Annotated in this window: 47 protein-coding genes (1 of these 47 only partly in view); 36 read left to right on the forward strand and 11 right to left on the reverse strand. The window is 58.2% G+C overall.

Features of this window, described 5'->3' with window-relative positions; all coding sequences use genetic code 11:
• The 24 genes from RAE07_RS04185 to whiA form a co-directional block, all read left to right on the forward strand.
• A protein-coding gene (locus RAE07_RS04185) for an aspartate carbamoyltransferase catalytic subunit (RefSeq protein WP_200287458.1) crosses the window boundary here: on the forward strand, positions 1-313 show its end. 644 nt of this gene lie to the left of the window's left edge; the window shows 313 of its 957 coding nt (coding positions 645-957); the start codon falls outside the window, past its left edge; it ends in the stop codon at positions 311-313.
• Positions 314-347: 34 nt separating this feature from the next.
• On the forward strand, positions 348-1,685 hold the full coding sequence (locus RAE07_RS04190; protein WP_200287460.1) for a dihydroorotase: 1,338 nt from the start codon (positions 348-350) through the stop codon (positions 1,683-1,685).
• 23 nt (positions 1,686-1,708) lie between these two features.
• Complete coding sequence (carA, locus tag RAE07_RS04195; protein WP_200289036.1) at positions 1,709-2,890, forward strand: glutamine-hydrolyzing carbamoyl-phosphate synthase small subunit; 1,182 nt, start codon at positions 1,709-1,711, stop codon at positions 2,888-2,890.
• 25 nt (positions 2,891-2,915) lie between these two features.
• Complete coding sequence (gene carB / locus RAE07_RS04200) at positions 2,916-6,257, forward strand: carbamoyl-phosphate synthase large subunit (RefSeq protein WP_316328562.1); 3,342 nt, start codon at positions 2,916-2,918, stop codon at positions 6,255-6,257.
• Positions 6,241-7,080, forward strand: coding sequence for an orotidine-5'-phosphate decarboxylase (pyrF, locus tag RAE07_RS04205; protein ID WP_317001397.1), 840 nt, complete (start codon positions 6,241-6,243; stop codon positions 7,078-7,080). Before carB ends, pyrF begins: the two co-directional genes overlap by 17 nt.
• A gap of 259 nt (positions 7,081-7,339) precedes the next feature.
• Positions 7,340-7,660, forward strand: coding sequence for an integration host factor, actinobacterial type (gene mihF / locus RAE07_RS04210; protein ID WP_005328460.1), 321 nt, complete (start codon positions 7,340-7,342; stop codon positions 7,658-7,660).
• Positions 7,661-7,668: 8 nt separating this feature from the next.
• Positions 7,669-8,238, forward strand: a complete 570-nt coding sequence (gene gmk / locus RAE07_RS04215; protein WP_023021478.1) for a guanylate kinase — start codon at positions 7,669-7,671, stop codon at positions 8,236-8,238.
• A 40-nt stretch (positions 8,239-8,278) separates the two neighbouring features.
• Positions 8,279-8,581, forward strand: coding sequence for a DNA-directed RNA polymerase subunit omega (gene rpoZ / locus RAE07_RS04220; protein ID WP_005324891.1), 303 nt, complete (start codon positions 8,279-8,281; stop codon positions 8,579-8,581).
• Between the two features lie 130 nt (positions 8,582-8,711).
• On the forward strand, positions 8,712-9,959 hold the full coding sequence (gene coaBC, locus RAE07_RS04225) for a bifunctional phosphopantothenoylcysteine decarboxylase/phosphopantothenate--cysteine ligase CoaBC (protein WP_317001399.1): 1,248 nt from the start codon (positions 8,712-8,714) through the stop codon (positions 9,957-9,959).
• Between the two features lie 108 nt (positions 9,960-10,067).
• On the forward strand, positions 10,068-11,300 hold the full coding sequence (gene metK / locus RAE07_RS04230; RefSeq protein ID WP_317001401.1) for a methionine adenosyltransferase: 1,233 nt from the start codon (positions 10,068-10,070) through the stop codon (positions 11,298-11,300).
• Positions 11,301-11,311: 11 nt separating this feature from the next.
• Complete coding sequence (locus tag RAE07_RS04235) at positions 11,312-13,354, forward strand: primosomal protein N' (RefSeq protein WP_317001403.1); 2,043 nt, start codon at positions 11,312-11,314, stop codon at positions 13,352-13,354.
• A 97-nt stretch (positions 13,355-13,451) separates the two neighbouring features.
• Positions 13,452-13,964 (forward strand): peptide deformylase, encoded by a 513-nt coding sequence (gene def, locus RAE07_RS04240; RefSeq protein ID WP_284835359.1) that lies wholly within the window; start codon positions 13,452-13,454, stop codon positions 13,962-13,964.
• A gap of 76 nt (positions 13,965-14,040) precedes the next feature.
• Entirely contained in the window at positions 14,041-14,991 is a 951-nt protein-coding gene (gene fmt, locus RAE07_RS04245; RefSeq protein WP_239207660.1) for a methionyl-tRNA formyltransferase, read from the forward strand.
• Positions 14,988-16,541, forward strand: a complete 1,554-nt coding sequence (locus RAE07_RS04250; RefSeq protein WP_284835358.1) for an RsmB/NOP family class I SAM-dependent RNA methyltransferase — start codon at positions 14,988-14,990, stop codon at positions 16,539-16,541. The genes fmt and RAE07_RS04250 overlap by 4 nt, the downstream gene beginning before the upstream one ends.
• Positions 16,542-16,560: 19 nt before the next feature.
• Positions 16,561-17,229, forward strand: coding sequence for a ribulose-phosphate 3-epimerase (gene rpe, locus RAE07_RS04255; RefSeq protein ID WP_034655367.1), 669 nt, complete (start codon positions 16,561-16,563; stop codon positions 17,227-17,229).
• Positions 17,229-18,251, forward strand: coding sequence for a bifunctional diaminohydroxyphosphoribosylaminopyrimidine deaminase/5-amino-6-(5-phosphoribosylamino)uracil reductase RibD (gene ribD, locus RAE07_RS04260; protein WP_239207662.1), 1,023 nt, complete (start codon positions 17,229-17,231; stop codon positions 18,249-18,251). Before rpe ends, ribD begins: the two co-directional genes overlap by 1 nt.
• A gap of 35 nt (positions 18,252-18,286) precedes the next feature.
• Positions 18,287-18,901 (forward strand): riboflavin synthase, encoded by a 615-nt coding sequence (locus RAE07_RS04265; protein ID WP_239207663.1) that lies wholly within the window; start codon positions 18,287-18,289, stop codon positions 18,899-18,901.
• A gap of 11 nt (positions 18,902-18,912) precedes the next feature.
• Positions 18,913-20,175 (forward strand): bifunctional 3,4-dihydroxy-2-butanone-4-phosphate synthase/GTP cyclohydrolase II, encoded by a 1,263-nt coding sequence (locus tag RAE07_RS04270; protein WP_023021488.1) that lies wholly within the window; start codon positions 18,913-18,915, stop codon positions 20,173-20,175.
• Positions 20,176-20,215: 40 nt separating this feature from the next.
• A complete protein-coding gene (ribH, locus tag RAE07_RS04275; RefSeq protein ID WP_248098429.1) occupies positions 20,216-20,695 on the forward strand; it encodes a 6,7-dimethyl-8-ribityllumazine synthase in 480 nt (159 codons plus the stop codon).
• A gap of 73 nt (positions 20,696-20,768) precedes the next feature.
• Positions 20,769-21,317, forward strand: coding sequence for a PH domain-containing protein (locus tag RAE07_RS04280; RefSeq protein WP_023021490.1), 549 nt, complete (start codon positions 20,769-20,771; stop codon positions 21,315-21,317).
• Between the two features lie 3 nt (positions 21,318-21,320).
• Positions 21,321-23,396 carry an excinuclease ABC subunit UvrC gene (uvrC, locus tag RAE07_RS04285; protein WP_317001404.1) on the forward strand — a complete coding sequence of 692 codons (2,076 nt, stop codon included), beginning with the start codon at positions 21,321-21,323 and terminating at the stop codon, positions 23,394-23,396.
• A gap of 40 nt (positions 23,397-23,436) precedes the next feature.
• Positions 23,437-24,318, forward strand: a complete 882-nt coding sequence (gene rapZ / locus RAE07_RS04290; RefSeq protein ID WP_198010471.1) for an RNase adapter RapZ — start codon at positions 23,437-23,439, stop codon at positions 24,316-24,318.
• A gap of 23 nt (positions 24,319-24,341) precedes the next feature.
• Positions 24,342-25,337 carry a gluconeogenesis factor YvcK family protein gene (locus RAE07_RS04295; protein ID WP_200287481.1) on the forward strand — a complete coding sequence of 332 codons (996 nt, stop codon included), beginning with the start codon at positions 24,342-24,344 and terminating at the stop codon, positions 25,335-25,337.
• A gap of 172 nt (positions 25,338-25,509) precedes the next feature.
• Positions 25,510-26,499: a DNA-binding protein WhiA gene (gene whiA, locus RAE07_RS04300; RefSeq protein WP_023021494.1), complete on the forward strand. Its 990-nt coding sequence runs from the start codon at positions 25,510-25,512 to the stop codon at positions 26,497-26,499.
• Between the two features lie 130 nt (positions 26,500-26,629).
• On the opposite strand, the gene RAE07_RS04305 is transcribed toward whiA, so the two are convergent.
• Positions 26,630-28,276, reverse strand: coding sequence for an L-lactate permease (locus tag RAE07_RS04305; protein WP_200287483.1), 1,647 nt, complete (start codon positions 28,274-28,276; stop codon positions 26,630-26,632).
• Positions 28,277-28,817: 541 nt separating this feature from the next.
• On the opposite strand from RAE07_RS04305, the gene gap reads away from it, so the two are divergent.
• From gap to secG, 4 genes are all read left to right on the forward strand, one after another.
• Complete coding sequence (gene gap, locus RAE07_RS04310; protein WP_200287485.1) at positions 28,818-29,825, forward strand: type I glyceraldehyde-3-phosphate dehydrogenase; 1,008 nt, start codon at positions 28,818-28,820, stop codon at positions 29,823-29,825.
• A gap of 130 nt (positions 29,826-29,955) precedes the next feature.
• Positions 29,956-31,173: a phosphoglycerate kinase gene (locus tag RAE07_RS04315; protein ID WP_023021497.1), complete on the forward strand. Its 1,218-nt coding sequence runs from the start codon at positions 29,956-29,958 to the stop codon at positions 31,171-31,173.
• Positions 31,174-31,210: 37 nt separating this feature from the next.
• Positions 31,211-31,993 carry a triose-phosphate isomerase gene (gene tpiA / locus RAE07_RS04320; protein ID WP_023021498.1) on the forward strand — a complete coding sequence of 261 codons (783 nt, stop codon included), beginning with the start codon at positions 31,211-31,213 and terminating at the stop codon, positions 31,991-31,993.
• Positions 31,994-32,176: 183 nt separating this feature from the next.
• Complete coding sequence (gene secG / locus RAE07_RS04325) at positions 32,177-32,410, forward strand: preprotein translocase subunit SecG (RefSeq protein WP_005324856.1); 234 nt, start codon at positions 32,177-32,179, stop codon at positions 32,408-32,410.
• 151 nt (positions 32,411-32,561) lie between these two features.
• Here the strand turns inward: secG and pgl are convergent, their stop codons facing one another.
• The 5 genes from pgl to tkt all read right to left on the reverse strand — a co-directional run bounded on the left by pgl (position 32,562) and on the right by tkt (position 39,134).
• On the reverse strand, positions 32,562-33,323 hold the full coding sequence (gene pgl, locus RAE07_RS04330) for a 6-phosphogluconolactonase (RefSeq protein WP_023021499.1): 762 nt from the start codon (positions 33,321-33,323) through the stop codon (positions 32,562-32,564).
• A gap of 41 nt (positions 33,324-33,364) precedes the next feature.
• Positions 33,365-34,300, reverse strand: coding sequence for a glucose-6-phosphate dehydrogenase assembly protein OpcA (locus tag RAE07_RS04335; RefSeq protein ID WP_317001405.1), 936 nt, complete (start codon positions 34,298-34,300; stop codon positions 33,365-33,367).
• Positions 34,301-34,314: 14 nt separating this feature from the next.
• Positions 34,315-35,847, reverse strand: coding sequence for a glucose-6-phosphate dehydrogenase (gene zwf / locus RAE07_RS04340; protein WP_023021501.1), 1,533 nt, complete (start codon positions 35,845-35,847; stop codon positions 34,315-34,317).
• Between the two features lie 99 nt (positions 35,848-35,946).
• Positions 35,947-37,032: a transaldolase gene (tal, locus tag RAE07_RS04345; protein WP_023021502.1), complete on the reverse strand. Its 1,086-nt coding sequence runs from the start codon at positions 37,030-37,032 to the stop codon at positions 35,947-35,949.
• A 29-nt stretch (positions 37,033-37,061) separates the two neighbouring features.
• The gene (gene tkt, locus RAE07_RS04350) at positions 37,062-39,134 is read right to left on the reverse strand and encodes a transketolase (protein ID WP_198010472.1); all 2,073 of its coding nucleotides are present in this window, start codon (positions 39,132-39,134) and stop codon (positions 37,062-37,064) included.
• A gap of 347 nt (positions 39,135-39,481) precedes the next feature.
• Between tkt and RAE07_RS04355 the strand changes: the two genes are divergently transcribed.
• Complete coding sequence (locus RAE07_RS04355; protein WP_023021504.1) at positions 39,482-40,426, forward strand: heme o synthase; 945 nt, start codon at positions 39,482-39,484, stop codon at positions 40,424-40,426.
• A gap of 83 nt (positions 40,427-40,509) precedes the next feature.
• On the opposite strand, the gene RAE07_RS04360 is transcribed toward RAE07_RS04355, so the two are convergent.
• From RAE07_RS04360 to mptB, 5 genes are all read right to left on the reverse strand, one after another.
• Positions 40,510-41,493 (reverse strand): quinone oxidoreductase family protein, encoded by a 984-nt coding sequence (locus RAE07_RS04360; RefSeq protein ID WP_259824556.1) that lies wholly within the window; start codon positions 41,491-41,493, stop codon positions 40,510-40,512.
• Positions 41,494-41,557: 64 nt separating this feature from the next.
• Positions 41,558-42,586, reverse strand: coding sequence for a COX15/CtaA family protein (locus tag RAE07_RS04365; RefSeq protein WP_034655361.1), 1,029 nt, complete (start codon positions 42,584-42,586; stop codon positions 41,558-41,560).
• Between the two features lie 69 nt (positions 42,587-42,655).
• Entirely contained in the window at positions 42,656-43,420 is a 765-nt protein-coding gene (locus RAE07_RS04370; RefSeq protein ID WP_239204004.1) for an ABC transporter permease, read from the reverse strand.
• Between the two features lie 57 nt (positions 43,421-43,477).
• On the reverse strand, positions 43,478-44,407 hold the full coding sequence (locus RAE07_RS04375; RefSeq protein ID WP_023021508.1) for an ABC transporter ATP-binding protein: 930 nt from the start codon (positions 44,405-44,407) through the stop codon (positions 43,478-43,480).
• 6 nt (positions 44,408-44,413) lie between these two features.
• Complete coding sequence (gene mptB / locus RAE07_RS04380) at positions 44,414-46,138, reverse strand: polyprenol phosphomannose-dependent alpha 1,6 mannosyltransferase MptB (RefSeq protein ID WP_284835353.1); 1,725 nt, start codon at positions 46,136-46,138, stop codon at positions 44,414-44,416.
• 268 nt (positions 46,139-46,406) lie between these two features.
• On the opposite strand from mptB, the gene RAE07_RS04385 reads away from it, so the two are divergent.
• Genes RAE07_RS04385 through RAE07_RS04415 form a run of 7 tightly spaced genes read left to right on the forward strand, consistent with a single transcriptional unit; the run spans position 46,407 to position 52,678 of the window.
• Positions 46,407-47,144: a helix-turn-helix transcriptional regulator gene (locus RAE07_RS04385; RefSeq protein ID WP_023021510.1), complete on the forward strand. Its 738-nt coding sequence runs from the start codon at positions 46,407-46,409 to the stop codon at positions 47,142-47,144.
• A complete protein-coding gene (sufB, locus tag RAE07_RS04390) occupies positions 47,141-48,580 on the forward strand; it encodes a Fe-S cluster assembly protein SufB (protein ID WP_023021511.1) in 1,440 nt (479 codons plus the stop codon). Before RAE07_RS04385 ends, sufB begins: the two co-directional genes overlap by 4 nt.
• A gap of 5 nt (positions 48,581-48,585) precedes the next feature.
• The gene (gene sufD, locus RAE07_RS04395; protein WP_308767325.1) at positions 48,586-49,740 is read left to right on the forward strand and encodes a Fe-S cluster assembly protein SufD; all 1,155 of its coding nucleotides are present in this window, start codon (positions 48,586-48,588) and stop codon (positions 49,738-49,740) included.
• Between the two features lie 29 nt (positions 49,741-49,769).
• Positions 49,770-50,528, forward strand: coding sequence for a Fe-S cluster assembly ATPase SufC (gene sufC / locus RAE07_RS04400; protein ID WP_023021513.1), 759 nt, complete (start codon positions 49,770-49,772; stop codon positions 50,526-50,528).
• 45 nt (positions 50,529-50,573) lie between these two features.
• Positions 50,574-51,821 carry a cysteine desulfurase gene (locus RAE07_RS04405; RefSeq protein ID WP_049378170.1) on the forward strand — a complete coding sequence of 416 codons (1,248 nt, stop codon included), beginning with the start codon at positions 50,574-50,576 and terminating at the stop codon, positions 51,819-51,821.
• Positions 51,818-52,270, forward strand: a complete 453-nt coding sequence (gene sufU, locus RAE07_RS04410) for a Fe-S cluster assembly sulfur transfer protein SufU (protein ID WP_023021515.1) — start codon at positions 51,818-51,820, stop codon at positions 52,268-52,270. The genes RAE07_RS04405 and sufU overlap by 4 nt, the downstream gene beginning before the upstream one ends.
• Positions 52,271-52,678, forward strand: a complete 408-nt coding sequence (locus tag RAE07_RS04415; protein ID WP_023021516.1) for a metal-sulfur cluster assembly factor — start codon at positions 52,271-52,273, stop codon at positions 52,676-52,678. It begins immediately after the preceding gene.
• Positions 52,679-52,761: the final 83 nt, after the last annotated feature.

Here is a 52,761-nt window from a genome sequence, read left to right on the forward strand (position 1 = left end):
CTTTGATGCAGAGATCGCCGAGGCCGATGTGGTCATGATGCTGCGCGTGCAGCAAGAGCGCATGAATGGCGGTTTCTTCCCGTCCCACCGCGAATACGCCAACCTCTTCGGCCTGTCCAAGGACCGCGCGGCGGCAATGCACAAAGACGCCGTTGTCATGCACCCTGGCCCTATGCTGCGCGGCATGGAGATCAACTATGGCGTGGCTGATCTGGATAAAACCGCCGTCCTGCAGCAGGTACACAACGGCGTGCACGCCCGCATGGCCGTGCTGTTTACGCTGCTGACCAATGGCGAAAACGCCGGCATTTAATATCGCGACCCGCAATCAACCTTAGGGAGAGAAAATGACTACTTACCCAGAAACCGGTCGCCTTTCCGCGCCGGCGGAATCCCCACTTGTGATTAAGAATGTGCGCTTGTATGGCGAAGGCGAGCCCACCAATGTGCTGGTTAAAGATGGCGTTGTTTCAGCCATTGGCGGTGACGTTGCGGCACAAGACGCTAAGGTCATCAACGGCGAGGGCAACGTTCTTCTACCGGGGCTCGTAGATATGCACGTGCACCTGCGCGAGCCCGGCCGTGAGGACACCGAAACCATCGGGACCGGCTCCAAGGCTGCCGCTAAGGGTGGTTTCACCGCCGTGTTTACTATGGCCAATACCAACCCGGTGACCGATCAGCCGATCATCGCGGAATCCGTGTGGGCTAAATCCCAGGCCTTAGCGCTGTGCGACGTCCACCCAGTGGGCTCTATTACCAAGGGCCTGGAGGGCAAGACCCTTACCGAGTTCGGCATGATGGCCCGCTCGGATGCCAAGGTCCGCATGTTCTCCGATGATGGCAAGTGCGTCCAGGATCCGCAGCTGATGCGTCGCGCCTTGGAGTACGCCAAGGGTATGGATGTACTGCTGGCTCAGCACGCCGAGGATGACCGCATGACCGGCGGTGCTTCGGCGCACGAAGGCGAGACCGCAGCCAAGCTAGGCCTGCGCGGCTGGCCGCGCGTGGCGGAAGAATCCATCGTGGCCCGCGATGCACTCTTGGCGCGCGACTATGGCAATCGCGTGCACATTTGTCACGCATCCACTCAGGGAACCGTGGAGCTGCTCAAGTGGGCCAAGGAGCAGGAAATCCCGCTGACCGCTGAGGTCACCCCGCACCACCTGTTGATGACTGACGATAAGCTGCGCACCTACGATGGCCTCTTCCGCGTTAACCCGCCGTTGCGCGAGAAGCGCGATACCGAAGCCCTGCGCCAGGCGCTGCTCGACGGCACCATCGACTGCGTGGCCACTGACCATGCCCCGCACGGCTCCGAAGACAAGTGCGTGGAGTTTGAAAATGCCCGACCAGGCATGCTGGGCCTGGAATCTTCCCTGGCCGTTATCGCCAAAATCTTCGTTGAGACCGGACTGGCCGATTGGCGTTTTGTCGCCCGCGTCATGTCCGAGCGCCCGGCGGAAATCACCCGCCTGCCGGGTCACGGTCGCCCCATCGCAGAAGGCGAGCCCGCGAATTTGACCATTGTGGACCCAGCCCACCACTGGGTGTCTGATTCCTCCAAGCTGGCATCCAAGTCCGAAAACAACCCGTATGCAGGTGAAGAGTTCGGCGCCCGCGTTACCCACACCATTTTGCGAGGAGCCGTCACTTTTGACTTGGCAGCCTCCGAAGAAGACTAACCTTGCACACTGAGACCACCTATATGGCAGAGAAAGGCCACGACGTGACTGATAGAACCCCAGCAATCCTCGTTCTCGCGGACGGGCGCACCTTCCGCGGTTATGGCTTTGGTGCCACCGGCACCACCTTGGGTGAGGCCGTATTCACCACGGCGATGACCGGCTACCAGGAAACCATGACGGACCCGTCCTACCACCGCCAGATTGTGGTTTCCGCAGCGCCGCATATTGGCAATACCGGGTGGAATGACGAGGACAATGAGTCCCACGGCAACCGTATTTGGGTTGCTGGCCTCGTTATCCGCGACCTCGCCCAGCGCGTATCCAACTGGCGCGCAGAGCGCAGCTTGAGCGAGGAGATGGAAAAGCAAGGCGTCATCGGTATTCGCGGTATTGATACCCGCACCTTGGTACGCCACCTGCGCAACTACGGCTCTATTTCCGCCGGTCTTTTTTCCGGCGAGGATGCGCAGCGTCCAGTAGAGGAGCTGCTAAAGGAAGTAAAAGCCCAAGACTCCATGGAGGGCGCTGACCTTGCCGCAGAGGTATCTACGAACGAGCCCTACACGGTTGAGGCCGTGGGGGAGAAGAAGTACACCGTCGTTGCCTTCGATATGGGTGTGAAGACCGCGACCCCGCGCCACTTCTCGCAGCGCGGGATTGAGACCATCGTTGTGCCTGCAAATACCTCCTTTGACAAGGTGAAGTCCTATAACCCGGATGGCGTCTTCGTCTCCAATGGCCCGGGCGACCCGGCTACGGCCGATGAGATGGTAGGCATCATCAAGCAGGTGCTTGAGGCAAAGATTCCGTTCTTCGGCATCTGCTTTGGCAACCAGCTCCTCGGGCGCGCGCTGGGCCTGGATACCTACAAGATGAAGTTCGGCCACCGTGGCATCAACGTGCCGGTGCGCAATAACTTAACCGGCAAGATCGACATCACCTCGCAGAATCACGGCTTCGCGCTCAAGGCGCCGGAGGGCTATGACCTAGAGAGTAAAGACGCCGAGTTTGACACCGACTTCGGTCCCGCGCAGGTCACCCACATCTGCCTCAATGACGACACGGTGGAGGGCGTTGCTTTGAAGAATGGCATGGCCTATTCCGTGCAGTATCACCCCGAGTCCGCAGCTGGACCGCACGATGCCAATCCACTTTTTGATCAGTTCGAAGAACTGATGGCTAACCACACCCCGAATAAGTAAACAACCAGGAAAAGGAAGAAAAACTATGCCAAAGCGCAACGACATCAACCACGTCCTGGTCATCGGCTCCGGACCGATCGTCATCGGCCAGGCTTGCGAGTTCGACTACTCCGGCACTCAGGCCTGCCGCGTGCTCAAGGAAGAAGGCCTTCGGGTAACCCTGGTCAACTCCAACCCGGCCACCATCATGACCGACCCTGAGTTCGCGGACCACACCTACGTCGAGCCCATTGAGCCGGACTACATCGAGAAGATTTTGGTCAAGGAGCGCGAAGAGGGACACCCTATTGACGCTGTGCTCGCCACCTTGGGTGGCCAGACCGCGCTGAATGCGGCAGTCCAGCTGGACCGCAAGGGGATTTTGGACAAGTACGGCATTGAGCTCATCGGCGCCGATATTGACGCCATTGAGCGCGGTGAAGACCGCCAGAAATTCAAGGATATTGTCGCCTCCATTGGCGGCGAGTCCGCTCGCTCCGCGGTGTGCCACAACATGGATGAGGTACACGAGACCGTCGACAAGCTCGGCCTGCCCGTAGTGGTCCGCCCCTCCTTTACCATGGGTGGCTTGGGCTCTGGTCTGGCCTTCAATAATGAGGACCTAGACCGCATTGCTGGCGGCGGCCTGGCCGCGTCCCCTGAGGCCAACGTGCTTATTGAGGAGTCTATTCTCGGCTGGAAGGAATATGAGCTCGAGCTTATGCGCGATGGCGACGACAACGTCGTGGTCGTGGCCTCCATCGAAAACGTTGACGCCCTCGGCGTGCACACCGGCGATTCCGTTACGGTTGCCCCAGCGCTGACCCTGACCGACCGTGAGTTCCAGAAGATGCGCGACCTCGGTATCGCGATTATCCGCGAGGTCGGAGTCGATACCGGTGGCTGCAATATCCAGTTCGCCGTCAACCCGGAAGACGGTCGCATCATCGTCATCGAGATGAACCCGCGCGTGTCCCGTTCCTCCGCGCTGGCGTCCAAGGCCACCGGCTTCCCCATTGCTAAGCTGGCTGCCAAGCTCGCCATTGGTTATACCTTGGACGAGGTGCAAAACGATATCACCGGCGAAACCAAGGCCGCATTCGAGCCGACCTTGGACTACGTCATTGTCAAGGCCCCGCGCTTTGCCTTTGAGAAGTTCCCGGGCGCAGACGATACCCTGACGACCACCATGAAGTCTGTGGGCGAGGCCATGGGCATCGGCCGCAACTACATCGCGGGCCTCAATAAGGTCATGCGTTCTTTGGAAAACAAGCCCAATGGCTTCTGGACCAAGCCGGATGAGTACTTCGCCGGCGAGCGCGCTGGTGACCTCAAGGCGGTACTCAAGGATCTTGAGCGCCCGACCGAGGGCCGCATGTACGACATTGAATTGGCCCTGCGCCTCGGCGCCTCGGTGGACGAGGTCCATGAGGCTTCCGGCGTTGACCCGTGGTTCATCGCTGAGCTGGCCACGCTGGTAGCCTTCCGCCAAGAGCTTATCGATGCCCCAGTGCTCACCGAGGAGCTGCTGCGCGAGGCCAAGTTCTTTGGGCTTTCCGACGCCCAGATTGCCGCCCTTCGCCCCGAATTCAACGGCGAAGATGGCGTACGCAGCCTACGCTGGCGCATGGGTATCCGCCCTGTCTACAAGACCGTTGACACCTGTGCCGGCGAGTTCGAGGCACAGACCCCATACCACTACAGCTCCTATGAGCTTGATCCGGAAGCCGAGACCGAGGTTCGCCCCGCACCGGAAGGCTCCAAGGGTAAGGTCATTATTCTGGGCTCCGGACCGAACCGCATCGGTCAAGGTATCGAATTTGACTACTCCTGCGTGCACGCAGCTCTCGAGCTCTCGGAGCAGGGCTATGAGACCGTCATGGTCAACTGCAACCCAGAGACCGTGTCCACTGACTATGACACCGCGGACCGCCTCTACTTCGAGCCGTTGACCTTCGAGGACGTCATGGAGGTCTACCACGCAGAGGCCGCTTCCGGTGATGTTGCCGGCGTCATTGTTCAGCTCGGCGGCCAGACTCCACTGGGCCTTGCAGCCCGGTTGGAGGAGGCAGGAGTTCCTGTTGTGGGCACCAGCCCAGCAGCTATTGACTCCGCTGAGGACCGCGGCGAGTTTGGCAAGGTCCTCGACGAAGCCGAATTGGCAGCACCAGAGTATGGCACCGCCACCTCCTTTGCTGAGGCGCGCGAGGTTGCCTCCTCTATCGGCTACCCAGTATTGGTCCGCCCGTCCTATGTTTTGGGCGGCCGCGGTATGGAGATCGTCTACGACGAAAAGGCGCTGGAAGACTACATCGAACGTGCTACCGAGCTTTCCCCGGACCACCCGGTCCTAGTGGACCGTTTCCTAGATTCCGCGATCGAGATCGACGTCGACGCACTCTGCGACGGCAACGAGGTCTACTTGGGCGGTGTGATGGAGCACATCGAGGAAGCCGGCATCCACTCGGGCGACTCTTCCTGTGCACTGCCGCCTATGACGCTGGGACCAGAGGATATCGAAAAGGTCCGCACCTCCACCCGGCTTCTAGCGGAGGGTATTGGCGTCAAGGGCCTGATGAACGTTCAGTTCGCCCTGAAGGACGACATCCTCTACGTCATCGAGGCCAACCCACGTGCTTCCCGTACCGTGCCATTTGTCTCCAAGGCGACCGGCGTTCCACTAGCTAAGGCAGCTTCTCGCGTCATGATGGGCTCTACCATCGCGGAGCTGCGCGCCGAAGGCATGATTCCTTCTGAATATGACGGTGGTTCCTTGCCGCTGGAGCACCCGATCGCAGTCAAAGAAGCGGTCTTGCCGTTTAACCGCTTCCGCCGGACCGATGGCAGCCTGCTCGATACGCTGCTGTCGCCGGAAATGAAGTCCACCGGTGAGGTTATGGGCTTGGCTACCAACTTCGGTGCGGCCTACGCCAAAGGCGAAATCGCTGCCTTCGCCGTGCCGCCTACGGAGGGCACTATCTTCGTATCCGTCGCCAACCGGGACAAGCGCACCTTGATTTTCCCGATCCAGCGCTTGGCGAACATGGGTTACAACATCGTCGCTACCGCCGGTACGGCGCAGATGCTGCGCCGCAATGGCATCGAATGTGAGGTTGCCGCCAAGGTCTCTGAGGCTAAGGAAGGCGAAGAGTCCATCGTGGATAAGATCTTCAACGGTGAAATCGACTGGATTCTCAACACCCCTGCGGGCTCTGCAGGCGCGCGCCACGACGGTTACGATATCCGCGCTGCCGCGGTCCACATGGAAATCCCGCTGGTAACCACCGTGCAGGGCGTAACCGCAGCCGTCCAAGGTATCGAAGCGATGCGCATTGGCAACCTGCAGGTACGCGCGCTTCAGGAGCTTGAGCATGGCCCACAAAACTAAGGGATTTGGTGAGCTGCTTGAGGCAGCGGGCCAGGCGCGTGGTCGCCTCTGTGTGGGTATAGACCCGCATCCGTATCTGCTGGAAAAGTGGGGACTGGAGCCCACCGCTGATGGTCTGCGGACCTTCAGCATGCGCTGCGTAGAAGCCTTCAGCGATACCGCTGCCTTGGTAAAGCCGCAGGTTGCCTTCTTCGAGCGCTTCGGTTCCCAGGGGTTTGCGGTCCTCGAGGACGTCTTGGCGTCCCTACGCGAGGTGGGATGCCTGACCGTGGCCGATGCCAAGCGTGGCGATATTGGCTCGACCATGGCCGGCTACGCAGATGCTTGGCTAGGTGATAGCTCACCCCTGCGCGCAGATTCGGTGACCGTGTCTCCCTATCTAGGCGTTGGTGCGTTAGGCCCGGTGTTTAGCAAGGCCGAGGAAACCGGCTGCGGCGTATTCGTCTTGGCGGCTACCTCCAACCCGGAGGCACGTGCCATCCAAGCCGTCCCAGTAGGCGAGGAGAGCACCATCGCACAAGGAGTGGTCGATGAATGCGCCGCGCTCAATATAGCGGCGCAGAAGGCCGACAAGCCGGGAGACATCGGGGTAGTCGTTGGGGCTACTTTGGACAATCCGCCTCGCCTGGATGCGCTCAATGGCCCGGTTCTTCTGCCAGGCGTTGGCGCCCAAGGTGCTGGCCCAGAGCAGGTGCACAGCATTGTCTCTGCTCGGCCATCGCTGGGATTCGCGAACGTGTCCCGAGCAGTATTGGAACAAGGACCTGCTCTCGCTGACCTGCGCAAAGCGGTGAATCGCGTGGCTCAGGAGTTCCGGGACTAAAAGGGGCGGCGTGGCAGATTACTGGCCGCGCTGCTTACCTGGTACTTTGTTTAAGGTATGTGCGGTGACGTGCTAAAATAGGCGTGCTTTTGGACCCGCTAATCGTCACCGTTCAATGAGCAGTGCTAGGATTACCAGAAGTCGGTTTGCCCGAAGGTTATTGATAACTTTCCGCGGTGTATAAACTGCGTTAGGCAACCGTAATCTGGTACCAAGTACTAGACGTAACAGAATCAATCTAATGAATCGGAGGAAACCCGTGGCCCTTCCAAAGTTGACTGATGAGCAGCGCAAGGAAGCTCTCGCAAAGGCCGCTGAGGCCCGTAAGGCTCGCGCTGAGCTCAAGGCTGCGCTCAAGCGCGGCGAGACCGACCTGAAGGACGTGCTCGAAAAGGCTGAGACCGATGAGATCATCGGCAAGACCAAGGTTTCTGCACTCCTCGAGGCTCTGCCGAAGGTTGGCAAGGTCAAGGCTAAGGAAATCATGGAGGACCTGGAGATCGCTCAGACCCGTCGTCTGCGCGGCTTGGGTGAGCGTCAGCGTCGTGCTCTCCTCGAGCGTTTCGGTTACGGCGAATAGTTACAACCATGGCTGACGCAACTGCACGCGGTCGCCTCGTCGTTCTGGCGGGGCCATCCGCAGTGGGAAAATCCACCGTGGTTTCGCGTCTGCGCAGTGACGTCGAGGGGCTGTACTTTAGCGTGTCGATGACTACGCGCCAGCCCCGTCCCGGGGAGCAGGATGGTGTCGACTACTTCTTCGTCACCCCAGAAGCCTTCCAGCAGCGAATCGACGCCGGGGAAATGCTCGAATGGGCTGATATTCACGGTGGATTGCAGCGCTCTGGAACCCCTGCTCAGCCGGTAGAGGAAGCTTTGGCCGCAGGACGCCCAGTGCTCGTTGAGGTTGATCTTGCGGGCGCTAGGAGTGTTAAGAAAGCACTGCCGGAGGCAGACTTGGTCTTTTTGGCACCCCCATCATGGGACGTGCTTGTGGAGCGGCTCACCGGCCGCGGTACCGAGCCGCAAGACGTCATTGACCGTAGGTTGCAAACTGCGCATGAGGAACTAGCCGCACAGGATGAGTTCGACCACGTCGTTGTTAACGAGGATTTGGACCAGGCAGTGGCTGCCATCAGTGATATCCTGCAGGCATAGACCTCCTTTTTGACCATCTTCAATCAATGTAAAGGTGCATGTGACTAACGTGACCACCCCTTCTAACACTGAAGCCGCAAAGGCGGAGCCAGTATTTGATGATCCGATCGGCATTACTGATCCCCCGATCGATGAGCTTTTGGACAAGGTTTCCTCTAAGTACGCTTTGGTCATCTTCGCTGCTAAGCGCGCCCGCCAGATCAATAGCTACTACCAAGAGCAGGATGAAGGTGTCTTCGAATTCGTAGGCCCACTGGTTACTCCAGAGCCAGGCGAAAAGCCTTTGTCCATCGCATTGCGCGAAATTGACGCTGGCTTGCTGGACCACGAGGAAGGCAAGTAGCTAGCGCACAAGCGTGCAATAGCTTGTAGGCTCCACGCGTCGCCACGGACGTGTATCCCCGGCTAGGGGTGCACCTTCCCGGGGCGGCGAGTGGGGCCTTTCTTTGTGCCGCCAGGTACCATCGTGCGGTGTGATTGAAAAAGATAGCTCTCGCAATATTGTTGTAGGCGTTGCTGGCGGCATCGCCGCCTACAAAGCGTGCCACCTCGTGCGCAATCTCAAGGAGGCGGGCGATGATGTGCGCGTTGTCCCTACGGAAAGCGCACTAAACTTTGTTGGCGCTGCAACGTTTGAAGCCCTGTCCGGCCACCCGGTTTCCACCAGCGTTTTTGAGGCTGTGGATGAGGTGCAGCACGTTAACATCGGGCAGCGGGCGGATGCTGTGGTAATTGCGCCCGCAACTGCGGATCTAATCGCGCGACTGGCCGCCGGTCGGGCTGATGATCTACTTACGGCGACCGTGTTGGTGGCGACGTGCCCGGTCATCATTGCTCCGGCCATGCATACAGAGATGTGGCACAATCCCGCCACGCAAGACAACGTCGCTACTTTGCGGCGGCGCGGTATTACGGTTATTGAGCCCGCCCATGGCCGTTTGACCGGCAAGGACTCAGGTCCTGGTCGCCTTCCGGAGCCGGAGCAGATTGCTGAGGTAGTGCGCACCGAATTGGCTGGTTACCGGGTTGAACATACCTGGCAAGACAAAAGGGTAGTCATATCAGCGGGAGGCACCCAGGAAGAACTGGACCCAGTGCGGTACTTGGGTAATCGATCTTCTGGTAGGCAGGGATTCGCGCTCGCGGAATGGGCCGCCCAGAAGGGGGCTCAGGTCACCCTTGTGGCTGGGAATACTGCGCAGCTGCCTGTCCCCAGCGGTGCGAAGGTGCGCCACATTGTTTCCACCCGGGAACTGGAGGAAGCGATGCACGAAGAGGCCCGTGATGCGGACGTGATCATTATGGCTGCCGCAGTTTCTGATTTCCGCCCCGCGGAGGCAGCTGAGTCAAAGATGAAGAAGGGGCAAGCAGACGACGCACTCTCGGCCCTACATTTGGTAGAAAACCCGGATGTCCTCAAAGGGCTTGTGGCCGCACGAGAGCGCTCGGAGATTCCGGCGGAGTGTGTGATTGTGGGGTTTGCCGCCGAAACGGGTGACGCCCACAAGTCTGCCTTGGAATATGCCCAAGAAAAGTTTGTTCGCAAAGGCTGCGATGTGCTTATGGCCAATGAGGTCGGTAGGGCCAAGACCTTTGGCCAAAAGTCGAATGAGGGATGGATTTTGCGGCCAGATTCCGCGCCGCAACGGGTGGAACATGGCTCGAAACAAGTAGTCGCCGCACAGATTTTGGCGGCTGTGAATGAAATGTTTCGGGTGTAGACAGCTAAAATTGCATTTATAGACCGCTTGGTCTAGGATTGCGAGGTATTAGGCTTGGGCGTAGAAACCCACAGCATCGAATCAACAGTGAGAACGAAGGAAGTTTTTGTGACTGATAACGCTGCAGTGGCAACTCGTCTTTTTACCAGCGAGTCCGTTACGGAAGGCCATCCCGATAAGATTTGTGACGCCATCTCGGACGCCATCCTCGATGCCCTGCTGGAAAAGGATCCCGTATCCCGCGTCGCCGTTGAGACGTTGGTTACCACCGGTCAGGTTCACGTGGTGGGAGAGGTACGCACCGAGGCATATGTAGAAATCCCGGCGCTCGTGCGCAATACCCTAAAGTCCATTGGCTTTACCTCCTCTGAGGTGGGATTTGATGGCAATACCTGCGGTGTCAATATTGCCATCGGTGAGCAGTCCCAGGAGATCGGCGCCGGCGTAGATAACTCCACCGAAGCCCGCGCCCATGACGAGGACTATGACGAGGAAAATGACACCGCTGGTGCAGGTGATCAGGGCTTGATGTTCGGCTATGCCTCCAATGAGACCGCCGAGTATATGCCCCTGCCTATCGCCTTGGCACACCGGCTTTCTCGCCGCCTGACGCAGGTGCGCAAGGAGGGCATCGTGGATCACCTGCGTCCGGATGGCAAGACCCAGGTGACCTTCGCCTATACCGATGACAATGAGCCTTCCCACCTAGATACCGTGGTGATTTCTACTCAGCACGATACTGAGGTTGATAGCGCTTGGCTGGAGGGCCCATTGCGCAGCGAGGTCCTTGAATGGGTCATTAAGGACGCGGGCTTGGAGAAGTACTACACCGAAGACACGACGTTGTTGGTCAACCCTTCAGGGTCTTTCATTCTCGGTGGACCCATGGGTGATGCCGGTCTTACCGGCCGGAAGATCATCGTCGATACCTACGGTGGTATGGCTCGTCACGGCGGTGGCGCCTTCTCCGGTAAGGACCCCAGCAAGGTAGACCGCTCCGCTGCTTATGCAATGCGCTGGGTGGCTAAGAATATCGTCGCCGCTGGTTTGGCGGATCGCGCCGAAGTTCAGGTTGCCTACGCAATTGGTCGTGCTAAGCCGGTGGGCTTGTACGTGGAGACGTTCGGCACTGCCAAGGAAGGCCTGAGCGATGCGAATATTCAGGCTGCGGTAAATCAGGTATTCGACCTGCGTCCAGCCGCGATTATCCGCGAACTCGACCTGCTACGGCCCATTTATGCCCAGACTGCGGCCTACGGTCACTTTGGCCGTACCGATGTTGAGCTGCCATGGGAACAGTTGAACCGAGTAGAAGCACTGCGCGCGGCCGCCGGTCTGTAGAATCGGGGCTTATGCCTAAGAAAACACCCGCCACCCGGAAACCGGTTGTGCGGGTGTTGCCTCTTTTAGGGGTCGCGCACCTCGATCGGGGCTTTGATTACCTTATAGAAGAGGCAGATTCGGAGGACGTTCAGCCGGGGATTAAGGTCCGCATCCGCTTTAATGGACGCTTGGTTGATGCGATAGTGCTAGAGCGCCTGCATGATTCTGAATTTGGCGGTAACCTGCGCTTTATCGAGCGCATCATCTCACCGTTCCAGGTGTATCCGCCGCAGCTTGCCCGGCTTATCGACGCCCTAGCGGACCGCTATGGCGGAGTGCGCTCAGATATTATCCGCTCTGCTATTCCACCTAGGCACGCAAAGGCGGAGGAATCCGATTTGGAAACCCCGTGGGAGGAGCTCGGTACCACGAGCGAGCCTGACCTTTCGGGGTGGTCTGCTTATGAGCATGGTGAGGCTTTCGTTGATTCAATCCTGTCTGGCAAGCTCGCCCGTGCCGCATGGCAAATCGCCCCGGGCGATGATTGGGCGCATGCCTTAGCTGCGCTCGCGGCCAAGGTGGCGTTAGACGGAGGCGGGGTGCTCTTAGTTGCCCCGGACCAGAAGAGCGTTGATGCGGTAGAAGCCGCCCTTCGCCAGGTATTAGGGGCGAAGCAGATTACAGTGCTGACTAATAGTATGGGCCCGCAGGCCCGCTACCGCCGCTACCTATCAGCCCTGGTAGGCCAGGCGCGCGTCGTAATTGGTACTAGGTCCGCCGCCTTCGCCCCAGTAAAACATCTACAGCTGGCGGTTATCCTCGATGATGGCAACGATAATCTGGTAGATAACCTCAAACCTTATGTCCATGCCAGGGAAGTGCTAACCACCCGTTCTGCTTTTGAAGGTTGCAGCATGGTCTTGGCAAACCATTCGCGGACTGCGGAAACGCAGCTCCTCGTGGAGTCAGGCTGGGCGCACGATGTGGTCGCCAAAGAACAAACGATCGGGGCGCGTTGCCCAGCCATTGAGGCGGTAGGCCCATTCGGTCTATCGATTGCTCGCGATTTAGAAGGCGGCACCACTTCAGTTCAGGCACAGGCCTTCCAAGCCGCCCATCAGGCGCTGGATAGGGGAGAGCCGGTATTGGTGCAAGTACCGCGCAAGGGATACGCACCAATTTTGGCCTGCGGCCGATGCCGCGCGCCGGCGCGCTGCCGGCACTGCAACGGGCCATTGGGGCTGCCGCCGACGGGGGCGTCGCCAAGCAAGGGCGGCGCGGAGGAGACAGGAATGCCCACCTGCCGCTGGTGCGGTCGCATCGAGGCGCGCCATCGCTGCAGTGAATGCGGATCCCCGCGCCTGCGCGCCATCGTTTTAGGCTCAGAGCGCACCGCGGAGGAATTGGGCCGTGCCTTTCCTAATACCCGGGTAGTGGTCTCTGGCGGAAATAAGATCCTCGAGGCAGTGGATAATGCGCCGGCCCTTGTCATCGCCACCCCTGGCGCCGAACCGAATGTACGAGATGGCGCCTACGGTGCGGCGCTGCTCTTGGACGCTGGTGCATTGCTCAACCGCCAAGATCTGCGTGCTACTGAAGACACGTTATCGAAGTGGGCGCAGGCGGCCACGCTAGTGCAGCCGCATTTCAAGGGCGGCCGGGTAATTGTGGCTGCCGATGAGTCTCTTAGCGTGGTTCAGCATTTCTTGCGCTGGGATATGGTTGGCGCGGCCGCAGCCGAGCTTGCTGCCCGACGAGAAGTAAGATTCCCACCTGCGGTGCACTTTGCCGCCATTGATGGTGCGGATGCGTCCCTGGATGGCTTTGCTGAGCTTGTGGATCTTCCTGAGCATGCGGAGGTTTTGGGCCCAGTTCCTCTTCCCCCGGGCCATAGCCTGCCCGGCGACTACGATAGCCAGCGCTTTGGTCCCGCGCAGCGGCTGGTGATCCGCACCCCATTGGGGCCTCGTTCCCAATTAGGGCGCGCCTTGCGCAGTGCAAACGCGGCACGTAGCGCGCGCAAGGATGACTTGCCACTGCGTATCGTGGTTGACCCCATCCACGTGGGTTAGCCGTAGCGGGCGGCTAGGGCTTATGCGCTAGTCTCGACGGGGAAACCCTCCATTGTCAGCCGGCTTTATTTCAGCGCATTAGAAAGGTGTGATTGCCATGTCTCTTCGCGGAATCCGTATCTACGGCGACCCTGTCCTGGGCAGTCGCGCAGAAGAAGTAAGCACGTTCGATAGCGGACTGCGTATTTTGGCCAACGATATGCTCGAGACCATGGATGAAGCTGGGGGAGTAGGGCTGGCGGCCAATCAAGTGGGCATACTCAAACGGACTTTTGTCTATGACTGCTCGCACACCCAATCTGGCTTGCGTGGCGCGATTGTTAATCCCGTCTGGACGCCGCTGGGCGCGCAGCAGCAAACAGGCCCGGAAGGGTGTCTTTCTATTCCCGGCATTAGCGCGCAAACCACCCGCTTCAACCGCGTCTTTGTCAGCGGTCAGGATATAGAGGGCCGCCCCTTATCCATGGTGGCCGCGGGGCTGATGGCTCGGTGCATCCAGCATGAAACGGACCATCTCGATGGAGTGCTTTTCCTGCAGCGCCTCGATGCCGTGGACCGAAAAGACGTTATGCGCGCCATCCGTGAATCCGAGTGGTTTAACGCCTCATAGCCCGCTTACTGTGGCGGCAGCGCTACGGCGTTGTAGCCTAGTAGTTTGAACGAGATTAATAGGAGAGTTTCCCCGCATGCGGATTATTTTTGCCGGTACCCCTGAGCCCGCCGTTGTGGCCTTGGAAAAGCTAATTGCCTCCTCGCATGAGGTGGTGGCGGTAATTACCCGCCCAGATGCTAAGAAGGGCCGCGGCCGTAGCCTTCACCCCAGCCCGGTGAAAGCAGTAGCCCAAGAACATGGCATCGAAGTGCTAACTCCTAGCAGCTTGCGTCCGGACACGGAGGACGGGCAGGCCCTGCGTGCCCGCCTGCGGGAGCTCGAACCCGAGGCAATTCCGGTGGTGGCTTATGGCAATCTGGTCACCAAGGACCTGCTGGAGCTGCCGCAGCATGGTTGGGTGAACCTGCATTTTTCCCTGCTCCCGGCATGGCGTGGCGCGGCACCGGTACAAGCTGCCATAGCTGCCGGTGATGAGATTACCGGCGCATCTACGTTCCGCATTGAAGAAGGCCTAGATACCGGTCCGGTGCTGGGCACCGTGACGGAGGAAATCCGCACCACCGATACTGCCGATGACCTGCTCACTCGCCTTGCCTATTCCGGCGGCGATCTGCTCGTCGCCACCATGGATGGCCTAGCGGCGGGTCAGTTGGAGGCACAACCGCAGCAGGGCGAGGCCACCTATGCCCCGAAAATCTCTACCGCACAAGCTCGCGTGGAGTGGTCCCAGCCTGCCTTTGCCATCGACCGGCATATTCGTGCGCACACCCCAGGTCCTGGCGCATGGACCATGTGGGACGAGGCCCGGGTAAAAGTGGGACCAGTAAGCCCCGTGGAGGCAGCAGCCGCGGTACCGGAGCACTTAGAGCCTGGGCAGCTCTACATTGCAAAGAACGCCGTTTTTGTTGGTACCGCAACGCAGCCGGTCCAGCTGGGTAAAATCCAGCCACCAGGCAAGAAAATGATGAATGCGGCCGACTGGGCCCGCGGACTAGGCAAGGATGCCGAGGTGAAGTTCCAATGAGTGGTGGTTTCCGTTCCCGTAGTAAATCTGGTGATAAGTCGCCGGAAGGCAAGCCGCAGGACCCCCGGAAATCCGGTGGAGCGAAAGGCCGTGGTGGCCGCCCGCACCAGCAGCAACATGGTGGACGTAACGGCCACCGCAGAGGTCGACAGGCTCATGCTTCTGGTCAGCGTTCCGGCAAGCGCCAGGAAGGCAGTCTGATTCAGGCTGCACTGACCGCTGGTGTGGACGCGCCGCGTGCGGTGGCTTTCGACGTCGTGCGTCGGGTGAGCGATGACGATGCCTTTGCCAACCTCATCTTGCCCACAGCACTGCGTAAGCAAAAGCTCACCGGGCGAGACGCCGCCTTTGCCACCGAGATCACCTACGGCACCCTCCGCACCCTCGGCGTAGTAGATGCCGTCATCGCAGAATGCTCCTCGCGCAGCCTCGAAGCCATTTCTCCAGCTGTGGTTGATGCCTTGCGCTTGGGCGCGTATCAGGTTCTCTATACCCGCGTGGAGGCCCATGCGGCGGTTGATACCACCGTGCGCTTGGTGGAAGCCAGCGGTGAGGTCAAGGCCAAGGGTTTTGCCAATGGCATTATGCGCACCATTACCCGCACGCCGGCCAAGGCGTGGCTGGACAAGCTTGCCCCGGAGGGAGAAATCGCCGGCATTGCCTTCAAACATGCCCATCCCACCTGGATCGCGGAATCGTTTAGTCGTGTGCTGGGGCTGGGCGAGCTAGAGGCCGCCCTGGCTGCGGACTCCGATAGGCCTGCGGTGCATCTGGTGGCCCGCCCCGGGGAAATCTCGGCCGAAGAATTAGCACTTGTGACCGGCAATGAGGAAGGGCGCTTTTCCCCCTACGCCGTGTATATGGAGTCCGGCGATCCCGGCCAATTGGAGCCGGTACGTCAGGGTTTGGCTGCAGTCCAAGATGAAGGCTCGCAGCTTATCGCCCGCGCGGTATGTGAAGCGCCGGTGGAGGGCGAAGACACTGGTCGGTGGCTGGATCTCTGCGCCGGTCCCGGCGGTAAAGCGGCCTTAATGGGTGCGCTTGCCCGCATCGACTCCGCGCACGTGGACGCGGTGGAGGTATCCCCGCACCGTGCGGCTCTGATTGAAAAAACGGTAAGTGATTTACCTGTGGACGTTCATGTGGCAGATGGACGCAATCCGGGCGTGGGTCAGGGGTTTGACCGAGTGCTTGTCGATGCCCCGTGTTCCGGACTCGGCGCACTCCGTCGCCGCCCCGAGGCGCGGTGGCGCAAGTCTGAGTCCGACATTGCCGAGCTTACTCAGCTGCAATTTGAGCTTTTATCCTCGGCCTTAAACCTGGTGCGCCCAGGCGGAGTGGTCATTTATTCCACGTGTTCGCCAGACTTGCGCGAGACTCGTGGCATCGTCGACCGCGCCGTACGCGAGCTCGGTGCCACAGAGCTAGACGCGCAGAGGCTCATTCCTGATATGGGCGATGTAGGGCATGAAAAGTCCGTGCAAATGTGGCCACATCGGCACGGTACCGATGCCATGTTCTTTGCGGCTCTGCGCCGCGCGGCTGACTAATCGCGATAGACTAGTGGGCATGTCCGCACCGATTATTTCCCCTTCCATCTTGGCCGCTGATTTTTCTCGCTTGGGCGAGGAATTAGCGGCGATTGAAACCGCAGACTGGGTCCATGTGGACATTATGGACGGGCACTTCGTGCCCAACCTGTCCTTCGGCCCGGATATCACGGCAACGGTCCATCGGCTTACCAATAAACCATTGGATGTCCACCTCATGATCGAGGAACCCGAGCAATGGGTGGAGACCTATGCCAAGGCGGGTGCGCATACCATTATCTTCCACGTGGAGGCTGTCGCCGATGAGCAGGCGGCGGTGGATGTGGCGCAGAGCATTCGAGAACTAGGGGTGCGTGCTGCCTTTTCCATTAAGCCGGGTACGGCTATCGAACCGTGGCTGGATAAATTGCATCACTTTGATGAGGTGCTCGTGATGTCCGTGGAGCCTGGTTTTGGCGGGCAGAAATTCATGCCAGAGATGCTGGAAAAGGTCCGGGTGCTGCGCCAAAGTATTGATGAGCAGGGGCTCGACACCGTCATCGAGATTGATGGCGGAATTTCGCCAGACACCATCGCCCAAGCCGCCGCGGCTGGGTGCGATGCTTTTGTAGCTGGCTCGGCCGTATTCAAGGCAGAAGATCCCGCCGGGATCGTACATCAGCTGCGTGAATTGGCGGCTGGTGCCTAGTGGGCGCGGAGCTAGAGGAGAGTACCCTTTCCGCAGCGCTGTCTCGGGCAATGGCCGCGGGAGCTGAGGTGCGTGGAACCACGAGCCCCAACCCGCCGGTGGGCGCGGTCATCGTGTCCACTGCCGGTGACATCGTGGGCGTCGGTGCTACGCAGCCCGTGGGAGGCGCGCATGCCGAGGTCATGGCGTTGCGCGAGGCTGGCGATAGGGCGCGAGGAGCCACTGCCGTGGTCACCTTGGAGCCGTGTGCGCATACCGGTCGCACGGGTCCGTGCGCACAGGCGTTTATCGATGCCGGCGTGGCTCGCGTGTACTACCTTCATGCAGACCCCACTCCGCAGGCCGCCGGTGGAGCGCGCGTGTTGGCGGAGGCTGGGGTGGACGTCGCCAAGCTGGAAAAGCCCCCGCACGCCGATGATGCGCTCGTGCCTTGGCTCTTTGCCATGAAAGCACGCAGGCCGCACGTAACCTTAAAGTTCGCCCAGACGCTGGATGGCTTTACTGCCGCAGCGGATGGGTCAAGCCAGTGGATTACGGGCGAAGGGGCGCGCGATTGGGTGCATGCAGATAGGGCTCACCGCGACGCCATCATCGTCGGCACCGGCACTGCGCTTGCTGATAACCCGTCACTTACCGCGCGGTTTAGCGACGGCAGTTTGCGGGAACACCAGCCACGCCGGGTGGTAATTGGCAAGCGAGATTTGGAATCGGCAGGCGATGCGGCAAGCAACCTACGCGAGTTGGGATATGAGCACTACGACAGCATCGAGGAAGCGTTATACGAGCTCTACGCCAGCGGGGCACGCGACGTCCTTGTAGAAGGCGGCGCCGGACTCGCCAGTAGCTTCCTCAAGGCCGACTTGGTCGATGCTATCTCTGCCTATATTGCGCCCCTGTTGCTGGGGGAAGGCCGTGGCGTGCTCGCCCATCCCGTGACCCAGACTCTGGCGGGGGCCACCCGATTCCAGCGCGTGGGAATGAAGGCGCTGGGTGATGACGTTCTAATTGAATATGTGCGCTAGGCGCTCGGATTAGCAGATAACGAGAAAGGCTGGATGTGTTTACTGGGCTAGTACAAGAGTTGGGCACCGTAGCCGGTATGGAACCGCACGCGGACGCCTTGCGCTTGAGCATTCGCGCCCCGCGCACCGTCGCGGAGGCTGCACTGGGGGATTCCATTGCTATCGATGGCGTATGCCTCACCGTGGCGGATCTATCTGGAGATATATTTTGCGCAGATGTGATGCAGGAGTCCCTCGACCGGACAGCTTTGGGCCGCCTAGCTGAGGGCGATTCGGTCAATGTGGAACCGGCATTGCTGCCTACCACCCGGCTAGGCGGTCACATCATGCAAGGACACGTGGATGGCACCGCGACGCTGCAGAGCCGGACTACCTCCGAGAACTGGGATATCCTCCGGTTTAGCTTGCCCACCGAGCTTGCCCGGTACGTCGTAGAAAAAGGCTCAATTGCCGTTAGCGGCACCTCGCTGACTGTTAGCGCCGTGGGGCCGGACTGGTTCGAAGTATCCCTTATCCCCACCACTTTGCGGGACACTATTCACGGTGCATTGCCAGTTGGAGGAGAAGTCAACCTCGAGGTGGATGTGCTGGCCAAGTACGTAGAAAAGATGCTTCACCCCGAAGCGCTAACCCCTGAGGGCAAGGACTAGACTGCTACCTTATGAGCGCGAGTGATAATTGTATCCGTCTTGATTCCATTGAGCAGGCCATAGCGGATATCGCCGCTGGTAAGCCGGTAGTTGTTATCGATGACGAGGATCGCGAAAATGAAGGCGACCTGATTTTCGCCGCTGAGCTAGCCACCCCGGAACTGGTGGCCTTTATGGTGCGCTACTCTTCTGGATATATCTGCGCACCATTGTTGCCAGAAGATTGTAACCGCCTGAATCTACCGCCGATGTTGGCGGTCAACGAGGATGTGCGCGGCACCGCTTATACGGTGACGGTGGACGCAGCTACGGGTAGTACCGGTATTTCTGCGACCTCGCGGGCAGCAACTATTCGCCGGCTAGCAAACCCTGATACCACGCCGGGCGAATTCACCCGCCCGGGTCACGTGGTGCCGTTGTGCGCGCGCCCTGGTGGTGTTCTAGAGCGTGATGGCCATACGGAGGCTTCCATTGACCTTGCCCGATTGGCGGGCCTGCGCCCAGCCGGTGTGCTGTGTGAGATCGTTTCTGAGGATGACCCCACGGACATGGCACGGTCGCCAGAGCTGCGCCGCTTCGCAGATAAGCACGGCCTGTCCATGATCTCTATTGCACAGCTCATCGAGTGGCGCCGCCATAATGAGAACCAGGTCATTCGCCAGGTAAGCACCCAGCTTCCCACCGAGTATGGTCATTTCACCGCCATTGGCTATCGCCATGAAATAGATGGACAGGAGCATGTCGCGTTGGTGGCAGGCGATCCCGCCGAACTGCGCGGCGCGCGTGAGGTCATGGTGCGAGTCCATTCGGAATGCCTGACCGGTGATGCCTTCGGCTCGCGGCGCTGCGATTGCGGTCCGCAACTACATGAGTCCATGCGCCGTATCAGTCAGGAAGGCAACGGCGTGGTTATCTACTTGCGCGGTCAGGAAGGCCGTGGCATTGGTCTGTTGCATAAGTTGGAGGCATACCGGCTGCAGGATTCTGGCATGGACACCGTCGATGCCAACCTAGAACAGGGCCTGCCCGAAGACGCACGCGAGTATTCCGTAGCCGGCCAGATCCTGCGTGATCTTGGCATAGAGTCCGCGAACCTGCTGACTAATAACCCACATAAGGGCGAAGGCCTGAGCGGTTTTGGTGTGGATGCAGGTCATCACACCCCGCTAGCAACCCCGGCGCATGCGGATAATATTGAATATCTGCGTACGAAGCGCGACCGCATGGGCCACGATCTTCCGCAGGTTGCCCAGTGGGATGAGGCGCATAAGTAGATCTTTAGTAGCTCTGTGGAGATCACGCGAAAGGAAAGAAATGAGTAAAGAAGGCCTACCCGAAATTGCCCAGGTAGATGGCAGTGGACTGCGCGTTGCCGTGGTGACTGCGACATGGAACGCGGAGATCTGCGATCAGCTCCACGCCCAAGCGGTAGAGACCGCTACGGAAAATGGCGCCGAGGTTGCCGAGTACCGCGTAGTTGGCGCCTTGGAACTTGGCGTTGTTGTCCAGGCGGCCGCCCGCGCATACGATGCAGTGGTGGCATTGGGCTGCGTTATCCGTGGGGGAACGCCGCATTTTGACTACGTCTGTGACTCGGTTACCCAGGCGCTTACCCGCATCGCGCTCGATGAATCCACCCCGGTAGCGAACGGCGTCCTTACCGTCAATGACCAGCAGCAGGCCATTGATCGCGCCGGCTTTGCAGACTCGGCAGAAAACAAGGGCGCCGAGGCAATGATGGCGGCTTTAGATACCGCCCTGCAGTTGCGTAGACTAAACGCAGCAGAGAAGTAACTTTTAGCAATGCGTCAGCGCCCCACGCTAGATCACCACGATGGACTGTGGGGTGTTCCAGAGGAGTATGCACATGAACGAGGCGCAGGCCCCAAAGAATCCGCAGCGAAGCCGGCAGCTTAGCGACGCCGAAGTATTGGCCTATACCAGTGCCGATCCCTTTGCCCAGACAACGTCTAAGCCGTGGGAGTTTAAGGCGACCTCGCCCTTTTTGCGTAAGGTGGCAATCGGCTGGGTGATCCTCGTTATGGCTATCCATATCTTCATGGGAATCACCTTGGATGTGTCTTTTACCGGCGCGCATGTCACCACCATTGATAAATTCGCCTTTCCCGGCGTGGGCCTCCTTATTTCCATTTTGTCTTGGGTTGCCCTTAACCGGCCGCGCCTGCGCGCCAATGAGGATGGGGTAGAGGTCCGCAATATTGTGGGTACCCGCTTTTATCCCTGGCAGGTGGTCTATGGGCTGTCCTTCCCCGTGGGCCAACGTATGGCGCGTCTTGAGCTTCCCGAGTTCGAGTTCGTTCCCGTCTGGGCTTTGCAGTCTGGTGACAAAGACACCGTCATCGACAACGTTCGCCGCTTCCGCGACGTGGAAGCTAAGTACATGCCACAGGATTAACAATTGGCTGACCCCACTACCTACCGCCCGGCTCCGGGAACCATTCCCACTGACCCGGGCGTCTATAAGTTCCGCGATGAAAACCGCCGCGTAATCTACGTGGGCAAAGCCAAGAATCTGCGCGCGAGACTATCGAACTATTTTCAGGACATTACTCAGCTGCACCCGCGCACACGCCAAATGGTGCTCACGGCCAATTCCGTGGAATGGACGGTAGTGGCCAGCGAGGTAGAAGCCTTGCAGTTGGAGTACACGTGGATCAAGCGCTTTGATCCCCACTTCAACGTCATGTACCGCGACGATAAAACCTATCCTATGCTCGCGGTTTCGGTCGGAGAAACAGTTCCTCGCGCCTTTTTCTACCGCGGCCCTCGCCGCAAAGGCGTGCGCTACTTCGGCCCGTATTCCCATGCTTGGGCCGTGCGTGAAAGCCTAGACCTGCTCACCCGCGTCTTTCCCATGCGCACCTGTTCCAAGGGCGTTTATAACAGGCACGAGCGCCTTGGGCGACCGTGTCTATTGGGCTATATCGGCAAATGCGATGCGCCCTGCATCGGCCGGGTAAGCAAGGAAGAACACCGGGATACCGTCAATGAACTCGTTTCATTCATGAATGGAAACACCGGTGCAGTCCGCCGCAAACTCACCCATGACATGGAGCAGGCCGCCGAGAATCTAGAGTTCGAACGCGCCGCACGCCTGCGCGATGACTTGGGCGCTATTGACAAGCTCATGGAGCAACAGGCCGTGGTCTTCACCGACGGTACAGATGCCGATCTCATTGCTTTTAACTCGGATGAACTCGAAGCAGCGGTACAGATTTTCCATGTGCGTGACGGACGCATTCGCGGGCAGCGCGGGTGGGTAGTAGAACGCGCCGGTGACCAAGCTAGCTCTGAGCCCTTGGAAGAAGGCCAGCCTGATCCCGCGCTGCCGGCATTGGTACAAACTTTCCTCATCCAGTTTTATTCGGATGCAGTGGAGCGCGAGAAGCAGGAGGCGCGCGAGGACGCCGCGCTTGCTGCGGACGTAAAACGGCGCGGGGTGGACCAGGAATCGCACATGAAGTCCCGCCGTGTCCAAGTCATCCCACGCCAAATTTTGGTGCAGGCCCTGCCGGATGAACCCGATCAGGTCGTCGCCCTCTTAGAGGAACTGCGCGGTGCCCAGGTGGACCTGCGCGTTCCCCAGCGCGGCGATAAAAAACAGCTCATGGCCACGGTGGAGAAAAACGCCAAGGAGCAGTTGCGCCAGCACAAGCTCAAGCGGGTGGGAGACCTCACCGCCCGGTCGGCGGCTTTGCAAGATATTCAAGAGGCTTTGGGCATGGAGCAAGCCCCATTGCGCATCGAATGTACCGATATCTCCCATATTCAGGGCACAGATGTGGTTGCTTCTTTGGTGGTTTTTGAAGATGGCTTGCCCAAAAAGTCGGACTATAGGCGCTACCGCATTAAAGAGGCAGCGGGCGATGGCCGCTCTGATGACGTCGGATCTATCGCAGAAGTCACTCGCCGTCGGTTTAAGCGTTATAAGGAAGACAAGCTGGCCCAACCGGATGAGGAAGTAGAAGAGTCTTCTTTCGCGGAAGAAAAAGTGGCGGAAGAATCTGCCGAGGCAGGCCGACGCTTTGCGTATCCACCGCAGCTTTTCATTGTGGATGGCGGCGCACCCCAGGTTGCCGCAGCTCAAGAGGTATTCGATGAGTTGGGCATTGTGGATGTGACCTTGGTGGGCCTGGCCAAGCGCCTCGAGGAAATTTGGGTTCCCGGTGATGATGAGCCGGTCATTTTGCCGCGAAACTCGCAAGCTCTTTTTCTCCTGCAGCAAATTCGCGATGAAGCGCACCGCTTTGCCATCACTTATCATCGGCAACAGCGCTCTAAGCGAATGCGCTCTTCAGTACTCGACTCCGTTCCGGGCCTAGGTCCGCAGCGGCGCACCGATCTGGTGAAGTATTTTGGCTCGGTGAAAAAGCTCAAGGCCGCCACGGTGGAAGAGATCTGTGAGGTAGATGGCTTTGGGCCAAAGCTAGCCCAGACCGTGTACGAGAATTTGCACGATTCTACGGGTAAATAAGGGGCATTCTCCTAGGAGCGGCGAATCTTAAAGCGCTAGACTGAGGGGCATGACGCATTTCGAAACTCCACCCATTTTGATAACCGGCATGTCCGGCGGCGGGTTGAGTTCCGCTGCCAAAGTATTTGAGGATAAGGGCTACTATGTGGCCCATAATATTCCGCCTCGCGCCATTGTGGATCTGCTTAAGCTGTGCAACCAGGAAGAAACTCCGGTGGGCAAGGTTGCTGCCGTAACGGATGTGCGCTCGCGCATGTTTCCAGGGTCTCTGCTAGAGATTATGGAAGAGCTCACAGAATTGCATATGAAGCCCACTGTGCTCTTTTTGGATGCGCGTGATGATGTGCTCATTCGTCGTTTTGATTCAGTACGGCGCACCCACCCATTGCAGGAGGGCGACACCCTCAAGGTAGGCATTCAACGCGAGCGTCAAGCAGTAGCAGACGTGCGAGCTCATGCAGACATCATTATTGACACCACCAACCTATCCATTCATGATCTCCGGCGTGCTATTGAGGCGGCGTTTGGTGAGATGCAAAATGAAAAGCAGCATGTGACCGTTGAATCCTTTGGTTTTAAAAATGGTTCACCCCGCGATGCAGACTTGGTGGTTGATGTGCGTTTCCTACCCAATCCCTATTGGGTACCAGAGCTGCGTAGATACCGTGGCACGGATGAGCCGGTTGCTCAGTATGTGCTCTCACAGCCAGCGGCACAGGAATTCGTGGATAATTTCATAAGGATGTTTTCCACCATGCTGGATGGTTACCGGCACGAAGGGAAGAATTTCATAACTTTAGGCGTGGGCTGTACGGGTGGCCATCACCGCTCCGTTGCCGTAGCAGAGGCTATTGCGGCACGGTTGCGGGACAATGACATTTTGGACGTCAGCACCTTGCACAGGGATATTGCTCGAGGCTAGAGCGCAGGAGTTTTAACGCTTTTATGACCAATCCTTCACACATGGTCTGCCTAGGAGGCGGCCATGGACTTTATCAGACTCTTTTGTCCGCCCGATTGAGCGGAGCAGGCGACATTTCCGCCATTGTTACTGTTGCAGATGATGGTGGCTCCTCCGGCCGATTGCGCCGCGAGCTAGAAATAATCCCGCCTGGAGATCTGCGCATGGCGCTAGCTGCGTTGGCTAATAGTGATCCGGTGGGTGACCTCTGGGCGCGTACCTTGCAGCACCGTTTTAGAGGCACCGGTGCAATGGCGGGGCATGCGGTGGGCAATCTAATGATTGCAGGGTTGACCGAGGTGCTCGGTGATTACCAGGCCGCGTTAGATACCATCGCAGAGCTTACTAATTCCCAGGGCCGGGTATTCCCTGTGGTCAACCAAGCCTTAGAGATTGAGGCGGAAGTAGCCGGGCTTGACGACGACCCCCGTGTCATGCGCCAAGTCCGGGGGCAGGTCGCGGTTGCCTCCACACCGGGGCAAGTCCGGCGTGTGCGTATCGTGCCGGAAAACCCCAAAGCAAATCCGGATGTCCTCGATGCCATTGAGCGCGCGGACCTAATTACTATTGGCCCGGGTTCTTGGTTTAGTTCGGTATTGCCACATACTCTCGTGCCTGAGGTCGTGGAAGCCATTTCTGCGTCTGATGCGCTGCGCGTAGTTGTTTTAAACCTTTCCGCCGAGCCGGGCGAAACGCATGGTTTTTCCGCAGAGCGCCATTTGCATGTGCTTTCTCAGCACGCCCCGGATTTGCGCATTGATCGCATTCTGGTGGACGGGGCGGCTTTGCCTACTGATAGTGAGCGCGTGTATATCCAGCGCGCCGCCCAGTCCCTTGGTGCCCGTGCCACGTTCGCGGATGTGAGCGAAGTTGATGACAATGGCCGGAGCATCAATAAACACGATCCGGAGAAGCTGTCTGCGGCACTCCTCGACCTGTATTCGGACTATCGCAACACTGGCGATCCCAACCGGAGCTGATACATCTCGGCAAAGTCCCATCCGCTCGCGTCGTTCGGGTTCGGCCGACTGCGCGGTGCCTGAGCGCGCGCGGTATGATGGCAGAAATCCTTTCACCGCACCGGGCCTTGCATAGTGGCCCTGGCCTGTGCGTATATCTTGTGACTGTGAGAAAAGAAATGGGGCGAACTAGGTGACCACACCATTGACCGACCAGGTCAAAGAAGAATTGACGGCTGTCGTTGTGCCACGCCAGTCCGCTCGCGCTGCCGAACTAGCCGCGATGCTGCGATTCGCCGGCGAGCTAGATATTTCCGGCGACAACATGGCCTATGAGTTGGAATTAGAAAGCCACGCTATTGCGCGGCGCGTGATCGCTGCACTCGATGAGCTTTATGGGATTTCCGCTGATAGTCACGTAGCGGGCCCAGCAGGAACCACGAAGAAATCCCGAGTTACGGTGCGCATTTCCACCGGGGCGAAGGAACTTACGCGCCGTCTCGGCCTTATTACCCGCTCCGGCCACGCGGTAGTGGGTTTGCCCCCGCAGGTCATTTCCGGCACCGTCGCTGATAGCGAAGCAGCGTGGCGCGGAGCCTTCCTAGCCCATGGCAGCCTCACGGAGCCGGGTCGTTCTTCTGCGCTTGAAGTTACGTGCCCGTGCCAGGAGGCGGCATTGGCCCTAGTGGGTTGCGCCCGCCGCTTGGGCATTTCTGCCAAAACCAAGGAAACTCGCGGGGAAGACCGCGTCGTCGTCCGCGATGGCGATGCCATTGGGGCACTGTTGACCCGTATGGGCGCTCAGGAGACGCGATTAAGCTGGGAAAAGAAGCGCGTCAAGCGAGAGGCGCACGATACGTCCCGGCGCTTGGACAATTTCGATGATGCAAATCTCCGTCGCTCGGCTCGTGCTGCAGTCACCGCGGCGGCCCGCGTTGACCGAGCGATGGAGATCCTTGGTGATGACGTTCCCGAGCACCTTGCTGATGCAGGACGCCTGCGCGTGCAGCACCGTGAGGCCTCGCTGGAAGAATTGGGCCGCTTGGCTGAGCCTCCCATGACTAAAGATGCGGTAGCCGGGCGTATTCGCCGCTTGCTATCTATGGCCGATAAGCGAGCGGAAGAGCTTGATATCCCCGATACTAACCAAGCGATCACCGACGACCTCTTCAAAGAGTCCTAAACGCCGCAATCACCGGCACATACACAACTCCCCGCAGCGCGGATACCTAAGCGGTAGCCGCTACTGCGGGGAGTTTCCTCTGTGATAGCTAGCTGGTGGGGAAACCAGCTAGCCGCGGAGAATTAAATGCCTAGGGAACGAGGAATCCGAGGGCGTTGGTCATCAAGAACACGATGATGCACACAACGGCCAAGAAGACCACGGAGTAGCCCACTACGTTTTTCAGGATGACAGACTCCTTGCCTTCCATCTTTACAGCGGTGGCCGCAATAGCGAGGGACTGCGGGGAGATCATCTTGCCCACAACGCCGCCTGCGGTATTAGCGGCCAGCATGAGGTCCGGGTTCACGCTGATACGCTCGGCCGCTGCTACCTGCAGGTTGGCGAAGAGGGCATTGGCGGAGGTATCGGAGCCGGTGACCGCTGTACCAATCCAGCCCAGTACCGGAGCGAAGAGTGCGAAGATGCCGCCCGCAGAAGAGACGAACTCACCAATAGCAATCGTTTGGCCGGAGTAGTTCATCGTATAAGCCAATGCCAGCACCAGAATGATGGTGAGGGCCGAGAACTTCATGCGGCTGGCGACGTCCCCAAAAGCGCTGACCGGCTGCCCGAAGCTGAGACTGTAGCGGCCATTTTCATTAAAGAAGTGGTAGACAACCGCAACGATAATGCCCGAGAGCAGCAGGAGCGTACCTGGGTTACCAAAGACATTGAAGCTGAAGCTAGTGTCCATAAGGTTGCCGTCGGCGTCGATAATCGCGTCATCCAGCAAAGGCCAAGCAAAGTGGAGCTTGAGGAAACCAAAGATGGCTGGGGCCGCAGTAGCAACAGCAAAAACAATAGTTACTACAGCGTAGGGAAGTAGCGCCATCCAAATGCGGCGACCATTCAGGTCAGTGGTCGACTCAGCGGCGGGCAGCTCGAGGCGCTCGCGCAGCTCCTTAACACCCTTAGGCTTCCACACTCGGAGGAAGGCAAAGGCACAGCCCAGGGAAACGATGCAGGCGATAACATTGGTGAGCTGGTAAGCAAAGAACGTTGCGGCCAGCCACTGTGCCAAGGCAAAGGAAACGCCAATCACTGCGGCTGCCGGCGCAGTTTCCTTGACGCCGCGGACACCGTCCAAAATAAAGGCGATCAAGAAAGGCACGACGGCGGCGATGATGAGCACCTGCAAAGAGATAAGTGCGGCAATATCATGGGTTTGTTCAGCGCTGCGTCCAGCGACCTCGCCAGCGGTGGTCACTGGGATGCCCACCGCGCCGAAAGCAACCGGGGCCGTATTAGCAATGAGCACTACGATTGCTGCGCGTAGGGGCTTTACACCGAGTGCCATAATCATGGTCGCGGTAATGGCTACGGGTGCGCCGAAGCCGGCGAGGGCCTCTAGCAAGCCGCCAAAGCAAAAGGCGATAAGAATTGCTTGGATGCGAATATCGCCATCGCCTAGAAGGTCGAAGGTTTTACGAAGGTCCTCGAAGCGTCCTGAAGCGACGGTGATTTCATAAAACCAGATTGCGGTAATGATTACCCAGACAATGGGAAGTAGTCCGAAAAGGCCGCCGCGCACGGCGGAGGACAAGGCCATATCTACCGGCATAGAAAAGCCGACGATGGCGATAAGAAGGGATACTGCGAGGGCGACGGCGCCAGAAGTGTGTGCGCGCGCTTTGACGCCGAGCAGCATGATAAAGAATGCGATGAGAGGGAGAATCGCCACCAGGGCGGTAAGCCCGAGGCTGTCACCCACAGCAGAGGTATTAATTTCGAACAAGAGACGTCCTTGGGTTCTACGGTGGTCCTGCCCGTTGAAGAATAACGAGCACCTGAAGCATTCTCACGGTGACCAACGATTGCGCTGGAACAGATGTAGTGGACTGAAACGCGAATGTGAGCCAGTGAGTATTGAAAGCATATCGTGTGATGGTCGAGGCGAAAACAATTCGGTCGACTTGATTGCCATCAGGACTGAGGCTCGGAAATGTCCGACCGGACAGAGGCGGGCGTAACCCTGGAAGCTATACAGTGATATATTTCACGTTAACAGCGTCAAGGCCACATAAACCCACGCGTTCGGGCGTATCCAGCGGGTTTATGGCGGAGAAATAAAAAGGATCGGCAAAGTGTACGCTCTTTTGGATAATCTGTCATCCGATAGTTCTCAAGGCTGCTAGGGCACTGCACTGTTAAAAAACGCTCGGTAGTATCGGCACTGTAAGGGAAAACGCTCGGGCGCTTCTCAAGCACCGAATATATCGAAGGGCCCGCGCACATACCCATACGCACATTTACTCGACTCTTTGAGGAGAAATACAGTGACTATCCGCGTAGGTATCAATGGCTTTGGCCGTATCGGCCGCAACTTTTTCCGTGCAGTCGCTCAGGGCGACAACAACCTCGAAGTTGTTGCAGTAAACGACCTGACCGATAACGGTACGTTGGCTAACCTGCTCAAGTACGACTCCGTACTGGGCCGCTTCGATGGCGAGATTACCCATGATGATGAATCCATTACGGTTAATGGTCACCGCATCGTGGTCACCGCGGAGAAGGACCCGAAGCAGCTCAAGTGGGGCGAATACGACGTAGACCTCGTGATCGAGTCCACCGGCCGTTTCACCAATGGCAATGACGCCAAGGCTCACCTCGAGGCTGGCGCCAAGAAGGTCATCATCTCTGCTCCGGGCAAGGAAGTAGACGGAACCTTCGTCTATGGCGTTAACTCTGACACCTACGATCCGGCAAACCACAATGTTATTTCCGCAGCATCCTGCACCACCAACTGCCTGGCGCCGATGGCAAAGGTCCTCAATGACAAGTTCGGCATCGAAAAGGGCTTGATGACCACCGTCCACGCCTACACCGGCGACCAGCGCATCCAAGACGCACCGCACAAGGATCCGCGCCGCGCCCGCGCCGCTGCTGTAAATATGGTGCCTACCTCCACCGGCGCAGCTAAGGCTGTCTCCCTGGTACTGCCTGAGCTGGAAGGCAAGCTGGATGGCTACGCCATGCGTGTTCCAGTTATCACCGGCTCTGCTACCGACCTGACGTTTACCGCTTCCCGCGACGTAACCGTTGAAGAGATTAACGCCGCCCTGAAGGAAGCTGCTGAAGGCGAGCTCAAGGACACCCTCGCTTATACCGAGGACCCGCTGGTTTCCACCGATATCGTAACCTCCCCGCACGGCTGCATTTTTGACTCCGGCATGACCAAGGTCTCCAACGGCAACCTCGTTAAGGTTCTGGGCTGGTACGACAATGAGTGGGGATACACCTCCCAGCTTGTACGTATGACTTGCCTGGTGGCAGACAAGCTCTAAACTTAGAGCTTTAATAGAGCTTTAATAATGAGAGTCCGGCCCCGATGCAAGCCTAAACGGCATTGTGTCGCGGTCGGTATTCTTATATCTACAGCCTTGTGAACAATCCGAATTTAAGAAGGAGAAAATAATGGCTTTCCAGACTCTGGATGATCTTCTCAAGGAAGGCGTCGAATCTCGTCACGTCCTTGTTCGTTCTGATTTCAATGTTCCCCTTGATGAAGAAGGAAACATTACTGACCCGGGTCGCATTAACGCTTCTCTTCCCACCATCAAGGCTTTGGTGGAAGGCGGCGCTAAGGTCATTCTGTCCGCGCACCTTGGCCGCCCCAAGGGAGAGGTAAACGCTAAGTACTCCTTGGCCCCAGTCGCTGAAGCTCTGTCCGAGGCTCTTGGCCAGTACGTTGCCTTGGCCGGCGATGTCACCGGCGAGGACGCTCATGAGCGTGCGAACGGGCTCAACGATGGCGATGTCATGTTGGTGGAAAATGTCCGCTTCGACTCTCGCGAGACCTCCAAGGATGAAGCGGAGCGCGGCGCATTTGCTGATGAGCTCGTTGCTTTGGCAGCCGATAATGGCGCTTTCGTCTCCGATGGCTTTGGCGTTGTCCACCGTGCCCAGGCATCTGTGTATGACGTCGCAAAGCGCCTGCCGGCTTACGCAGGCAAGCTCGTAGAAAAGGAACTCTCCGTCCTTTCCACCGTGGCCCAGAAGCCGGAGCACCCATACGTAGTAGTACTTGGCGGCGCCAAGGTCTCGGATAAGCTCGGCGTAATTGAGGCGTTAGCAGATAAGGCAGACAAGGTCATTATCGGTGGCGGCATGTGCTACACCCTTCTGGCCGCCAAGGGCTACAACGTCCAGGAGTCCCTCCTGCAAGAAGACCAGATTGATAACTGCAAGGAGCTGCTCGAACGCTTCGGTGACAAGCTGGTCCTTCCTGTGGATCTCATTGCCGCAAGCAAGTTCGCAGCGGATGCGGAACACCAGGTTGTCGAGCTCGACGGCATCCCAGAGGGCTGGATGTCCCTAGACATCGGGCCAAAGTCTGTGGAGCACTTCGCAGAGGTGCTTGCTTCTTCCAAGACCGTCTTCTGGAACGGTCCGATGGGTGTCTTCGAAATGGAGGCCTTCTCCAAGGGTACTGCGGGCGTCGCGCAGGCTATTATCGACGCCACCGAAAACAACGGCTCCTTCTCGGTTGTCGGTGGCGGCGATTCCGCGGCCTCCGTGCGCATGCTCGGCCTGGACGAGGATGGCTTTAGCCACATCTCCACCGGTGGCGGCGCCTCCCTTGAGTACCTAGAGGGCAAGGAGCTTCCGGGCGTCTCCGTCCTTGAAGCCTAAAATCTGCTGAGTCACTTGCTAAAAGAGAGGAAAAATCATGGCACGTACGCCACTTATCGCAGGTAACTGGAAGATGAACCTCGACCACGTCGAGGCTATCGGTTCCGTTCAAAAGTTTGCGTTCTCCCTGCCTAAGGACTACTACGAAAAGGTCGACGTGGCCTATATGGTCCCGTTTACCGATATTCGCACCATCCAGACGCTGGTAGAAGGCGACAAGTTGCAGATCACCTACGGCGCGCAGGACATCTCTAAGCATGAGTCTGGCGCCTTCACCGGCGAGGTATCTGGTCAAATGCTAGCCAAGCTCGGCTGCAGCTGGGTAGTCGTGGGACACTCGGAGCGCCGTCAGTATCATGGCGAGACCGATAAGCTCGTCGCAGAAAAGGCCGCCGCAGCCTTGGATAATGACATTAGCCCCATCGTGTGCGTAGGCGAGCCACTGGCCGTTCGCGAGGCCGGTACTCACGTGGACTACGTGGTTAACCAGACCCGTAATTCTTTGGCTGGCCTTAGCGCTGAGCAGCTTGCCAAGACCGTCATTGCTTATGAGCCGGTCTGGGCCATTGGTACCGGCAAGGTAGCCTCCGCAGACGACGCACAAGAGGTTTGTGCCGCCATCCGCGAGCTCGTGAAAGAGCTCGCCGGTGACGAGGTAGCGGAAGGCATTCGTATTCTCTACGGCGGTTCCGTCAAGGTTGATTCCGTTGCGGAGATCGTCAGCAAGCCAGACGTAGACGGCGGCCTCATCGGTGGCGCCTCCCTGGTGGGCGAAGAGTTTGCCAAGTTGGCTGCCAACGCAGCTAATGCCCTGAACTAACAGGAGATATCACCTGTCACAGGTTCGCGTTCGGCGCGGGTTGGAATGGTTCCGGCCCGCGCCATCGTGTACAGTGGGCCGGTGTGACTGCTTTGCTGGACGCAAAGCCTAAAAGTACGATTCCGCGCTAGTGGGTGGCAAGAGTCAACCACAAGGCGCATGTTAGAAATAAGGATTATCCTCATGGTCTTGGCACTGGAAATCATCTTGGTCATCGCAGCTATTTTGATGTCCATCTTCGTGCTGCTGCACAAAGGTAAAGGCGGCGGCCTGTCCAGCCTCTTCGGCGGTGGCGTGCAGTCGAACCTTTCCGGCTCGACCGTCGTGGAAAAGAACTTGGATCGCTACACCGTGGTGATGGTTATCATCTGGCTGGCCTGCATTGTGGGCCTAAACCTGATCCAAGCCTTCGCTTAAGCGAAAAGCCAGGATAGCGAAAGCGCCGGCACTAGCTTCCTACCACTAATTTTCCTAGGGGATCTGAAAGTGGGGAAGCGGTGCCGGCGCTTTTCGATTGGCGTCAGGCGCTAAAAGCAATGTACCCGAACGCACACTGCGGATTGCCTGCTTATATCTCGGAAGCAGCGTCATCGGCAAGGAAGAGAACGGTTTCCTTCCTACCGTGTACGCCGGCTGCCGGCCATTCCTCGGCCGCAGCGCCCTCTACCACGTGCTTGGCCGCTTCCGACTTGGCTTCGCCGGCCACAAGGAGCCAAATGCGATCGGATTTATTGACCGCCGGAAGGGTGAGGGTAATGCGCTCGCTGGGCGGCTTTGGGGAATCGTGGACGGGAACAGCTAGTTCTTCTTGCTCCCGAATAGCGGAGGAATGCGGGAACAAGGAATTAATATGGCCCTCCTCACCCATGCCTAGTAGGTGTAGGTCGAAACCATGAGGGGCAAATTCCTTCAACTCTGGTTCGTATGCGCTTGCCGCTGCTTCCATAGACACCGCGCCCAGATCAAAACCGTGAATATTTTGGTTTGGGATATCTACGTGGTTGAGCAACGCATTGCGCGCCTGGCCCTCATTAGAATCTGCGTCGGAAACGGGTACATTGCGTTCGTCGCCGAAGAAAACGTGAACACGCGACCAATCGATGCGCTGAGCAGGAAAATTTTCACCTTGCTGCTGTGCGGCGAAATCCAAACGGGCCAACTCGTGGAGAACGCCAATTCCGGCTCCGCCGCCAGTGAGGACAACACGCGCGACACCATCGTCGTGGAGGCCGCCACCCGATGCTTGGATACGCGCTACGGTATCCACGAATTTCAGTGCGGCCTGGGAGATAAGGTCATCCACATCGCTCACGCGGTGAAGAGTTACCATTATGTATCGCTATCCTTTACAAAGATTCAGATTAAAGCCGTTTACTGGTTACTGTAGTCTACCTGGGCTAGTGCACGGAGCGCTTGTGCATAGGTTTTATCGGCATCCAAATGGCGCAGTTCTTCAGAAAGCACCTCAGCTTGTGAGCGCTTATTGAGGCTCACCAAGGATTCCGGCGAACCCGGAACACACACACGCACCGTGCGCTCGTCAATGACATCGACGTCTACGTGGGTTGTCCCCCGATTGAACCGCAAATGAGTCACTGGGAAGTGGTCCTCCTCGGAGTCGGCCACTGTGCGATGTACGGGAACTGCCAGGCGGTCGAGCAACCATCCAGCGGCGAAATCCGGGGCTGGGTGGCCGGCCGGACCTGCTACCTCTACCGACTTCACCGGCTCGTGGGGATGACGGTCCAAGGCGGAGGCAACGACACCGCGCCACAAGGTGATGGCAGCCCAAGACATATCGGAATCACCCGGCGTGTACCCGGCAGATAGGGTGCGAAGATCTTCGCCGGTCACGCGTCCGTCAAAGGCAACGTTAGTTATGCGGCGCTGCGCCAACTTTCCCACCGAGCTGGAGGCAGGGTCCGGTGGGCACAGAGTAGGCCACCAAGCGACCAGCGGGGTATCAGGTAGTAGCAGCGGCGTGACTACTGCTTCGTCTTGGTTTGCCAAAGCACCGTGCAACTTCATGATGACCATCTCGGAGGCACCTGCTTCGCCGCCCACGCGTAGCTGTGCATCAAGGTGGGTTTCGACCTGCGGGTCTCCCGTTACTACGACCAACACACGTGACGGGTGCTCGTGGGAGGCATCGCGCACGGAAGCGAGAATGCTTTCAAGGTCATCATCCTCACGGGCCGCCACGATTAGAGTGAGCACTCGGCCGGTAGTCAGGGTGTAATGTTCTTGCGCCTCTACTAACTTCTTGGAGATTTCACGCGTAGTGGTATTGGGCAATGGAATAATCATTGTCTGCGTCCCTCCTATGGGCGGCGCCAGGAGTGACCCCGGCGACGCAGTATTTTATCGGCGGATTCTGGTCCCCAGGTGCCAGCGCGGTACTCCTCGGGCTGTCCTGCTTCGGCCCAGTAGTCGATGATGGGGTCCAAAATCGACCAGGAAAGTTCTACCTCTTCATTGGTGGGGAATAGCGAAGACTCGTCCAAGAGGGCATCCAAGATCAATCGCTCATAGGCCTCCGGGGATTCCTCGGTAAAGGCCTCAGCGTAGGCAAAGTCCATATTGACGTCGCGCACCTCCATAGTGGAGCCGGGCACCTTGGAACCAAAGCGCATGGTGACACCCTCATCCGGCTGCACGCGGATAACGACCGCGTTTCTGCCCAGCGCATCGGTTTGACCATCGACGAATGGCTGGTTAGGAGCCGCCTTGAAAACTAGCGCAATCTCGGTCACTCTGCGGCCCAAGCGCTTGCCCGTCCGCAGGTAGAAAGGTACTCCTCCCCAGCGGCGGGAGTTGACTTCCAAGGTACAGGCAGCGTAGGTCTCCGTTGTGGATTCCGGATCGAAGCCTTCTTCCTCGCGCAACCCCTTGACAAACTCGGAGCCTTGCCACCCCGCGGAATATTGGCCGCGAGCAGTGGTCTTATTCAGAGGGTGAACGGCATGGGTAGCGCGCAAGACCTTTACCTTTTCAGCCCGCAATTCTTCCGGCTCGAAGGACGACGGTTCTTCCATCGCGACGAGGGCCAAGAGCTGCAAAAGATGGTTTTGGATGACGTCTCGAGCTGCGCCGATGCCATCATAGTAGCCAGCGCGACCGCCTAGGCCGATGTCTTCAGCCATGGTGATTTGGACGTGATCGATATAGTGGGCATTCCACATAGGCTCAAAAATCTGATTTGCAAAGCGCAAAGCCAAGATATTTTGTACCGTTTCTTTGCCCAGATAGTGGTCGATGCGGAACACCGCGGACTCAGGAAAGACAGCGTTGACAATCTCATTGAGCTTGCGTGCAGATTCCTGGTCATGGCCGAAAGGCTTTTCAATGATGACGCGGCGCCATGAGTCTGCAACGGAGTTGGCCATGCCCACCCGCTCCAGCTGGTGGCAGATATTGGAGAAAAACTCCGGTGGAACGGAAAGGTAATATGCCCAGTTGCTGCCGGTTCCTCGCTCTCGGTCTAGCTCGCCCAAGCGGGCGGAGAGGCGATCGAAGCCGGCATCATCGAAGGAACCTTGGACAAATTCGATGCCCTGCGACAGGTGCTGCCAGACATCTTCATTAAATTCGGTGCGCGAGCCCGCCACTACAGCTGACCGAACGTAGTCACAAAATGCGACCTTGTCCCAGTCACGGCGACCATAACCCACCAGGGTAAAACCAGCGGGCAAGAGACCTCGGCTCGCTAGGTCGTAGATTGCGGGCAGAAGCTTTTTATATGCTAGGTCACCGGTAACGCCGAAGATGACCATGCCCGCGGGTCCTGCGATTCGCGGCAATCGCTTGTCGCTGGCATTGCGCAAGGGGTTGACCCAAGCGGCTGAGTCGGTCACGAAGAATCCTTCCTGAGTTTATGGGCCTTTAGCTCGCTAATATTCTAGCGGCAGAATGCCCCGCCGAATCTTCGGCGGGGCACAAGTCACACGGCTAGTTTACGCGAGTCGTTCCTCGATGGAAGCAAGTAGTTCATTCCAAGCGGCAACAAACTTTTCTACTCCCTCGCGCTCTAGCACGGCAAAGACATCGTCGAAATCAATGCCAACCTCGTTTAGCTGGGCAAAGACGCCTTCTGCCGTCTCGCGGCTGTCCGATAGGGCATCTCCGTGAAGATTGCCTTGGTCGAGAACCGAATCGATGGTCTTTTCCGGCATGGTGTTGACCGTATGCGGACCGGCTAGCTCAGATACGTACAAGGTGGCTGGGTAATCGGGATTTTTCACACCGGTCGAAGCCCACAATGGACGCTGAAGGTGGGAGCCTTCTGGCAAGTCGGCGTCGTCAAGCAAAGTGTCCTGGAAGAGGGCATAGGCGCGCTGTGCATTGGCGACGCCCGCCTTGCCCCGCAGTGCTAGAGCTTGCTCGCTGCCAATGGCCTCCAAGCGCTTGTCTACTTCGGTATCCAAACGGGAAACGAAGAAGGACGCTACGGAGTGGATAGTTGCGACGTCCTTTCCGGACTCGGCGGCACGCTTGAGACCGGTACGGAAGGACTCGATGACAGCGCGGTAGCGTTCCACAGAGAAAATGAGGGTGACATTGACACTGATACCTTCCGCCAGGGCATCCTCAATTGCTGGGAGGGAGCCGGTGGTGGCTGGAATCTTGATCATGACATTAGGGCGATCGACCTTCGACCACAGCTCACGGGCCTGTTCGAGTGTGGCGGTAGGGTCATCCGAAATTCGCGGATCGACCTCAATGGATACACGGCCATCTGCCCCATCAGTGGAGGAGTAAATATCCGCAAAGAGGTCACACGCATTTTGAACGTCTTCAATGGCAAGGGCGTATACCGCTTCATCGGCGCTGGCCTTTGACTCCTTTAGCGTTGCCAGCTCGGCGTCGTAAGCGGTGCCATTGGTCATCGCCGCAGCGAAAATCGCTGGGTTGGTGGTCACGCCCACAATGGACTTGGTCGAAATGATTTCCTTGAGGTTGCCGGAAACGAGACGCTCGCGAGAAAGATCATCAAGCCAGGTCGAGGTTCCCAGCTGGGCAAGTTCCGAGATATGGTTCATGCTTTATCCTTATCCAGTCCTGTTAGGGGTTACTTATTCGCGGCGGCTAGGGACTCCTGTGCCGCCTCAACTACCGCTGCAGTGGTGAATCCAAACTTTTCAAAGAGCTCGCCTGCAGGAGCAGATGCGCCGTAGTGCTCAATGGAGATGCTGCGGCCAAAGGAACCGGTGTACTTATGCCATGGCATTGCAATACCGGCCTCAATAGAAACGCGCGCCTGCACCTTGCTGGGGAGCACAGATTCGCGGTAAGCGTCATCCTGCTCATCAAACCACTCGAGGCAGGGTGCGGACACAACGCGGGTCGCCGTTCCAGCTGCCTCTAGCTCCTTCGCGGCAGCGACAGCGAGCTGCACCTCAGAGCCTGTAGCAAGAAGGATGACCTCTGGTGTCTCCTTGGACTTTTCCACCAGAACATAGGCACCGCGGCGGACGCCGTCATGCGCCTTTTCCTTGGTGCCTTCCAGCACTGGTAGTCCCTGGCGGCTCAGCGCCAGGCCCTTAGGCGCGGCCTTGTACTCAAGGGCTGCCGCCCATGCCTGTGCAGTCTCGTTGGCATCCGCAGGGCGGATAACGGACAGGTTGGGAATGGCACGCAGGGCAGAAAGAGTCTCTACTGGCTGGTGGGTAGGGCCATCTTCGCCCAAACCGATGGAGTCATGGGTCCACACGTAGTAGGTATCGGTCGACATCAGGGAACCCAAGCGCACAGCCGGGTACTGGTACTCGGAGAAGATAAGGAAGGTGCCGCCGTAGACGCGGGTATTACCGTGCAGAGCAATACCGTTCATAATCGCAGACATTGCGTGCTCGCGAATACCGAAGTGCAGGTTGCGGCCATAGGGTTGAGCCGACCACATATCGGTAGTAATGGCCGCGGGGCCGAAGGAATCCGCGCCCTTGATCACGGTGTTATTAGAACCGGCAAGGTCGGCAGAACCGCCCCACATCTCCGGCAGAGAAGCAGCCAAGGCCTGGATGGCGGCTTCAGAAGCCTTGCGGGTGGCCAAAGTTTCGCCTGGTTCCCATTCCGGTAGATCAGCACTGAAGTCTTGCGGCAATTCGCGCGCATTCATGCGGTCAAAAAGTGCCTTATTCTCCGGATTAGCTGCAGCCCATGCGTCGAACTTTTCTTGCCACGCAGAGTGTTTTTCTGCGCCGCGCTCGCGCAACATGCGGGTGTGCGCAATGACCTCATCATCGATGTGGAAGCTGCGCTCCGGATCAAAGCCCAAGACTTCCTTGGTGGCAGCTACCTCGTCATCGCCCAACGCAGCACCGTGGACACCGCCGGTATTCATCTTATTCGGGGCAGGGTAGCCGATAACCGTCTTTACGCGGATGAAGGACGGACGATCGGTTTCTGCTTGAGCAGCCTTGACAGCAGCCTCAATGGCTACGACATCTTCTCCAGATTGCACCGTTTGGACGTGCCAGCCGTAGGCCTCATATCGGGCCACCACATCTTCATTGAAGGCAATATTTGTATCGTCTTCAATAGAGATTCGGTTATCGTCCCAGAAGACGATCAAGTTGCCCAGCTTTTGCGTGCCAGCCAGAGAAGAAGCCTCCGCGGTAACGCCTTCTTGTAGGTCGCCATCGGAGGCGATGGTGTAGATGTAGTGATCGAAGGGGGATTCACCAGCAGGGGCTTCTGGATCGAAAAGGCCGCGCTCCTTACGCGCCGCCATGGCCATTCCAACGGAGGACGCTAGACCTTGGCCGAGGGGGCCAGTGGTGATTTCAACACCGTCGGTGTGGTGGACCTCGGGGTGGCCTGGGGTGCGTGACCCCCACGTGCGCAGCTGCTCGAGGTCTTCCATTTCCAAGCCAAAGCCGCCCAAGTAGAGCTGGATGTACTGGGTAAGGGAAGAGTGGCCAACCGAAAGTACGAAGCGGTCACGGCCGGCCCAGTGCACGTCAGCGGGATCGTGATTAATGACCCGCTGGTAGAGCGTGTAGGCGAGGGGAGCGAGTGACATTGCCGTGCCGGGGTGACCGGAACCGCACTTTTGTACCGCGTCGGCGGCTAGTACTCGCACGGTGTCGATAGCGCGGGTGTCAAGCTCCGACCAATCCTCCGGATAACGGCGCTCAACCATAGTTTGGAGCTCTGGGGACAACTTATCTTTCGACACGAAAAGCCTCGCTTACGTCTAGGCAAAAAGTACTTAACTTTATTAAGTCTAGTAATTTTTTAGCCGGCGGTGCGCAATTATAGAAAGCCAGGCATAACCGGTATGCTGGCATGGCTAAGCGGTGCACGCGAGCACGCAAAAGCGTGTGCCAAATCTAGCGGACATGGGTCTGTAACCTCTCGCGCCTGCGCCGAAAAATGTGAGTGAGAGAACTGGAACTTTTTCACGGGCATGTGCGACCGCTAGGGGTGACCGCGCGCAGGAGATGCGCGAGGCACAGTTCACCAACGTTCAGATAGTGGAGGAATTCCTTGGAGACCATCAAGGCCTATTTTGCGCTAACGAAACCGAGGATCATTGAGCTCCTCCTCGTGGCCGCAATCCCGGCGATGCTCCAAGCGCAGCGCGGCGTGGAGGCTGTGTCAGACAATATTTGGCTCATCGTGTCGACCATTTTCGGCGGCTGGTTGGGCGCTGGCGCCGCCCACACGTTCAATAACGTCGTGGACTACGAGTTGGATCAAAAGATGCAGCGCACGAGGGCTCGTCCGCTCGTAAGAGCGAAGATTTCGAAGCGGAACGCAGCCATTTTTGCCTGGGTAATGCTTATTATTTCCGTGCTGTGGCTGGGCCTCCTTGCCCATTCTTGGCTCGCAGCTTTCTTCGTCGTGTTGACGAACTTCTTCTATGTCTTCGTCTACACCAAGTTTTTGAAGATGCGCAATGCGCAAAACATCGTCTGGGGCGGCCTCGCAGGCTGTATGCCGGCCATGGTTGGCTGGGCCGTAATTCGGGATAATGCCCCAGCCGGAGAGCCTGACCGCTGGTGGCAGGCAGTGGTGCTCTTCCTCATCATCTTCTTCTGGACCCCGCCGCACACGTGGGCGCTGGCCATGAAGTACAAAGAAGACTACCGAAAAGCCGGCGTGCCGATGCTGCCTGTGGTGGCGGGCGAAGCAGAAGTCACTCGCCAGATCGTGTGGTACACCGTTGGAACGGTTATCGTGACCCTACTCATCGTCCCCGCAGCTTCGTGGATCTACTTGGTCGCAGCGGTTGCTTCGGGCGCGGTATTTCTGTGGATGGCTATCCGTTTGCATAAGGGAGTGAAAAACGGCGCCAAGGTTAAGCCGATGCGCTTGTTCATCTACTCCAATAACTACCTTTCGGTGCTCTTTATCGGTTTGTCCATCGACGCAGTCTTAGGCTGGGAGCCCTTAGGCCGGATGCTGGGTTGGTCGGCCACGTTATTCTAACTGCGCCCCATTCCAAGAGCAGGGCAAAAAGAGCGCGGGAGAAGCAATGCTGCTTTTCTCCCGCGCTCTAGGTGTAGGTGGGGCTAGTCCTCGTCTCCGTCGGCGTCTTGGACGCGCAGAACGATGGAGCCGGTAGTCTTGCGATCCTGCAAGTCGCGGTGAGCCGCAGCGGCTTCTGCCAAAGGATAGGAGGCCGTGACGTTAAAGCGTAGGTCGCCGTCCATGACAGCTTGGACGACTGCTTGGGCGCGCATTTGAAACTCGCCCTCTTGTGCCGTCCATGCGCCGATGGAAGGCCGCGTCAGGAAGATGGACCCATGCTTGTTCAGCAGCTGTGGGTCGATAGGCTCAACCGGACCAGAGGCGGCACCAAAAAGCGCGACGGTGCCGCGTGGACGTACTGCCTCTAGCGATTCCTGGAAGGTAGCTTTGCCGACGCCGTCATAAACCACGTCGACGCCCTTGTCACTGTTGTAGCGGCGAACTTGCTCGGCGAGTCCCTCGCCGTAGCGAAAAACCTTATCCGCCCCGGCCGCGTAGGATAGTTCTTCCTTTTCGTCCGTGGACACGAGGGTATAAACGGTAGCGCCTAGCGACGATGCCATCTGGGTGAGGATTTGCCCCACGCCGCCGGCACCGGCGGTAATCAGGCAAGAAGCACCTTCGCCCAATTGATAGACCCCGTGCGCCAGATAGTGCGCGGTAATGCCTTGGAGCAACATGGATGCTGCAACCTCAGGTTGGAAATCGTCTGGGACTGCCACCAGTCCCTCGCGCGGGACGCAGACCTTCTCGGCGTAGGAGCCGAAGGCCTGGTTCCACGCCACCATTGTGCCTTCCGCAATTTCTCCCTTTGGGTCGTGGACGACTCGCCCAGTACCTTCGAATCCGGGAATGAAAGGGGCGGTCGCATTATAGATACCCTCACGGTAATAGGTATCGATGTAGTTGACGCCGGCCATGATGACGTCTACCAAGACCTCATCGTCATTCGGGGTGGGGGCGGGAACTTCGGTATAGCGAAGTACTTCTGGTCCGCCGGTTTCTGTGACCTGAATTGCGTGCATATAGCCAGGCTAGCGCAAAAAGCCGGCCGAGTGCAGGACTTCGGCCGGCTGGTTGCGCTGCGTGTTAAGCCGTCGCGCGTGCTGCTTCTAGCGAGGCTTGGCGTGCGGCGTACTTTTCATCGCCGCTAGGGGAGCCGGTGATGAGATCCGCGGTGCCATCGGTACGGCGTACGCCGTGTGCCCACAGTAGTGCGGTATAGGCCGTGACAAAGGAGGATAGCCCAATGTGGAAAGGAACAGTCCAGCGCGGAATGCTCATATAGAACTGGTAGACGCCTACGGCCCACTGGATAAGGATGCAGGCGATGAGGACCCAGCCCGCCTTCTTCGCGTCCTGTGGGGCACGGTTCTTATAGAGCAGGAAGATGGTAATAACGGTAAGCGTCAGGTAGACGTACATGCACATGGCGTGGGTGACGGCCATGGCTTCGGTATCCACCTGCAAGCGGCCTTCCATTCCGACCCCGGAATCGCCAGAGTGGACGCCCGAACCGGTAACCATAGTGCCGGTGATAAGAACAATGCTGAGGGCAATTGTTGCGACTGCAGCGAGCAAGCGAATCGCCTGGGGGAATCGTGCTCGTGGCGTTCCGTCATCGGGTTCCAAGATGCGGGAATAGAGCATTGCCGCCAGCCATACCAAGAGCATTGATGGCAGGAAGTGCAGTGCTACAGACCACCAGCGCAGGTCGAGATGGACAGAAATTCCGCCAATGACCGCCTGCAGCACAATGCCAGCGACATTGAGCCATGCATACACCTTAAGCTCTGTGCGCCGACGTGCCATGCGCATGGCGATGACGGCGGCTACCGCCGCAGCGGTGACGACGAACGTGAGCAGGCGGTTACCAAACTCGATGGCCTGGTGCAGTGCAGGAGCGGCGCCTTCCATGGGGACAAGGGAGCCAGGCTGGCACTCGGGCCAGGTAGGGCAGCCGAGTCCCGAGCCGGTCACGCGGACAATGGACCCAGACACGGTAATGCCACCCTGGCATAAGAGAAGGATGAGCGCGATGAGGCGCTGTTGCTGCAGCGTAGGGGCGGCTTCTTTAAAGAAGCGCTTGATTTTTGTCCAGTAATTCACGCATAGCATCCTACTAGTCGGGAGATTTTGGGCATAAAAATTCCTCTTGTTTCGGGCGGAACCGGACAAAAGTCACATTTAGCCCTCGAAGCGGAACCAACGGACCGCTGCGAACGACGCCACGGCGAGCCAAGCTACCAAGGAAATAAGTTCGAGGCCGGGGAAGGTGGAATTGGAGGCGTCGGTAAGTGCGCCTGCCAGAGCGACGGTGGGGACCACGTTGAGGATGCCATTATCGCCCAATCCCTGGGAGTATAGGGTCCACCCGACCACGCCGAGGAGCAGGAACCAGATGAGGTTGGCCAGCGCGAGCACCATCTCTGAACTAAGCGTGCCGCCAAGCAGTAGCCCCATGGCGGTAAAAGCCGCGACGCCAAAGAAAAGGGAGAGGAGCATGAGCAACACCCCACCCGCGCTGATACGCAGACCCAAAATGAAGGCGGCTATACCCAAGACAAGGATTTGGAATACCACCATCGTGAGCACGCCGAGGATTTTGCCGCCGATAATGGCCCACGCCGGCACCCCGGATGCCCCGGTGCGCTTGAGGGCCCCGTATCGTCGGTCAAAGGCAAGTGAAATAGCTTGACCGGTAAAGCCCGCAGAGGTGGCCGCAACTGCAAGCACCATGGGGAAAACCTCGTGCAGGCCGTGCTTGGTAACGGACTCCAAGTGGGCCGCACCAATGAGGATGGCCAGTGGAATGATGACGCTGAGCAGTTGCTGCTCGCCGTGGCGCAGCATGAGCTTAGCTTCCATCGTGCCTTGCGCGAGCAGCATAGCGCCGGCGCTGGTCCGCTTGGGGGCGGGAGTAAAGGTCCCGGGTTTAAAGGTGGTGCTCATAAATGGCTTCTTTCCTCGACACAATGAATTGAATATTTTCCCAAGATGGGATTGCAGCTAGCTGCGCAAGTGGCGGCCCGTGAGGTCAAGGAATACCTCTTCCAGATTGCGGTGGGCCGCATCTAAGTACCGCAGTAAGACTCCTTGGCGGGCGAGCTCAGCGCTGAGCGTGGCGATGGTCTCGGGAGTGCCGGCTTGGCTCAAGCGGTAATGCAGGGGACGGGATTTGGTGGCATTAATCCCCGCCGCAGCTAGGGCCTCCATATCTACGTCGATGTCGGTGCTGAAATTAAGCCCTGCCGATTCCGTCTGGGCGGTAAGTTCTGCGGGGGTGCCGTGAGCTACCAGCTGACCATGATCCATGATGGCCAAGCGGTCTGCCAGCGACTCCGCCTCATCCATCAGGTGGGTGGTTAGAACGATGGTTACGCCATCCCGCTGCAGGGCTCGGACTAGGTCCCAGACCGCCAACCGGGATTGTGCATCCATGCCTGCCGTAGGTTCATCCAGAAAAACCAACTCGGGTCGTCCGATGATAGCCAAGGCGAGGGACAGGCGTTGCTGTTGTCCTCCAGATAGCCTGCGATAAGGGGTGCGAGCCACCCCCTCAAGCCCCAACGTTTCTAGTAGCCACTGCGGGGAGAGAGGCCGGGCGCTGTATCGGGCAGAAAGCTCCAGCATTTCTAGCACGCGGATGCCGGAATAGGAACCGCCGCCTTGGAGCATGATACCGACCTTTTCTCGCACCCTATCTGGTTCGGTACTTGGGTTTAGCCCTAGGACGTCGATGGTGCCGCTGGTGGGATGGAGAAAGCCCTCTGACATTTCAATCGTCGTGGACTTTCCGGCACCATTGGGGCCAAGGAGACAAAAGACCTCGCCCTGGGCAACGCTGAGGCTAAGGCCATTTACGGCAGTGGTGGAGCCAAACTTCTTCACCACGTTGTCCAAGGTTAGGGCTGGGCGGTCGGCTGAAATGGAATTCACGTGGCATTAGTTTAGGACACGGATTCCGCTGCGCCGCACTGCAACCCACCACAGGGTGGCGATAGCAGTGAAGGCACAGGCGGCTGACACGTAGACCACAATGATGGTGCTGGGGGGAAGGCCGAGACCGCGCGGCAGCACAAAGAAGCTCATCGCTGCGGAATAGGCTACGACGCTGAAGCGGAAAATGAGCCTATTAGCCCACGCGGCCAAAGGTAGTACGGCCCATAGGATGTACCACGGATGGACGACGGGGAAAAAGATAACCAGTACTAAAGAGGCGATGCCGAGTCCTCCCACGGGGTGGATGTGGCCGCGCAAGGTGGCAAAGAGCATGCGGGCCATGAAGGCTACCGCCACGAGAACACCAAAGGTGCGGGTGACTGTGAGAATGGCTTCGGTGTGGTCGCCAAGGCCTAGGAGCATTCCGATAAAACCGGTACCTACGCCTACGGCGGTGGACGTAGAAAGCCACGAGCGAATGGACGCCGCCCCGCCTTGCCCGGTAATCCACCCCAAGCTAATGCCGGTGCAGACGCTAATAAGAGCAACGGTTGCTACTAAAACGATTATTTGCAAAGCGATGGCGTAGGCCAGGGCCTTCCAGCGTGCCGTACCGTGTGCGTTGATGAGGCGGCGAGCGTAGGCCATGCCCACAAAGCCCAGCCCAATAAAGCCAGTAACCTTGACCATTCCGGCACAGGAAAGGCAAAAACCGGAAGCTACCAGGGCTAGGTAGGCACTGCGTCGGGAGGCATCCAGCTTGTCGACGCCGCGGAGACCCAGTTCCATGCCCACCAATAGCAAACCCAACATGATGGACTCATTATGGATTCCGCCCACTAGATGCAAGATGGTCAGCGGGTTGAGGATGCCGAGCCACAGTGCAGATTCTGGAGATACCCGGCAGCGCTGCGCGAGACAGCTTATGGCCCAACCAGCAACAATAATCCCGGCGATGGACAATAGGCGATGGGTGATAACGCCCAAGAGGATGGAGTTAGAAGTAACCGCGCTGACCACAGCTGCGAGGCCGAGTGCTACCGGGCCATAAGGGGAAGGGGAATTAGCCCAGATAAACGGCACGGAGCGGGCGAGCTTATTACCTGCCCCTAGCAATTGAACGGGCCCGGCAGAATATGGATCCATGCCCTGTGCCACGATGGAACCATTAGCCAAGTAGGAGTAGATATCTTGGGTGAATAGCGGGGCGGTAAAAATCAACGGGATGACCCACCCCGCCCAGGTTTGCCACAGTTGATGCGTGGTCACCAGACGGCGAGCACCCGCTGGGGCGGTGGCCTTGTCCTGAGGTTGGCGCAAGGGGGTTCCGACAAAGGGGGCGAGGAACACCCAAGCGGAGACCAATAGGCCTACTCCCACCATTACTATGGCGGAGGAAGTTTGCAGCATGCGGGACATCAAGGAGCCGAAGGGCACGTTGTCGTAGGGATTGCCCACCACGGGGAGTGCGCCGGCGCCTAGGGCGCCGAACGCAATGAGCAGGGAGCCTACCGTGCCTACCCAGCGCAGAATGAAAAATGTCCGCCACTGTGCTGTGGTGGTGCGCTTGAGGCCATCCGCATTGGCGGGGACAAAATCAAACCGAGAATCGGGTTCGGCGGCCCCCGTGTCTTCGGCGTGTAACCGTGCCGACCGGGAACCAGCGGTACCCAGCTGCGGCAGCTCTGCCTTCACGCCAGAAAATAAGCCGCGGATTTTGCCTGTCATGGCATATGACTTTACGCGAATCAATTGCTTAAACCCCAGCGGGCCCGCCCACATCGTCGGCAGCACGGTCGAGTCGGGCCGTTAGGGGAGTGTTGCCACCCCCGTGCCACGCCGAAGTTTGGCCAATGGTGGCATTCCGGAATGAATTAAGGAACACTAGTGTTGTCTAATATTGAAGGCGCTGTTGAACTGCGGCGAGCATCCCGGAGCTACGGGAGGACGTTGCGGGGCGGCAGTAAGTGTCTGAAGCGCGAAGGGAGGTCCCAGCATGAGCAGTCCGCAACGTAGTGTGGCTACGCCGAAGCCGGCGAAGGAATCCCGCACCACGGATGGTGATACCCGCCGTCAAGTTATGCTGTTGCTGTTGAAAGACGGGCCCGTTACCGCTTCCCACTTGGGTGAACGCCTTGGCCTTTCTGCTGCCGGAATTCGCCGGCACTTAGACAACTTGGTGGAAGAGGAACTGACGGAGGTCGTGCGCCGCCGACCCGCTACCCGCGGCTCTGCGGGCAGCGGTTCTGGTCGCGGGCGACCAGCCAAATACTTCCGCCTCACCGATCGTGGCCGCGCACAATTCGGTCACGCTTATGATGATCTGGCCTCAGAGGCCCTGACAGCGTTACGCGCGGTCGGCGGGTCTGAGGCCGTCAAACACTTTGCCAAAGTCCGCTTTGAGCGCCTCGTGGCAGATGTTCGGCCTCTGATAGAAGAGGGCGAGTCTGTTGAAGACGTGGCTCGCAAGCTGGCCGAGGTGCTGGATGAGCACGGGTATGCCGCCACGGTGGACCGCGCCGGCCAGGGAGTGCAGATCTGTCAGCACCATTGTCCGGTCTCCCACGTGGCGGCCGAGCATCCAGAGCTGTGTGAGGCGGAACAGGAAGTCTTTTCTGCTTTATTAGGCAAACACGTACAGCCTTTGGCTTCCATTGCTGGAGGTCACGGAATCTGTACCACTAACATCCCCTTGACACCCGTTAATACAAATACTGAAAGGAGCGAGTCATGACCCAGGCACAATCGGCACCCGATAACAAGATGACCGATGATGAAATCATTGATTCCATTGGTGCATATGAGTACGGCTGGCACGACTCGGACGCGGCTGGTGCTTCTGCTCGCCGCGGCTTAAACGAAGATGTAGTACGCGATATTTCCGCCAAGAAGGGCGAGCCAGAATGGATGCTTAACCAGCGCCTAAAGGCTCTCAATATCTTTGATAAAAAGCCCATCCCCACGTGGGGTGCGGACCTATCTGGCATCGACTTTGACCAGATCAAGTACTACGTGAAGTCCACCGAGGAGCAGGCCCAGACGTGGGAAGACCTCCCGGATGACATTAAGGCCACCTACGATAAGTTGGGCATTCCAGAGGCCGAAAAGCAGCGCCTCGTTGCAGGTGTGGCAGCCCAGTACGAGTCTGAGGTTGTCTACCACCAGATTCGTGAGGACCTAGAAAGCCAGGGCGTTATCTTCGTCGATACCGACACCGCGCTGCGTGATTACCCAGAGCTCTTCAAGGAGTATTTCGGTACCGTCATTCCCGCGGGCGATAATAAGTTCTCCGCGCTGAACTCCGCCGTGTGGTCGGGTGGCTCCTTCATTTACGTGCCAAAGGGAGTGCACGTGGATATTCCGCTGCAGGCTTATTTCCGCATCAACACGGAAAACATGGGTCAGTTTGAGCGCACCCTCATCATCGTTGACGAGGACGCCTATGTGCACTACGTCGAGGGCTGTACCGCACCTATCTATAAATCCGACTCTTTGCACTCTGCAGTAGTAGAGATCATCGTGAAGAAGGGCGGCCGTTGCCGCTACACCACCATTCAGAACTGGTCCAGCAACGTCTACAACTTGGTGACCAAGCGCACCAAGGTAGAAGAGGGTGGCACCATGGAATGGGTCGACGGCAATATTGGTTCCAAGGTCACGATGAAGTACCCGGCAGTGTGGATGACCGGACCATATGCAAAGGGCGAGGTCCTCTCCGTTGCCTTTGCTGGTGAGGACCAGTTCCAAGACACCGGTGCCAAGATGACCCACATGGCCCCGCACACCTCTTCCAATATCGTTTCCAAGTCGGTGGCTCGTGCCGGCGGTCGCGCCGCTTACCGCGGCTTGGTGCAGGTCAATCAGAACGCGCACCATTCCACGTCGAATGTCGAATGCGATGCACTGTTGGTCGACAATATCTCGCGTTCGGATACATACCCGTATAACGACATCCGCAATGACCACGTCACGCTGGGCCATGAGGCAACCGTTTCCCAGGTTTCTGAGGAGCAGTTGTTTTACTTGATGTCCCGCGGCATTGCGGAAGAAGAAGCAATGGCGATGATCGTGCGTGGCTTCGTTGAGCCGATTGCTAAGGAGCTGCCGATGGAGTACGCCCTCGAGCTCAACCGCCTCATCGAACTGCAAATGGAAGGATCGGTCGGCTAAAGAAAATGGTCGCTTCGAACGAATTCAATCCGGATAAGATTACCAAGGGTGATGTCTTTACCTCCACCAACGTGGAGGACTTCCCGGTGCCGCACGGCCGTGACGAGGTCTGGCGCTTTGTTTCCCTGCGCAAGCTCCGTGGCCTGCATAATGGCGACTTTGCTGAGGCTGTAGCCCAGGATGTCACCGTGAGCGAGCACCCGGGCGTAAGCTCCGAGACCGTCGCTCGTGATGATGAACGATTGGGCCGTGTAGGTACCCCGTCTGATCGTGTCGCGGCACAGGCATGGACCTCCATGCCAGAAGGCCAGGTTGTCACCATCGATGCAGAGGCTCAGGTCGAAGAACCCGTCGTCATTACCTATACCGGCAAGGGCGAGGGCGTAACGTCCTTTGGCGCCACCTCCATCGAGGTAGGCCACCACGCTGAAGCTACCGTCATTTTGAAGTATGTCGGCTCCGGCACCCACGCGGATAACGTCGAGTTCATCGTGGGCGATGGTGCTCACTTGACCGTTGTCGTTGACGTTGACTGGGAAGACGATGCGGTTCACCTGTCCAACCACGTTGCCCAGCTCGGCCGCGATTCCGTGCTACGCCATAACTCCGCCATCTTTGGCGGCGAAGTAGTACGCATCGTGCCGCGCGTGAACTTCACCGAGCAAGGTGGCGACGCAGAGCTATTGGGCGTGTACTTCGCGGACGAAGGCCAGTACTTTGAGAACCGCATGCTCGTGGATCACTCCGTTCCTAACTGCCGCTCCCATGTTCTTTATAAGGGCGCGCTGCAGGGTACTAAGCAAAATGAGGCCCGCACCTGCTGGGTGGGCGATGTTCTCATTCGCTCCAATGCACAGGGCACTGATACCTACGAGACCAATAACAATCTGATCCTGACCGAGGGCGCTCGCGCGGATGCAATCCCTAACCTGGAGATTGAGACTGGTGAAATTACCGGCGCTGGCCACGCAGCCACCGTTGGTCGCTTCGATGACATTGAGTTGTTCTACCTCATGTCTCGCGGCATTCCAGAGGCTGAAGCCCGCCGCCTCATCATCCGTGGCTTCTTCAATGAGGTCATCCACCGCATCCCGGTGCAGTCCCTGTCTGAGGAATTGGAAGACCGCATTTCCGAAGAACTGGAAAAGATCTCCGCCTAAAGCTTTCATAGAAGGAAACCACACACATTATGTCTACTCTGGAAATTAAGAACCTCCACGCTCAAGTGCTGCCGACGGAAGAAGGCGGCGAGCCGAAGGAAATTCTCAAGGGCGTCAACCTGACGATCAACTCTGGCGAGATCCACGCCATCATGGGCCCGAACGGCTCCGGCAAGTCCACCTTGTCCTACACCATCGCCGGCCACCCAAAGTATGAGGTTACCGAGGGCGAGGTGCTGCTCGACGGCGAAAACCTACTGGACATGCCCGTCGATGAGCGCGCTCGTGCCGGCCTTTTCCTGGCAATGCAGTACCCCACTGAGGTCCCGGGCGTAAAGGTCTCCCAGTTCATGCGTTCCGCCGTCACCTCCATCCGCGGTGAGGCACCGAAGCTGCGTGAATGGAATAAGGAGCTTACTCAGGCCCGCGAGAACCTGAAGATCGATAAGTCCTTCATCTCTCGCTCCGTTAACGAGGGATTTTCCGGTGGCGAGAAGAAGCGCCATGAGGTTATGCAGCTGGATATCCTCAAGCCAAAGTTCGCAGTGATGGATGAGACGGACTCCGGCTTGGACGTTGACGCCTTGCGCATCGTTTCTGAGGGCATCAACAGCTACCAGAAAGAAACCAATGGTGGCATTTTGATGATTACCCACTATAAGCGCATCCTGAACTACGTGAAGCCGGACTTTGTCCACGTCTTCGCTGATGGCCACGTCATCAAGACCGGTGGCGCCGAATTGGCCGATCAGCTCGAGTCTGACGGCTACGACCAGTTCCTCAAGTAAGAACCGGCCACCGGCCGGTCAACCGAGACTATCCTAAGAAGATTCATGTCTGGATTTGATGTAAACGCAATCAGGGAGCAGTTCCCGATTCTCCAGCGCACCGTCCGAGGCGATAAGCCTCTGGTGTATCTGGATTCAGGCGCTACCTCCCAGCGCCCGCTGTCGGTGTGGAAGGCGGAAGAGGAGTTTGTGTTGCACACGAACGCCCCTGTTCACCGCGGTTCCTACCAGTTGGCGGAAGAAGCCGATGATGCCTATGAGTCCGCACGGCAGGCTATCGCCGCGTTCGTAGGCGCGGACCGCGATGAAATCGCCTTTAGCAAAAACGCCACCGAGGCCCTGAACGAGGTTGCTTATGTGCTTAGCGACGAACGCGCGGGGGACCTCTACGTAGGCGAGGGCGATACCGTTGTGATCACCGAACTGGAGCATCACGCTAACTTGGTGCCGTGGCAGGAGCTTTGCGCTCGTACCGGCGCTACGTTGAAGTGGTACTCCATGACCGAAGACGGTCGCATCGATCTCGATTCGCTCGAACTCGATGAATCCGTCAAGGTCGTTGCCTTTACCCATCAGTCCAATGTGACCGGTGCTGTGGCGGATGTCGATGAGCTGGTACGCCGCGCCCGCGCGGTTGACGCCATGGTTGTACTCGACGCCTGCCAGTCGGTGCCGCACATGGCGGTAGATTTCCACGCCTTGGATGTGGACTTCGCGGCGTTTTCCGGTCACAAGATGTGTGGCCCCAGCGGCGTTGGTGTCCTCTACGGCAAGGAGGAGCTGCTCAAAAAGCTGCCGCCTTTCTTGACCGGTGGCTCCATGATTGAGATTGTCAAGATGGAACAGACAACCTTTGCCGAGCCGCCGACGCGCTTTGAGGCAGGCACGCAGATGACGAGCCAGGTAGTAGGCCTCGGCGCCGCGGTGAAGTTTTTGGAAGAAGTGGGCATGGATAATATCCACGCGCACGAAAAGAAACTTACGGAGCGCGCACTGCGCCAGCTGAAAGAAATCCCGGGACTGCGCATCATCGGACCGGAAACCACTGAAAACCGCGGCGGTGCCATTTCTTTCACCGTGGACGGCGTTCACCCGCATGACTTGGGCCAGGTCCTCGATGACCACGGCGTGTCCATTCGCGTTGGCCACCACTGCGCGTGGCCATTGCACCGCGCCTGCGGGGCACAATCCACTGCTCGCGCCAGCTTCTACCTCTATAACACCGAGGAAGAAGTAGATAAGCTGGTGGAAGCAATCAAGGCCGCCCGCGAATTCTTTGGAGTTGCCTCATGAACCTAGATTCCATGTACCAGGACGTCATCCTGGACCACTACAAGAACCCGCAGCACGCCGGACTGAGGGAGCCTTATCAGGCTGAGGTTCACCATGTGAACCCGTCCTGCGGAGATGAGCTGACCCTGCGCGTGCGTCTTTCCGATGACGGCAAGACCGTTGAGGACGTCTCCTATGACGCGGAAGGCTGTTCCATCTCGCAAGCTTCTACCTCGGTTATGGCTGAAGAAATCGTTGGGCTACCGCTCGCGCAAGCCAATGAGAAGCTGGCCGAGTTTGAAAAGATGATCACCTCTCGCGGCCAGGACGAGGGCGATGAAGACCTCATCGGTGATGGCGTAGCCTTCGCCGGAGTGTCCCAGTACCCAGCGCGCGTAAAGTGTGCGCTCCTCGGATGGAAGGCCTTCCAGGCTGCTTCCGCCGATGCACTAACAGAAGTGGAGAGCTAGATGACCGATCCCGTAGATCCTTATCAGAACGAGAATTCCTCTTTCTCCGGCAGCGGCGAGCGACCGGAGCAAACCGAAGAGCAGATTTCCAAGGCATTTGACGTCACCGAATTTATGCGAGACGTCATTGACCCTGAGCTCGGGATCAACGTTGTTGACTTGGGCCTTGTCTATGATCTGTGGTTCGAAGAGGACAATGGCAAGGAAATCGTCATGATCAATATGACGTTGACCTCACCGGCCTGCCCATTGACCGATGTCATTGCTGAGCAGGTGGAAGACATCGTCAAGGCCAATAAATTGGCCGATGCCGTCCGTATCAACTGGGTATGGATGCCGCCATGGGGTCCGCAGATGATTACGGAAGAGGGCCGCGAGCAACTTCAGGCCCTCGGCTTCGCGGTTTAAAGCGCGTCCTACGCACACGCCTCCAGCAGCGCATTTCTCGGATTAGGGAAGTGGCTGTTGGGGGGCGTTAGCGCGTCTTAGCG

It is taken from the genome of Corynebacterium nasorum (genome assembly GCF_032821635.1).
Taxonomy (GTDB): domain Bacteria; phylum Actinomycetota; class Actinomycetes; order Mycobacteriales; family Mycobacteriaceae; genus Corynebacterium; species Corynebacterium kefirresidentii.

Excerpts from the sequence above, each read along its gene's own strand:
- tal (WP_023021502.1), bottom strand. The coding sequence starts at position 37,032 with ATGAACCATATCTCGGAACTTGCCCAGCTGGGAACCTCGACCTGGCTT.
- RAE07_RS04365 (WP_034655361.1), bottom strand. The coding sequence starts at position 42,586 with ATGCTATGCGTGAATTACTGGACAAAAATCAAGCGCTTCTTTAAAGAA.
- fmt (WP_239207660.1), top strand. The coding sequence starts at position 14,041 with ATGCGGATTATTTTTGCCGGTACCCCTGAGCCCGCCGTTGTGGCCTTG.
- pyrF (WP_317001397.1), top strand. The coding sequence starts at position 6,241 with ATGGCCCACAAAACTAAGGGATTTGGTGAGCTGCTTGAGGCAGCGGGC.
- sufD (WP_308767325.1), top strand. The coding sequence starts at position 48,586 with ATGGTCGCTTCGAACGAATTCAATCCGGATAAGATTACCAAGGGTGAT.
- RAE07_RS04235 (WP_317001403.1), top strand. The coding sequence starts at position 11,312 with ATGCCTAAGAAAACACCCGCCACCCGGAAACCGGTTGTGCGGGTGTTG.
- rpe (WP_034655367.1), top strand. The coding sequence starts at position 16,561 with ATGTCCGCACCGATTATTTCCCCTTCCATCTTGGCCGCTGATTTTTCT.
- RAE07_RS04295 (WP_200287481.1), top strand. The coding sequence starts at position 24,342 with ATGACCAATCCTTCACACATGGTCTGCCTAGGAGGCGGCCATGGACTT.
- RAE07_RS04250 (WP_284835358.1), top strand. The coding sequence starts at position 14,988 with ATGAGTGGTGGTTTCCGTTCCCGTAGTAAATCTGGTGATAAGTCGCCG.
- RAE07_RS04190 (WP_200287460.1), top strand. The coding sequence starts at position 348 with ATGACTACTTACCCAGAAACCGGTCGCCTTTCCGCGCCGGCGGAATCC.
- sufU (WP_023021515.1), top strand. The coding sequence starts at position 51,818 with ATGAACCTAGATTCCATGTACCAGGACGTCATCCTGGACCACTACAAG.
- RAE07_RS04385 (WP_023021510.1), top strand. The coding sequence starts at position 46,407 with ATGAGCAGTCCGCAACGTAGTGTGGCTACGCCGAAGCCGGCGAAGGAA.
- RAE07_RS04415 (WP_023021516.1), top strand. The coding sequence starts at position 52,271 with ATGACCGATCCCGTAGATCCTTATCAGAACGAGAATTCCTCTTTCTCC.
- gmk (WP_023021478.1), top strand. The coding sequence starts at position 7,669 with ATGGCTGACGCAACTGCACGCGGTCGCCTCGTCGTTCTGGCGGGGCCA.
- mptB (WP_284835353.1), bottom strand. The coding sequence starts at position 46,138 with ATGACAGGCAAAATCCGCGGCTTATTTTCTGGCGTGAAGGCAGAGCTG.
- tpiA (WP_023021498.1), top strand. The coding sequence starts at position 31,211 with ATGGCACGTACGCCACTTATCGCAGGTAACTGGAAGATGAACCTCGAC.
- RAE07_RS04280 (WP_023021490.1), top strand. The coding sequence starts at position 20,769 with ATGAACGAGGCGCAGGCCCCAAAGAATCCGCAGCGAAGCCGGCAGCTT.
- RAE07_RS04405 (WP_049378170.1), top strand. The coding sequence starts at position 50,574 with ATGTCTGGATTTGATGTAAACGCAATCAGGGAGCAGTTCCCGATTCTC.
- carB (WP_316328562.1), top strand. The coding sequence starts at position 2,916 with ATGCCAAAGCGCAACGACATCAACCACGTCCTGGTCATCGGCTCCGGA.
- RAE07_RS04315 (WP_023021497.1), top strand. The coding sequence starts at position 29,956 with ATGGCTTTCCAGACTCTGGATGATCTTCTCAAGGAAGGCGTCGAATCT.
- sufC (WP_023021513.1), top strand. The coding sequence starts at position 49,770 with ATGTCTACTCTGGAAATTAAGAACCTCCACGCTCAAGTGCTGCCGACG.
- RAE07_RS04370 (WP_239204004.1), bottom strand. The coding sequence starts at position 43,420 with ATGAGCACCACCTTTAAACCCGGGACCTTTACTCCCGCCCCCAAGCGG.
- RAE07_RS04360 (WP_259824556.1), bottom strand. The coding sequence starts at position 41,493 with ATGCACGCAATTCAGGTCACAGAAACCGGCGGACCAGAAGTACTTCGC.
- RAE07_RS04270 (WP_023021488.1), top strand. The coding sequence starts at position 18,913 with ATGAGCGCGAGTGATAATTGTATCCGTCTTGATTCCATTGAGCAGGCC.
- ribH (WP_248098429.1), top strand. The coding sequence starts at position 20,216 with ATGAGTAAAGAAGGCCTACCCGAAATTGCCCAGGTAGATGGCAGTGGA.
- pgl (WP_023021499.1), bottom strand. The coding sequence starts at position 33,323 with ATGGTAACTCTTCACCGCGTGAGCGATGTGGATGACCTTATCTCCCAG.
- carA (WP_200289036.1), top strand. The coding sequence starts at position 1,709 with ATGGCAGAGAAAGGCCACGACGTGACTGATAGAACCCCAGCAATCCTC.
- sufB (WP_023021511.1), top strand. The coding sequence starts at position 47,141 with ATGACCCAGGCACAATCGGCACCCGATAACAAGATGACCGATGATGAA.
- def (WP_284835359.1), top strand. The coding sequence starts at position 13,452 with ATGTCTCTTCGCGGAATCCGTATCTACGGCGACCCTGTCCTGGGCAGT.
- RAE07_RS04335 (WP_317001405.1), bottom strand. The coding sequence starts at position 34,300 with ATGATTATTCCATTGCCCAATACCACTACGCGTGAAATCTCCAAGAAG.
- secG (WP_005324856.1), top strand. The coding sequence starts at position 32,177 with ATGGTCTTGGCACTGGAAATCATCTTGGTCATCGCAGCTATTTTGATG.
- tkt (WP_198010472.1), bottom strand. The coding sequence starts at position 39,134 with ATGGTTGAGCGCCGTTATCCGGAGGATTGGTCGGAGCTTGACACCCGC.